This window comes from Lacticaseibacillus camelliae DSM 22697 = JCM 13995, assembly GCF_001436615.1.
GTDB lineage: Bacteria > Bacillota > Bacilli > Lactobacillales > Lactobacillaceae > Lacticaseibacillus > Lacticaseibacillus camelliae.
In genome coordinates this window covers 1-56,385 of sequence record NZ_AYZJ01000019.1, presented here as the reverse complement: position 1 = coordinate 56,385, position 56,385 = coordinate 1, and the positions used below count along the sequence as shown (strand labels likewise).

The following is a 56,385-nucleotide window of genomic DNA, read 5'->3' as shown; positions in this document are numbered from 1 at the left end:
ATGTACCGCGATGAGAAGACCCTAAAGCCGCATGAATACTTCGTTAAAATGCCAGACGGGATCGACCAGCGCGACATGATCATTGTCGATCCGATGCTCGCCACCGGCGGTTCCGCCAACATGGCCATTGAGGCGTTGAAGAAGCGCGGTGCCCAAAGCATTCGGCTGGTTGTCCTGGTTGCTGCACCAGAAGGCGTCAAGGCGGTCCAAGAGGCCAACCCGGACGTTGACATTTACGCCGCGGCGCTTGATGATCACTTGAATGAAAATGGTTATATCGTGCCAGGGCTCGGCGATGCCGGGGACCGGTTGTTTGGCACAAAATAAGTTTTTCTAAAGGCGGCCACTAATGGGGGTCGCCCTTTTTGACTGTTCGGTTGTAAGACCGTGCCGGTCAGGCTGAAAAGTTTACTCAGTTGCCTGAGCGATCCGCGCTGACAAATTGGCAAATGTGGCAAAAATGAGACATGGCGGCGCTTTCCGTTTAAAAAAAATTATGAAAAACGGGTGTGAAAAGTCATGAAAAGTCTCGTTCTCTTTTTGTCTTTTGGGGGTAAAGGTGATAGAGTTATCTGTGTGTTTTGAAGGATGAGTATCCGGCAATTCCACATATTAGGCCCGCCTAATCCGCATGCATTCATACATACGTCTTTTTGCGAGTTGTAAGGAGGTGAATTCTGTGAACGAAAGCTATCCCATAGTAAGTTTCATGGGGCTGCGCTTTAACCCGGCGAATGACCTGGCAATCTTGGTTTCTTGCGTGATCATCTTTTTCCTCGTGTACTGGTTAGCTCGCAAGCCGTCAATTCGGCCGAACGGGCGTCAGAACGCGCTGGAGTACTTGATCGATTTCACCAACGGCATTGTCAAATCGGCAATGCCAGGCAAGGAAGGCAAGCGGTTTGGGCTGTTCGCTTTTACCTTGTTCCTATTCGTGTTTGTGAATAACCAGCTCGGACTGTTCTTTCAACTTGATATCGGGGGCAAAACATGGTTCCGGTCCGCGACCGCGGATCCAATTATTACCATGAGCCTGGCGATGATGATATTACTGATTTCTCACTTCTTTGGGGTCGTGTTTAACGGCTTCAAAGGCTACATGAAAGAGTACATCTCGCCAGTGTCGTTTCTGCTGCCAATCAATTTGATTGAGAACATTACGAACTTTGTGACATTAGCGCTACGGCTTTACGGGAACATCTATGCTGGTGAAGTGTTACTTCTGTTGATTAGAGAGTTGGCCTTTTCGGGTCACGGCTTACTTGGTGGGGTTTCCTTTATTGGGGGCTTCGCGATTGAAGTCATTTGGCAAGGGTTCTCAGTCTTCATTGGTACGATCCAAGCGTATATTTTTGTTACCTTGTCCTCAGTTTACATTTCGGAAAAGGTTATATCTGACTAATAGGAGGAAATATCATGCAATACATCGCTGCATCTATCGCCGCGGGGCTCGCCGCGCTGGCTGCTTCATACGGTAACGGTCAAGTTATTTCAAAGACTCTGGAAGGCATGGCTCGTCAGCCGGAAGCCTCAGGTACTCTGCGTTCGACCATGTTCATTGGTGTCGGCTTGATCGAAGCGGTTCCAATCATGTCAATCGTTGTTGCCTTCATGCTTGTCCTGAGCTAATCAGCACCAATATTAAAGAAGGGAGTGGCTTGAATGGCTACTTTTGGTGATACGCTCTTTCTTCTCGCCGCCTTCGCTGTTTTAGTGGTGCTCGTTGGGAAGTTTGCCTGGAAACCGGTCACGAAAATTATGGCCGATCGTCAGAACAAGATCGACTCCGACCTGGATTACGCCGATAACAAGCGTCAAGAGGCGCAAAAAATGGCGGACCAGCGCGAAGCCGAGCTGAAGAGTTCAAAGGAAGACGCTGTGAACATCGTCAACTCCGCCAAGGAGAACGGTGAAAAGCAGCGGGCCACGCTCGTCGCGCAGGCCCAATGCGAGGTCGCAACTTTAAAGGCGAACGCGAATAAGGACATCGCACAGCAACGTGCCGATGCCCTGGCGGCCGCGAAAAACGACGTTGCTGACCTTTCGTTGACAATCGCTGAAAAGCTGATTGCCAAGGAACTCGATCCCAGCACACAGCAGAACTTGATTGACCAGTACATCAACGAATTAGGTGACGCCAATGGCAGTCACTGATCGTGATGCGGCGCCGCGCTACGGCAAAGCCCTGTTCGAGGCGGCTCAAGACCAACAGGCCCTGAGCGCAGTTTCCGAACAGCTGGCCCAGGTCAACGCTGTGATCAAAGCAACGCCTGAGTTAATGCCGGCATTAGCCAGCAACAACCTGACCGAAGCGGATAAAACCGATTTAATGGGTCTGCTGACAAAAGACTCTGGTGAGTTGGTCAAAAATCTGGTCCAGATCCTGATGGCAAATGGCCGCATTCTTGGCCTGCCAGCAGTGATCGAAGACTTTTCAGACCGTTTCGATGAGGCGACAAGCCACGTGGAGGCAACAGTCACCACTGCTGTGCCGCTGACCGAGGGCCAAACTCAGGCAATGAATCAAGCACTTGCCAAGCAACTGAACGCCAAAACCGTTGGGATCACCTGTGTGGTGGACCCTGCAGTGATCGGCGGCGTCAAGGTGCAGTCGAATGACCTGGTCATCGATGGCACCGTGAAGACGCGGCTGGCGAAGTTGCGGCAGCAACTGCTCACCAATTAGCGAATAGAGGTGAACCGGATGAGCACCAAGACAGAGGAAATTAGTTCTCTGATCAAAAAGCAACTTGAAAATTACAAAGATAATCTGAACGTGGACGAAGTCGGTACTGTCACCTACGTTGGTGATGGGATCGCGCGCGCCACGGGGTTAAAAAACGCCATGGCGAGCGAACTGCTCGAGTTCAGCAACGGCTCATACGGGATGGCGCAAAACCTTGAGAGTAATGATGTTGGTATCATTATTTTAGGGGATTTTGATGGCATTCGTGAAGGCGACACGGTCAAACGCACCGGTCGTATCATGGAAGTGCCAGTCGGTGAAAATATGATCGGCCGCGTGGTCAATGCCCTTGGGCAGCCCGTCGACGGCAACGGTCCAATCAAAACCGAGCACACCCGTCCCATTGAAGTTAAGGCACCTGGCGTTATGCAGCGCCAGTCGGTTACGCAGCCACTGCAAACCGGGCTTAAGGCGGTTGACGCCTTGGTCCCGATTGGCCGGGGGCAGCGTGAACTGATCATCGGCGATCGCAAGACAGGGAAGACCTCAATCGCGATCGATACGATCATCAACCAAAAAGATCAAGATATGATCTGTGTGTACGTTGCGATCGGCCAAAAAGAGTCGACTGTGCGCGCGCAGGTTGAAACCTTGAAGCAGTACGGTGCGATGGATTACACCATCGTTTTGACTGCCGGCCCGTCAGAGCCAGCACCAATGTTGTACATCGCGCCTTATGCCGGTGCGGCAATGGGCGAAGAGTTCATGTACAATGGCAAGCACGTTCTCATCGTTTATGATGACCTGTCCAAACAGGCGAACGCCTACCGTGAACTTTCCTTGCTGCTGCGGCGGGCGCCAGGTCGTGAAGCTTACCCTGGCGATATTTTCTACACCCACTCACGCCTCTTGGAGCGGGCGGCCAAGCTGTCCGACAAGCTGGGCGGCGGTTCAATGACGGCGCTGCCGGTTATTGAGACCCAGGCTGGTGACATTTCGGCCTACATCCCGACTAACGTGATTTCAATCACCGATGGTCAGATTTTCCTGCAAAGCGATATGTTCTACTCAGGGGATCGGCCAGCGATCGATGCCGGGGCGTCTGTTTCCCGGGTCGGTGGCGATGCGCAGATCAAAGCGATGAAGAAGGTTGCCGGGACGCTGCGGTTGGACCTTGCGTCCTATCGTGAGCTGGAAGCCTTCACGCAGTTTGGTTCTGACTTGGATGCCGCGACGCAGGCCAAGTTGAACCGTGGTCGCCGGACGGTTGAAGTCCTGAAGCAGCCGGTGCACAAGCCGCTGGCAGTGCAGTATCAGGTTTTGATCCTGTACGCACTGACGCACGGTTATCTGGATGCCATCGCAATCGATGATATCGCGCAGTTCCAGAAGGAGCTGTTCGACTACGCCGATTCCAATGGTGCCGAGCTGTTGAAGACCATCAAAGACACTGGCAACCTGCCAGATACTGACAAACTTGATGCACTCATCAAAGGCTTTGCCGATGGGTTCACCAGCAGCACCAAGAAATAGGGAGGTGCCGCATGGCTGAATCATTGATGGATATCAAGCGCCAGATCACCTCGACGAAAAAGACGGGTCAGATCACGCACGCCATGCAGATGGTTTCGGGGGCGAAGCTGACCCAGATTGAGCGGCGTGCCGGCGCCTATCAGATATACGCCGACCGCGTTCGCAAGATCGTGACTCACCTGGCTGCCGCTCAGCTCCTTGAGCTCGAACGGCAGCAGATGGCCGAAATCACCTCTGGTAACGTGGACAAGAAGCGGCTTCAGGTTGCTTCCTTGCTGCAGCAACGGCCAGTGAAGAAGACTGGGTACCTTGTCATCACCAGTGACCGGGGCTTAGTCGGTGGCTACAACAGCACCATCCTCAAGGCCATGATGCAGATGATCCAGCAAGACCATAAGGCCGATTCCGACTATGTGATCATGGCAGTTGGCGGCGTTGGGGCCGACTTCTTCAAGAAGCGCGGCATCAACCTCGCCTATGAGTACCGCGGGGTGTCTGATATTCCGACCTTTAACGAGGTGCGGGAAATCGTCAAGACAGCGGTGACCATGTTCGATAACAAAGTGTTTGATGAGCTGTATGTGTGCTATAACCACCATGTCAACTCACTGACTTCTGCGTTCCGAGCTGAAAAAATGCTGCCGATCTCCGACCTCGACGCGAGTGAGGTCGCGGATCACCCAATCGAGTACCTGACCGAACCGGATCCGGATGCCGTGCTTGAGGCAATTTTGCCGCAGTACGCGGAGAGTCTGATTTTCGGGGCGATCATGGACGCGAAGACAGCGGAACACGCCGCTTCCACAACGGCGATGAAGAGTGCGACAGACAATGCCAACGATTTGATCGACAAGATGTCCACGACCTATAACCGGGCGCGGCAGGCGGCGATCACGACGGAAATCACCGAAATCGTTGGCGGGGCCAACGCACTTGAGTAGTAATCAACAGGGAGGACGATTTCATTGAGTAATTCTACTGGTAAAATCGTGCAAGTGATCGGCCCTGTTGTCGATGTCGAGTTCCCACTCGACAAGGATTTACCTGAAATTAACAACGCGCTGACCGTCGACAAAGGTGATGGCAAACGGGCCTTGGTGCTCGAAGTTACCCTTGAACTCGGCGACGGTGTGTTGCGCACCATCGCGATGGACTCAACTGACGGGTTGCAGCGTGGGATGGTCGCCAAAGATACCGGCGGCTCCATCTCCGTTCCTGTTGGCAAGGATACATTGGGACGTGTGTTTAACGTTTTAGGCGATCCGATCGACGACGGTCCAGCTTTTGGACCCGATCATCGGCGCGACAGCATCCACAGAGATGCGCCTAAGTTCGAAGACCTGAGCACCAGTTCAGAGATCCTCGAAACCGGGATCAAAGTCATCGACCTGCTTGAACCCTACCTACGTGGGGGGAAAGTTGGGCTGTTCGGTGGTGCCGGGGTCGGCAAAACCGTTCTGATCCAGGAACTGATCCACAACATTGCCGAGGAACACGGCGGCATTTCAGTCTTCACCGGTGTCGGTGAACGGACCCGTGAAGGGAACGACCTGTACTTTGAAATGAAGGAGTCGGGCGTTCTGAAGAACACCGCCATGGTGTTTGGTCAGATGAACGAGCCGCCTGGTGCCCGGATGCGTGTGGCGCTGACCGGACTGACGATTGCGGAGTACTTCCGTGACGTCGAAGGTCAAGATGTGCTGCTCTTTATCGACAACATCTTCCGCTTCACGCAGGCTGGTTCTGAAGTTTCCGCGCTGCTTGGCCGGATTCCTTCTGCCGTTGGTTACCAGCCAACGCTGGCGACTGAAATGGGTCAGTTGCAGGAACGGATCACCTCGACTAAGAAGGGCTCTGTCACGTCAATTCAGGCCGTTTACGTGCCTGCCGATGACTACACTGACCCGGCGCCTGCCACGACCTTTGCCCATTTGGATGCCACCACTAACCTGGAGCGCAGCTTGACTGAGCAAGGCATTTACCCGGCCGTTGACCCGCTGGAATCTTCTTCCAGTGCCTTGACGCCGGAAATTGTTGGCGAAGAGCACTACGAAGTGGCGACCCACGTGCAGCAGATCCTGCAACGTTACCGTGAACTCCAAGACATCATTTCCATTCTTGGGATGGATGAGTTGTCCGACGACGAAAAGGTCACCGTTGCGCGTGCCCGGCGCATTCAGTTCTTCTTGTCTCAGAACTTCAGCGTGGCGGAACGGTTTACCGGGATGCCAGGGGCTTATGTCCCAGTTGAAGAGACGGTCAAGGGCTTCAAGATGATTTTGGACGGCAAGATGGATCAGTATCCAGAAGATGCGTTCCGTTCCGTTGGCAAGATCGAAGAAGTCGTTGAAAAGGCCAAGAAGATGGGTTTTGCTCCGGCAGATGACGCTTCTTCTGATGATGCTGCGCCGGCTCAAGCCGCCGCAAACTAACAGAAGGGAGCGATCACCGTGGCAGACAATGTTCTGACGGTCAATATTGTGACCCCAGACGGGTTGGTCTATGATCACCATGCCACACTGGTCGTGGTCAAAACCACGACTGGCGATATGGGCCTCATGGCCAACCACGAACCCGTGGTCGCGCCTTTGATGATTGGGGAAGTGCGCGTTCGCCGCGTTGACAACCCTGGTCACGAAGACATGATCGCCGTTAACGGTGGGTTTATGGAGATGTCGGACAATACGTGTTCGATCGTCGCCGATTCCGCCGAACGTGCTCGCGACATCGACCTGACCCGGGCCGAAGCCGCTCGCAAGCGCGCCGAACGTCGAATCGAGGAAGCCAAGGCCAAACGTGACCAAGACGAACTCCAACGTGCTCAGGTCGCCTTGCAACGCGCGATCAACCGGATCAACGTCCGTCAGGGACGCTTCGGCAAGTAAGGGGTTTAAAAGCATCGCCGCTGGCGGTGCTTTTTTGTACGGCGGACGGGGTGGCAGCCGCCACTGACAATAAACTGTTAATTTGCACTTAAGGCGCTCGCCGCTTTCAGTAAAAGCCGGTATAATTTAAATGCATGAGGAGGCCGCTATGACAGATTTAGGAATTACTGGCGCCGTAACGCTGGTTTCGCACTTTGTTTTTATCATGATCACTTTCAGGCTGCTGTTTGCGCTGCGCTTTGATAAGTTGCTCAAGGCGAACCACGTGCGCGACAGTCAGCTGCTGATGGTGTTTTTGGCAATCGCGATCGGCTACAACGTGAGTGAGTTCTTTCTGTCGTTGCTCACGGCCGCGCACAGTCTCACCTACCTTCTGTAAGCGGGGGCCTTGGCCCTGTGGTATAATCAATCGTTAGTAATCATTTGAGGAGAGAAATTCATGGCTAAAGATATTGGTATCGACCTCGGGACGGCCAACGTCCTGATCAACGTGAAAGGGAAGGGCATCGTGCTAAACGAACCTTCCGTCGTGGCGATCGATACGACCACTGGTAAGGTCCTCGCGGTTGGCACCGAGGCTTACAAGATGGTCGGCCGGACGCCGGGTAACATTAAGTCCATTCGGCCGCTCAAAGACGGGGTGATCGCCGACTTTGACATTACTGAAGCGATGCTTGAGTACTTCATCAACAAGCTTAACGTCAAGGGCTTCATGTCCAAACCGAACATTCTGATCTGCGCGCCGACCAACATTACGTCGATCGAGCAAAAGGCCATTATTGAGGCCGCTGAAAAGTCTGGCGGCGGCAAAGTTTACCTTGAGTTTGAGCCCAAGGTGGCCGCGGTTGGTGCGGGCCTCGACATCTTCCAACCGCAGGGCAACATGGTCATCGATATTGGCGGCGGCACGTCTGACGTTGCCGTGCTGTCGATGGGTGAAGTCGTCACCAGCCGCTCGCTGCGGCTCGCTGGCGACAAAATGGACGCGTCGATTGTTTCCTACGTCAAGAACAAGCACAAGCTGTTGATTGGCGAGCACACGGCCGAGCAGTTGAAGATCCAAATCGGTGCGGTTTACGAGGCTGATCCGAAGCAGACCATGGAAGTGCGCGGCCGTGATATTGCGACAGGGCTGCCACGCGAGGTCGAGGTCACCTCGGTCGAGGTCGAAGAGGCCTTGCACGACACCATGATGCAGGTGGTCGCCGCGGCCAAGGAAGTGTTGGAGAAAACACCTCCTGAGCTGTCTGCGGACATCATCGACCGCGGTGTGATGCTGACTGGTGGTGGTGCGCTGCTTAAGGGCATTAGCCAGCTGTTTGCCCATGAGTTGCGGGTGCCGGTCCTGCTGGCCGAAGAGCCGCTAGATGCCGTTGCCTTGGGTACAGGCGTCCTGCTCGACAACATTGCGCACCACAAGCAGTATTAGGAGGGTGCGCATGTCTTCCGAGTACGCCATGCGCGTGGTACGCAAGCTGCTGATCGGGTTGCTGCTAGTCATCGTGGCGCTGGTCGTTGGCGCCATGGTGGGCTATGCGATCGATGGTGGTGACCCGCTGAGGGTGTTTTTGCCTTCCACGTGGACCCATATTTTTGATTTCTTGAAATAAGGTGACTTCTTGCGCAAAATCGCGATGTGGCTGGTCAAAGGGTACCAGCGCTTCATTTCGCCATTACTCCCGGCCAGTTGCCGGTATTACCCGACCTGTTCGACTTACATGATCCAGGCCTTGGCGAAACACGGCTTGATCAAGGGTCTGATCATGGGGGTGGCGCGGATCATTCGCTGCAACCCCTTCGTTAAAGGTGGGCTGGATCCGGTGCCTGACTTTTTTACGCTGCGGCGCAATCCGGATCCGCAGAAGAATCTTGACGAAAGTGCGCAGTTTGATTTTCATCGATAAGGAGAGAACATGCCAAAAGAACAGAAAATTACCGTTAATCAGGAGGACGTGACCCGCAACGGGCACACGGTGTCTGTCCTGACGCTGGGCAAAAACGAGATCGGCTACGTGGCCCCCGAGGAAGACGGCAAGCACTTCAATGCCTTTCTGGCCGGCGACGCGAAGCCGCACCGGCAAAAAACCATGGATGCGGCGGTGGCCTTTCTCTTGTCTGAATATCATTTGCACCAAGGATAGGCCGCGCGCCACTTCGCACTTTGAAGTGGCGTTTTGACCAGTTAGGAGAGTTGTATGGCAAAAGACGTTTCGACGCGGCGCCGCAGTGAGGACCGCATCGACTACGGAATCATTTTGTCCGTGATGCTGCTGGCATTAATTGGCATGGCTGCGATCTATATGGCGGTTTCTCATGACACCAGTCCAAACGCCGGCAGCACGACGCACGCGCTATTCATGCAGGGCCTCTGGTACGTGATCGGGGGCATCGGAATCTTTGTGGTGATGCAGTTTGATGCTGAGCAGCTGTGGCGGGTGGCGCCGATTTTGTATGGCCTGGGCATTTTTCTGCTGATGGTCGTGCTCGTGGCGTATGATCGGTCGGTGTTCGTGAACACTGGGGCAAAAAGCTGGCTGGGGTTTGGCTCGTTCACCTTCCAGCCATCAGAAGTGATGAAGCCCGCCTACATTCTGATGCTGGGGCGGGTCGTGACCAACCACAACATTAAGTACACCCACAGCACCAGCAATGACTGGCACTTGATCGGCGAGATGTTCCTCTGGACGCTGCCGATCATTGTGCTGCTTAAGCTGCAGAATGACTTCGGGACGATGCTGGTCTTTCTGGCGATTTTTGCCGGGGTCGTACTGGTGTCGGGCATCACGTGGAAAATCATTGTCCCGATCGGCGCGGCGGCGGCGGCCCTGGGCAGTGCGGCCATTCTTCTGGTCACCCAGACTTGGGGGCGTGATCTGCTCGGCAAGCTAGGGTTTGCCGCGTACCAGTTCAAGCGGATCGACTCGTGGCTGAACCCGAGCGGGGCGGCGACGACGGATTCATACCAGCTGTGGCAGTCCATGAAAGCAATTGGGTCCGGCGAAATGACGGGCCGCGGGTTCAACAACCTGCACGTGACGGTGCCCGTGCGCGAATCCGACATGGCCTTTTCCACCATTGGCGAGGCGTTTGGCTTCATTGGTTGCGCAGTGGTGATCCTGCTCTACTTCCTGCTGATTTGGCAGATGTTGCGGGTCGTCTTTGACACGCAAAATGAGTTTTACGCGTACATTGCGACCGGCGTGATCATGATGATCGTCTTTCATATCTTCGAAAACATTGGGATGAACGTGGGCCTGCTGCCAATCACCGGGATCCCGCTGCCGTTCATCTCCCAAGGGGGGTCGTTCCTGCTGGCTGATATGCTGTCGGTGGGGATGATTCTGTCGATGCGGTACCACCACCAGTCCTACATGTTCAGCCAGGAAGGCGAGGAGTTCAACCAGCAGTAAGCTGACCAACCGGTGGCTTGCAGGTCATTGCCATCTCAATCTCATCTTTTTTTAACTTTAAGGGTTGACTTGGTTCGGCAAACTCGGTAGACTTGAGATAATTTAATTGAGCAAACGAACGATGTGAGAGAGAAATTGTTGCGGACTGCACAGAAAACCCGGTAAAGATGAGAGCGGGGTAGCAGCGACGATCGAGAATGGCTCACGGATCGGTGAGGCTGAGCTTCGGCAAGGCGTCAATGGCTGGCATCCATTATCTTGCACGCGGGTGATTGCCCGTTAGTGAGGCCGACGCGGTTGCGTTGGCGAATTAGAATGGTACCGCGGGATGACCGCTTCTAACTTAGGTTAGGAGCGGTTTTTGTTTGTTCAAGGAAAAAATTGGAGGGAATAGTTATGAAGTGGTTTAAGAAATTGGCTTTGACGGCAGCGTTGGCGTTGCCAGTCTTGGCGTTAGCGGCCTGTGGGAACAGCAGTAGCAGCGCGAGCACCGGCTCGGCCAGCAAGCCGGTCAAGGTCGGCATTATGAGTACCGATGTCGACATCTGGAAGGATATTCAAAAGCGCCTGAAGAAGGAAGACGTCAACATCAAGCTGGTTCAGTTCACCGATTACAACACCCCCAATAAGGCGCTGGAAGACGGTGACATCCAGCTGAACTCATTCCAGCACTACGAATTCTTGGGGACCTGGAACGAGAAGCACAACAACCACATTGTCTCCGTTGGGGATACTTATATCGGCCCAATGCGTGCCTACTCAAACAAAATCAAGTCCCTGAAGGACCTGAAGAAAGGCGACAGCGTCTCTCTGCCAAACGATGCGTCTAATGAAGGCCGGGCCCTAGATCTGCTAGCTGCCAATGGCATTATCAAGGTGAAGAACGTGGCCACCCCAACGATCCGTGACATCACGGCAAACAAGTTGAACCTCAAGTTCACCGAACTGGACGCGGCCCAAACCGCACGTTCTCTGAACGATGTGGACGCGGCGGTCGTCAACAACGACATTGCGGCGGCGGCGAACCTGAAGCCTAAGAACGCGATCGCAGTTGAAAAGATCGGCAAGAAGTCGCATCCTTGGATTAACATCATTGCCGCTAAGTCCAAGGCGGACAAAGACAACAAGACTTACAAGAAGATTGTGAAGGCTTACCAGAGCAAGCAAACCGAGAAACTGCTCAAGAAGGTTTACAAGGGTGCGGTCCTGCCGGCCTGGACGGGTAAGTACTAGAGGTTAAGAAAGAAAGGCGGTTGGTCATGGCAGAACCGGTGATCGAATTAAAACAGGTCGATGTGAACTTCAGTGAGAAGAACAAAAGTGTGCATGCGGTCGATCACGTTGACTTGACGGTTGAGCGCGGTGACATTTACGGGATCGTCGGTTATTCCGGCGCTGGTAAATCCACGCTGGTGCGGACTATCAACTTGCTGCAGCGCCCCACCAGCGGTCAGGTCACGGTCCTGGGCCAGGACATGCTCAGCCTCAGCGCTGCGGACCTGCGCGGCGAGCGGCGGCGGATCGGGATGATCTTTCAGCACTTTAACCTGATGAATTCGCTCACGATCGCAGGCAATGTCGCTTTTCCGTTGAAAGGCACTTATGTCAAGGATAAGGATAAGAACGGCAACGAGATCTCACGTAAAATCACCAAGCAGGAAATCAACAAAAAGGTTTCTGATCTGCTTGAACTGGTTGGGTTGAACGAGCGGGCCGCAGCTTACCCGACGGAATTGTCCGGCGGTCAAAAGCAGCGGGTCGGGATCGCGCGGGCGCTGGCTTCGGATCCCGAGATTCTCATTTCCGATGAAGCGACTTCTGCGCTGGATCCTAAAACCACCAGTTCGATCCTTGAACTGCTGGCCAGCTTGAACAAGCGGCTGGGCTTGACCATTGTCCTGATCACCCACGAAATGGAGGCCGTTAAACAGGTCTGCAACAAGGTGGCGGTCATGGACGACGGTCGCATCATCGAGCGCGGCGACCTGCTTCACATTTTTGCCGCCCCACAGCAGCAGCTGACCAAGGACTTCATCGACACGACGATTCAAATCGATGAGGCCATCGAAGCGGTACGGGATCAGCCGGCGGTCCGCAACTTGAAGGCGCCGGATCAGCTGGTGCGCCTGACTTATGTCGGGGCGTCCACCGATCAGCCGCTGGTCGCGACGCTGTTCAAGGAGTACAACGTCACGGCGAACATTTTGTTTGGCGACATTCAGATCCTGCAAGGCACGCCGTTTGGCAATTTGCTGGTCGTGCTGTCCGGAACCGCGGATGATTTAAACCGGGCGTTTGAGTATCTGAAGCAAAGCGACGTGACCGTTCAGCACCTGTCTGCGACCGCTGAGAAAGGAGCGACGAAAGCATGAATTTAATTGAAAAATTCTTCCCCAACGTTGTTCCGATTTGGAGTGGGGACGGCGGGGTCACCGAAGCCATCGGGCAAACGCTGTACATGACCTGGTGGACGACCGTGATCGCGTTTACCTTGGGTATCATCATCGGGATCGTCTTGGTGCTGACTGATGCACACGGGTTGACGGAGAACCATCCGGTGTACTGGGTCGTTGATAAGCTGGTCAACATCTTCCGAGCGATTCCCTTCATCATTTTGCTGGCCGTTCTGAATCCGGTGACGCGTGCCATTGTTGGCACTGGCATTGGGCCGCGTGCGGCCCTGGTGCCGTTGGTCCTTGGGACCACCCCGTTTTTTGCGCGGCAGGTGCAAAATGCGCTGCTCACCGTTGACCCAGGGGTGATCGAGGCGGCCGAGGCCATGGGCCTGTCGCCGCTGCAAATCGTTTTTCGCGTTTACTTGCGTGAAGGGCTCGGCGAGCTGGTTCGCGTTGGCGTTCTGACCATCATCTCGATCATCGGGTTGACCGCGATGGCCGGTGCGGTTGGCGGCGGCGGCCTGGGGAACCTGGCGATTGCCGTGGGGTACCAGCGCTTTGAAAACGATGTGATCTGGGTCGCGATGATCTTCATCCTGATCCTAGTGTTCATCGTTCAGTTTGTCGGTGACTGGCTGGCGCGGCGGCTGCAACACTAAACACTGACTCGAACAATTGGCCGGCGGCTCTTCATGAGGCGCCGGCTTTGTTGACCCTCGCCGGCGGTTGGCAATCCAGTTTGAAGTCGGCAGGGCCCAATTAGGTTGCATGAAAGCGGTTTGCGAGGGGCCGGCTCCTGCCGTACAATGGGAGTAGACAAAGTCCAGGAGGCGCTATCTTGAGCACACTAGAAATCAAAGATCTGCACGTTAAGGTAAAGGCTGAACCCGAGCATCCCGAAATTCTGAAGGGGGTCGATTTGACCATTCATGCCGGGGAGATCCACGCGCTGATGGGGCCTAACGGCAACGGCAAGTCCACCCTGGCCGAAACCATCATGGGCAATCCGCGGTACGTGGTCAGCCAAGGGGACATTTTGATCGACGGGCAAAGCATTGTCGGCATGGCAGTCGATGAGCGCGCCCGCCTCGGCCTGTTTCTGGGCATGCAGTACCCAGCGGAAATCAACGGGGTCACCAACGCGGAATTCATTCGCGCGGCGATCAACGCGCGGCGGCCGGACGATGATCAGATCCCAATCATGGATTTTCTCCAACAGCTCGATGACACCATGGCCCAGCTGAAAATGCCCGAGGACATGGCCGACCGCTACCTGAACCAAGGCTTTTCAGGCGGTGAAAAAAAGCGCAATGAGATCCTGCAGCTGATGATGATCCACCCCCACTGGGCGCTGCTGGACGAAATTGACTCCGGCCTCGACATTGACGCCTTGCGCATTGTTGCCGACGGCGTGAATTCGATGCGGGGGGCCGACTTCTCCTCGCTGATCATCACCCATTACGAGCGGTTGCTGGATTACATCACCCCTGACGTGGTGCACGTCATGAAGGACGGCCGCATCATCGAATCCGGTGGGCCGGAGCTGGCGCACACCTTGGAAAAGACCGGTTATGAGCACCTCAAGGCGGGTGACGGGAATGATTAAACGGCTGCCTTTGGCCAACACGCCGAAAATCCCGCTTGCGCGCTACATGAAGGCGGCAAAGGACAGTACCCCGGTTGCTGGCATGACCGTGAACGCGCCAAGCGCGATCACGGTTTCGCACCCGACAGACGCCAACGCCTTTCCACGCCGCATTTCGCTGGACGAGTGGCTGACGGAAGCACCTCAGCAGATCACCGAAGTCACGGTACCGGCCGGTTATGCCAGTGATGAGCCGTTTCGTCTCACCGGCCCGACTGACGGCGGCGGCCTGCTGCTCATTCATGTCGGTGCGCGGGCTCACGTGGCGTTTCAGGAGCGCTGGGCCAGCACCGGCACCTCGCTTGGCGTTGGCGTGCTGGTGGATATTGGTGAAGACGCGCAGGTCGACTGGCTCACATACGATGGCTTTCAGGCAGAGATGGTGCTGGCGTCGCGAACCGCAGAGCTGGCCGACCGTGCCACGCTGAATTGGACCTTGGCCGGGTTTGCTCAGAACTCAGGCGCCACGTTGATAAATGTCAACTTGCGCGGCACCGGCGCTTCGGCCACGGTCAACGTCGGCGTCCTGGCCAGTGGCCGGCAGCACGTCGGCTACACCACTGCCATGACGAATTACGGCCGCAAGACCCGTGGGCACATCAATCAGCGCGGCGTCATCGTCGGCAAGGCCCACCTGATCTTTAACGGGATCGGCCACATTATCAAAGGCGCGCGCGGCAGTGACAATCAGCAGGAAAATCGGGTGCTGATGCTTGGCAAGGATTCCCGCGGCGATGCGGATCCGATTTTGCTGATCGATGAAAACGACGTAACGGCTGGGCACGCGGCGTCTGTGACCCGGGTCGACAAGGCGCAGATGTACTACCTGATGAGTCGCGGCCTGCCAGAGGCGCTGGCGCAGCGGTTAGTGATCCGGGGCTTTCTTGAGGCCGGTCTGCTGGAAATTACGGACAAGGATCTGAAGGCAGATCTGTTTAAGCAGATCGATGAAACTTTGGTGAACACAGATGAATGATGAGTTTCCCTTTTTTAAGCGGCATCCAGCGTTGACTTATCTGGACAGTGCCGCCACTTCGCAAAAACCGCAGTCGGTGATCGACGCAGTCGTGGCGTACTACACGGAAGACAATGCGAATGTGCACCGCGGGCTATACAAACTTGCCTACAACACCACGGAGACCTATGAGGCGGTGCGCGCGCAGGCGGCGCGCTTCATCAACGCGCTGGCGGCTTCGCAAATCGTGTTCACCCGCAGCACGACCGACGGGTTGAACCTGGTGGCTTCAGGCTTTGGGCCCTTGGTCGTGCACGCCGGCGATGAGATTCTGGTGTCTGGCGCCGAGCATCACAGCAACTTCATTCCCTGGCAGCAGCTGGCCAAGCGCACCGGTGCCAAGTTTGTGGTTGCCCCAGTGACACAAGCCGGCAACACGGATCCGGCCGCCATCGGCAAACTCCTGACGCCTCGCACCAAGATCCTGGCCCTTGCGCAGGTGACCAACGTGGCCGGCGGCTCAGTTGACATTCGCCCGCTGGCGGACGAAGTGCATGCCAATGGCGGGTATATGGTCGTCGACGGCGCGCAGGCCGTGGCCCACATGAAGGTGGACGTGCAGGCGCTCGGTGCGGATTTTTACGCCTTCTCCGGCCACAAAATGTATGGGCCGACCGGCATCGGTGTGCTGTACGGCCGCTCTGAACTGCTCGCGCAAATGCCACCGGTGCAGTTTGGCGGCGAGATGATCGATGAGGTGCAGGACCAGTCAGCGACTTGGGCAGAAGTACCGCTCAAGTTTGAGGCAGGTACGCCGAACATTGCCGGGGTGTTCGGCCTGAAAGCTGCGCTGGATTATGTTTCAAGTCTGGACATGGCGGCGGTCGCCGACCATGACCACGCCCTGGTGACACAGCTGCGCACCGGGCTGGCCAAGATTCCTGGAATAACGCTGTACGGCGATGACCAAAGCATCGGGATTGTCTCGTTTAACCTGGCCGGGGTCCATCCGCACGACTTGGCCACCGTGCTCGACGAAGCCGATATCGCGGTCCGGGCGGGGCATCACTGCGCGCAGCCGCTGATGGCCCGGCTGGGGGTCCCGGCGACCGTGCGGGCCAGCTTTGGGGTGTATAATACCCCGCAAGACGTCGCCAAACTGATTGCCGGCGTCGATGAGGCAAGGAGGTTTTTCCATGAGTCTGACTAAGCTGGATCAGTTGTATCGTCAGGTGATCTTGGACGAGGCGAACCACCCGCGGCACCACGGCGTGCTGGCCAGTCCAACCAGCCAGGTGACGCTGCGCAATCCGAGCTGTGGGGATGTGCTGAAACTCCAGCTGCAGCTCAAGGATGGCAAGGTCGCAGACGCGGCGTTTTCCGGTTCCGGCTGCACGATTTCGCAGGCCTCCGGCAGTCTGATGACCGATCAGATCATCGGCAAAACGCCTGGCGAGGTTGAAACCATGGTTGAGACTTTTTCCGACTTGGTGATCAGCGGCAGCGTGCCAGACGAAAAAGTGCTGGGGCCGGCTGCGATCCTCAAGGGAGTCCACCAGTTCCCGGCGCGCATCAAGTGTGCCACGCTGGCGTGGAAGGCGGCCGCTCAGGCATTAACGGAAGGTGAACAACATGACTGAAACCAAGAACACCAAAAATAACGAAGCAGTGGCCTCGCAAGTCGATTTTCTCGATGACGAGAATCCTGGCGACTTCAAGGATGACGTCAAGCTGGTGTATTCGACCGGCCGCGGATTGACTGAGCAAAAGGTCCGGGAGATCTCTGCTGAAAAAGGTGAGCCGCAGTGGATGCTCGATTATCGGTTGGCCGCTTACAAGACCTATCAGAAACTGCCTTTTCCTAATTATGGTCCAGACCTGTCAGATCTGGAGCTGGATAAAATGCTGTACTTTCAAAAGGCGACCGATAAAACCTACCGCGATTGGGCCGACGTGCCAGATGACATCAAGCGCACCTTTGATCGCTTAGGGGTGCCGCAGGCCGAGCGCAAGTACCTGGCTGGGGCCTCAGCGCAGTACGAATCGGAAGTGGTGTATCACAACATTAAAAAAGAGTTCGACAAGCTGGGGATCATTTTCATGGACATGGACTCGGCGCTGAAGCAGTACCCTGACCTCGTCCACCAGTACTTCGGGACCCTCGTTCATCCGAGCGACAATAAATTTGCGGCCCTTAACGGCGCGGTCTGGTCCGGCGGCTCGTTCATCTACGTGCCCAAGGGCGTTCAAACTGATGTGCCGATCCAGGCGTACTTCCGGATCAACGCGGAGAATTCCGGGCAGTTCGAGCGGACACTGATCATTGTGGAACCCGGTGCGCACATCAACTACGTGGAAGGCTGCACCGCCCCGAACTACTCCAGCGACTCGCTGCACGCGGCAGTGGTCGAGGTGTTCGTCAAGGACGATGCCTACTGCCGTTACACGACCATTCAGAACTGGTCCAAAAACGTCTTTTCCCTTGAGACCAAACGGGCGCAGGCGATGAAAAATGCGACCATGGAGTGGGTCGACGGCAACCTTGGCAGTAAGACGACGATGAAGTACCCGTCTGTTTATCTGGATGGGGAAGGCGCGCGCGGGACCATGCTGTCCATCGCCGTCGCTGGTGCCGGGGTTGATCAGGATAACGGGGCACGAATGATCCACAATGCGCCGAATACGTCCTCAAACATCGTGTCCAAGTCCATTGCCAAGGACGGCGGGGCGGTCGATTACCGCGGCACCGTGCGCTTCACCAAAAAGGCGGACAACTCATTTTGCCACGTGGAGTGCGACACGATCTTGATGGATGAAAAGTCGACCTCAGACACGATCCCGTATACGGAGATCAAAAATTCCAATGTGGCGATGGAGCACGAGGCCAAGGTTTCCAAGGTTTCCGAGGAGCAGCTTTACTATTTGGAAAGCCGCGGGATTCCTGAAGCCAAGGCCACCGAAATGATCATCATGGGGTTTGTGGAGCCGTTTACCAAGGAACTGCCGATGGAGTACGCGGTGGAACTGAACCGGTTGATTTCCATGGAAATGGACGGCTCGGTCGGGTAAGTTTTCCTGGTTTGATTGAGCAAGAAAAGGCTGACTGCGGTCGGCTTTTTTTCTTGGCTGGGCTTTGTCATTAGCTGCGTAGAGGTTTCGCAAGCAAGTGGCAATGGTATAATGACCGCAGGAGGCGGCGACATGAGCGAAGACTTAAATGACTTCATTAAAGCCAAGGCGCTGGGTCTTTCGACCATCAAGCCGGACGAAAAACGGGCTTTTTTGGGTAACTTTCGGGAGCGAGTGGCCATGGCGGTCACAATCCGGCAGCTGCACGATGAACGCATCGCGAGCCTGCTCGATGAGGTGTTAACGCGCTACCCGCAGTACCGGGTGTACATCAATGGCCGCATGTCTCAGGAGCTGGTTGCCTATTACATGAAGCAGGCACTGGCCCATGACATTCCGTTCACCATCATGGCGCAGCCTGGCACGCGGGTCAAAAAGGCCCCCAGTGCCGATGATTTTGGCTGGGTCTTGGCTGATCCCAAAAACAAGATCGAGCGACCGATTTTACTTTAAGGAGGGCGATTCGTGGATTCTCAAGTTGACAGCACCATCAAAAACATTAGAAGTTTGCGCCGACAGCTGCACCAAGGCAAGGTGTTCCGCGGCCTGCCCAATGATCTTCACGAGCTGATTAAAAACGTCTCCGTCGATGCGGCCACTGCGGTCGCGCTGCCTGAAGATGACACTGAAGCCTTGGCCAAAATTGCGGCCATTGAGCTGCGCCTGAAAGCCGAAAAGAAAATGCAGGTGACCGACAGTGATCTGCGATACTTGATTGCGCACCTAGCGTCAACGAATCCCGAGGTCCGCGATAAGGGTGTGTTCTTTTTGCTGTCAGATTTGTTTCAGGCCGATGCGTTTACGGAAAAGCAGGTGACGTGGCTGTTCACCACGCTGCAGCGCAAGGACATCTTGTTTGCGCATATCACCGAACCGCAAAACGATGCGGTCTTTCTTCGCAGCTTTGCGGTGATGCTGCTTTCCGGCCTGGTGTACGCTGACTTGAACCGGTATCATCTGCTGACCCCACGACAGTTCGAAAATCTATTGGTCAACCTGTGCGCGTACATCGTCTTGGAGCGTGATGGACGCGGTTATGTGGCAGGCAAAGGCTGGGCCCATGCGTACACGCACATCGGCAATCTGGCGGACGAACTCAGTCAGGTGCCAAGTCTGATGCGCGGGGACAAGCTGCTGCTCATGGCGGCGGTGCTTGAGGGCTGGCAACGCAGCGAGGACTCGCTGGTGTTCGGCGAGGATCAGCGGGTGTCAGCGTACTTGGTCAACATTGCCACAAAAAATCAGTTTTATGCGGACGCCTTGGTCATGTGCCTCACCGCCTGGCAGACGCGGCTGCGCAACCTGAAACCGCAAGAAAACCTGGGCTTTTGGACGCGCTGGTACAATCGGTCGCGCTTGCTTGAGGCGTTGCTAATGCGGGCTGATTTACCCAAGGTTGTCGTCGACTATTTGCAAAAAATCATTGACGCCTATTGATAAATTTAATGATAATAAGTTGCCTCTCATCAAAATATTTTGCGCGATAACAGCGGCCTGACAGCATCTCTGTCAGACCGCTGTTTTTATTTTAAAACCGCAGTTTAGAATATCTTCACTGTCTTATCATCATTACAATCGTTACATTAATAACGTTAAGCAGTCACAAATAGTTATAAGTAGTCAAAAACGATAATTTATAGTATAATGTGGGCATTGCAGAGGAGCGGCACGGGTTGCTCACTGGAAAGACAAAGGAGTGGAAGCATGAGTAAGTTGCAGCCGGCATTACGGATCAAAGGGGAAAACGTCCGGCGCTTTCGCAAACTGCGGGGATTGAGTCAGGCCGAGCTCGCTTCGGGCATTTGCACGCAGGCGACGATCAGCCTGATCGAAAAGCGCAACAAGGTCCCCAGCATGAATATCCTGGTCAGGTTAGTCAATCGGTTGGGCATCACGCTTGAGGATATTGTGGTGGAGAACCAGGACCGGATCCAACAGGCCCTCAGCGCGGTCGACCAGAAGGTGCGCCGCGGGGAGTACCGGGACGCAGCAGGTCTGCTCAAGAAAGTTAATGCCAGGCGGCTCACCCGCGAGCAGGATCTACGAAACTACAATTATTTCTCCGGGATGAGCGAGCTGTTTGTCACGCAAGATCTGGATGAGGCTATCTATTATTTCGGCCGCGTGCTCAACGGGGCGAGCGCGGCGGCCGCCGATGTGGCGGGGATCATGGCGACGCTCGGGTTGGCCCTGGCCTACGCAGAGAAAGGCACGACGGAGCGGGCACGGGTCTATGTCGAGCAGGCGATCAGTCTCTTCAACGCTCAGCCGCTGAACGAGCAGCGGTACCTTGATGTTGAACTCACCATTTACTGGCACATCAGCCGGATTTACTTTGAGTTAGGCGATGACGCGGCGACGTTGCAGCATGTTCAAAGTGACATTGCGATCGGGGTGCGCAACGAGAGCTTATTTCTGCTCCCTGAGTTGTACGCCTTGCAGGCACGCACTCAGGCGCGGCTGGAGGACGAGCAAGCGGCCCAGTCGCGAGCCATTGCACTGGCGCTGGCACGGGTCACTGACCGCACCTCACTGATCGCCGACTTGGTGCAGGGCGAGACTGCTGCTTCAGCCTAGGAATTTTGATTGGACAAAAAAAGCGCCCAGCGGACGAGTGGCCGTTGGGCGTGACGCGTTATGCCTTAGTTGGTTTATCCTTTGGCTTCTTAGTTGAAGACAGCGCCGGCTGATTGTTCAGATCAGTCCGCACGACCAAGACATCGCACTTGGCGTTTCTGGTGACATATTCAGTCACACTGCCGATCAGGAGCCGTTCAACAGCGTTCAGACCGGTCGCACCAATCATGATCAAATCAATATTTTTCTGTTTTGGAATGTCGCGGGCAATAATCGTCTTCGGCGCCCCGTACTCGATGGAGTAGGAGACCTTATCGAGCCCCGCCTTGTGGGCCTGCTCGATGTAGCCTTCCATGGTTTCCTTCGCGGTATCCGCAACTTGCTGAACCATGGCCGAGTCAAAACTCGAGACGTTGTTGAAGGCTCTGGTATCCACGATATGGATCAGGAACAATTCGCCACCATTGCGTTTGGTCACGGCGACGGCTTTTTGAAAAGCCAGCTCCGATTCATAGGAGCCATCGATCGCCACTAGAACGTGCTTGTATTGTTGTAACATGCCCATCACCTCTAAGTTCATTGTAGCTGAATGCCGGGGCAATGTGAAACGATTTCACACGAACACGCCCGCACTTAATCTTTCAGGTAGGTTGGCACGCGCAGGCCTAGAATTCCGGCAGCCAGTGCGCTGACGATCAAGGCCAGTGCCTCAAGCCAGCCTGTTAGCAGGATTCCTGCGGCCAAGGCCAACAAGCCGGCGATGATGAAGACCACGGCAAAGCGGCCAAGTTCACGCTGCGTGGCTTCAGACAGTTTTTCGATTCCAAGGAACCCTTGGTGCTGGTGCGTGGTGATATAAAACGCCAGGGTAAATAAAACGACAGCGAAGATGATGAAAACGACTCTAAACATGACCTACTCCTTCTGGTTGTTGATGCTACTATCCTAGCATATCTCATGCCGCACCGCTCGGGCCGTTTTACGAGGCCTTCGACGTAGAGCCCAAAAAAAAGACCGACATTTGCGTCGGCCAAAGTCCGAAGACTTTTGTGAAAGGCTAAATGGTGCCGTCGAGTACCCGAATTGTTGAAACCCGCGATTAGGCAAGTGGGCCCGGACGACAAATGCGTTAGCCATTCAGTGAGAGAACAGCACGGCACCTGCCACTTCTGGTTCCAAGGTATTGAGACTGTTCGGTCAACTAATAGATGGGGACCGCGAACACCTTAGGTACTTCCATGCTTTTACTCTATCACTGCCAGTTAAAACATGCAAGAATCTGCCCCCACTAAAAGCGCTGCAAAATGTGTCGTGGCGCGCTTGTGAGCGCTTGCTAGGATGGCTTTTGACTACGCTGCAGTGCTCGCAGGCGGGCGAGCTGCTGGCTGAGGGCTTGCTCATACTTGCCGGTCGTCTTTGGCTGGTAGTAATGGGTATTCTTCAGCTTAGCAGGCATGTAATTCTGCTTGACCCAGCCGCCTGGATAATTGTGCGGCAACTTGTAGCCGACGCCGTGGCCCAACGCCTTCGCGCCCTTGTAATGGGCGTCGCGGAGGTCGTCGGGAATGGCACCTGCCTTGCCCGCGTTCACATCGGCGATGGCCGCGTCGATGGCGCTGATCGCGGAGTTGGACTTGGGGGCGAGGCAAAGGTCGATCACCGCGTTGGCTAAGGGAATGCGTCCTTCCGGCAGGCCCAGCCGTTCGGCGGACTGAATCGCCGTGAGCGTCCGACTGGCGGTTTGCGGATTAGCCAGACCGACATCCTCGTAGGCAATGACCAACAGGCGGCGCAAAATGCTGGGCAGATCGCCGATGACGATGAGCCGCGCCAGGTAGTGCAACGCGGCGTCCACGTCCGAGCCGCGAATCGATTTTTGAAACGCGGAAATCAGGTCGTAGTGCGCATCACCGTCGGCGTCCCCGTCCAGGGCGCGCTGCTGCAAGGACTGGTGCATGACCTCAGCCGTCAGGTGAATCTGACCAGCGGTTTCGGGCGTGGACAGCGTGGCGAGTTCCAGGGCGTTCAGCGCCGAGCGGAGGTCGCCGTTGGTCGCCGTGGTCAGGTAGTCGCGGGCTTGGTCATCAAGCACCACTGGGTATTTGCCCAACCCACGGTCTTGATCAGTCAGCGCGCGATCGATGGCAGTGCTGATGTCTGCCGGCGTCAGTGGGTGGACCTGAAAGATTTGGGTGCGGCTGCGAATGGCCGGTTGAATACTCATGTAAGGATTCTCGGTTGTTGCCCCAATCATGACGATTCGGCCAGACTCAAGCATCGGCAGCAGAAAGTCCTGCTTGGTTTTATCGAGGCGGTGGATCTCGTCCAGCAGCAGGATCACCGTGCCACTCATTTTGGCTTCCTCGGCTACGATCTGCAGATCCTTCTTGGTGTCAGTTGCGGCGTTTAGCATGCGAAAGGCGTACTTAGTGGCGCCAGCGATGGCGCTGGCGATGCTGGTCTTGCCGGTGCCAGGGGGGCCGTACAAAATCATGGAACTGAGACGTTTAGCCACGACCATGCGCCGGATGATCTGGCCTTCGCCAACGAGGTGCTGCTGGCCGACAACCTCATCCAAATTGCGTGGCCGCATGCGATAAGCGAGCGGCTGCTGCATAACCATCCTTCTTTCTTCTAGTTCAGTCTAGCAGGCTCTTGGGGTCATGCCAAACGGCGAGCAAAAAAAGCACCGTCTTAACGGTGCTGACTGGTGTCGTGCTGGGAATCGTCGTGCTCTGACGCATCTGATTGTTGTGCTTTTGGCGCATCATCGGTTGGGGCGGCTTGCTGCTTGCGCCTTTGGAGGATTTGGCGCCGCTGGTCAAACCAAGCGGCCATTTCGGCCTTTTGCTCAGGCGTGGCGGTTTCGAAGCGCTCATGAATGCGGTGGCGGCGCTGTGCGTCCAGACTCTGATCGAGCCATGCGGCCCAGGCGCCGGTCGAAAGCGGCGGCGCATTTTTTCCGCTTGGCGCTTTTGCCGTGGTTTGCGACTGGCGCGGTTGGGAAGCTGAGGCGGTGGCGCCGGTGGTTTTCTGATCGGACTGGTCGTGCCAGATCCGTCTTGCGGTTTTGCGCCAGTCCCCATAGTCAGACGCAGGGAGTTCGGCCAAATCTTTTTGTTCGTCCGCCGTGAGGGCATCCGCATCGTACATTTGCTGACGTGCATCGGCATTAAGCAGAAAACTGAGGACCGGGTAGGCTAGGTAAAAAGCCAGCGTGATGTGCGGGAAGAAGTACGCCGAGACGATGGCCGCGATGGACAGGCCATCAAGCCAGTGATTCGCGTTGCCATAGATTTTTTGATAGACCTGCTGCATGTCGGCCTTGGTCGTGTACTGCAGGTGAATGATCGACTTGGCCAGGCCGCGAAACACCAAGTTGATGATGGCCTGCATCACCCCGTAAAGCATGACAGTGATCGAGGTCGTATTTTCGGCCATCATGTCCGTGAACAGAGGCATCAGGGATAAGACACCGAGAAAGGCCACTTCCCAGATCAGGATGCGGTAAGTCATTGTGTCGATCTCGGCGAAGGCCGTGCTGTGCTGATACCACATGTTGAAGACGAACACGAAGGTGATGAGATAAATGCCAATGTGTTTGCCCATGGTCAGATAATGGGGCCAGCTGTCTTGCAAAATCGGCGTGATGTCCAACACCATGATGGTAATGACGACCGCCATGATACCATCAGAAAAAGCATCGAGCCGGTTCTTCAGTTTTTCCATAATGGGCCTCCTTGCATTGCTGACCGTATTTTACGGTTTAACACAAGGTCTTGCAACCACGTCGGTGCCATTTCTGATGGCGAAAAAAACACCGACTGAGGCTGTCAGTCGGTTCAAAAAAGACGAGTGGCAGTGCCGGCGCTAATGCCAGTGAAGTGGGGAAAAATTGAACAGGAACGGGTTAGTTGAAGAGTCGGCCGAAAAAGCCCCGCTTTTTGTCGGTCTTTTGGGCTGGCGAGGTCACGTCTGAGGGTGTCGATAAATCGATGTCTTTGATGTTGATTGCCTGACTGGCCACCAGCAGGATGCCTGCAGCGGCCGAGGCCAGGCTGGCGGTACCATCATTAACCAGCGTGAATTGCACGTTTTTAGCGCTTGCCGCCTGCATGTAAGGGGCCGTGAGTTCGGGGTCCAGCTTGCCGTTGATCAGCAACTTGAACCCCGGTTGATCAGCGTACTTCGCCAGGGCGTTCTTAACTGCTGTTAGTGCACTTGGCTCTTCAACATCCTGATTCAACACCCGAATTGCCACGCGCTCGCGCAGAGAGCCCAAAAAGTGCCGACGTTCATCTGGATTGGTCTGCGGCGGGCCAAAAATGCTACTATTAAGGTGTTGTTGCAGATCATCGTCAGCCATGGTCAATTCCTCCTTGGTGGCGCTTGCAGCGCACGTATATTAAGTATAGCAGAAGGGGGCGTGTCATGTTCACCGATCAGGATTTTACCGTATTTGATGAGCCTACTTTGACGGGCCGGCTGGGGTTGATCCGCCGCGTCATCGACCCCAAGTTTGAGACGGCCGGCCTGCAGTTGGCGGCTTTGCTGGAAGACGAAGGGCTGCCGCCTTTGAGCCTGCACATCGCGAAGCACCAGCGGCGGCACAAGAACCCGCCGCCGGATACTTGGCTCGCGTTATCAGCCAATCAGCGTGGCTATAAGATGACGCCACACCTGGAATTGGGTCTGTGGGACGACCGGGTATTTCTCTGGCTTGCGCTGTTACAGGAGGCCAAAAAGGCGCACATTCGCGTGCCGTTTGACTCATTGCGGCCGCAAATGGTGCTACTGCCGACAGACATGGAGCTGGCCGAGGATCACACCAAAAAGGAAGTTCTGCCGCTGACCTTACCAAATTATGATCGTGTCAGCAGGCGGTACGATAACACCATCGCCGGTGAGTTCTTGGTGGGCAAGACCTACCTTCGCTCAGATCCGATTTTTGGTGAACCGGATGAGCTCTGGGCAGACATCCAAGAGCGCGTCGTGCGGCTGGCGCCGGTGTTCAAGACCCTGCTTGCGGCCAATCCCGGTTGAATCAAGCCTTTTGAAGCAATAAAAATCGTCTCCCGATGGGCTACCTGCATTTTTGCAAGTGACCGATTGGAAGACGATTTTTGCGTTTTGCTGGCATGCGTTATGATGTCTGCACATCGGTCCCCTTGCCGCGGTAGGTTGTCAGCCAGTGCGCTGATGAATCGGCGCTGTTATCGTAAGGGCAAAGTAGGCGGATATCCGCCACCAGTTGCTCAGCCTCACGGCGCGTTTGGGGCGTGTCCTGCTGATAACACTTCGCCAGCGTTTGCAGCTCGCTGACTTCGGCATTGGGCCACCATGAGATCAGCCACGGTTCATGCTTGAAGGCCGCGGTCAGCTTAGGGATCACGCTGGTGACGTGAAAATACACCGCGCCGTACATGAAATTGGTGCAGTTGTCGTAGAGCTGCGCGGCCACATTGGTTTGCGGCTTGAGGTGCGGGAGAATGACGGTGATGAGGTCATCGTAGTAGGTTTGGTCGATGCGGTTGATGTTCAGATTGAGGAGCTCGGTGTCCTGGGTGCTGAGGGCGCTCAGTGAGCGAAAATAATCCACGATGGCGCTTTGCTCATCGTGAGAGGGGCTGGCATATAACGCGTCACTATCCGGGAGAAAACCTGGGGCGGCCCAGTGGAGGACGGTGATCAGTCCGCCTTCATACATCACGCGCAAGCCTTTGGGCAGGTTTGGCGTGGTGTGGTGAAATTCTTTGAGCACCCTCTCGAAATCTTCGCGTGTGCGATGGGTTTCCTTAATATTTGAGGCCATATCGAATATTTTGAGCCGGTAGCGGCGGAAGGTGCTTGTTTCGTCAGTGGCAGTCTGCATCTGACTGGTGGGGATGATCATGCGCTGCATCAAGACAATCGTACTGCGAAAGCCGAGTTGTGTTTTGCCGTGCTCAAAACGCGACTGGGCCGAAGCTGACCAGTCGCCGAGGACATCGCTGACGGTCAATCCGCGTTGCTTGCGCAGGCGGCCCAAAGTCGGGCCGAACATCAGCTTCGCGTCCGGCGCGATGGCGAGCTTTGGATCGTGGTGATCCTTCAAGACCTGATTGTGCCAGCAGGGTTTGGTCCGCGCCTCTTGCGCCGCGCGGGCAAGGAAAGCAGCCAACTGGTCTGCGCCAAGGCGCCTAAGGGCAGTCAATAGCGACGTCAGATCCTTATGCTTCGCAATGGCCACGACAGCCAAAAATTGCGGCATCACGTTGTTAAAGTGCAGTTGCAGTCCCGGAATTTTACTGATTGCGGCCATATCGGTGGCAATCTGTGCTGCCAATGGGGTGTCATCATGCAGCAGTGCGGTGAGTCCTAACCGCCATAAGGCCTCCCGCCGATAGCCCAAGGTTTGCCCAGTCAAGGCTGTCAGCCGCTGCCAGCACAAACTGGTCAGTTCGTGGCTGGCGTAAGGCAGGACACTGGTGATCAGGTAGTATTCAAAATTACCCCATTTTTCGGGATACGCGAGCATATCTGCGAGTTGCTGTTCCAAAGTGAGCGGCAGCCGGCAGTCCTCAGTCACTGACCGTTGAAGATAAGGCAGCGTCTGCCGAATCAGGGCGGCCAATGGTTTAGCGCAGATATCCTGTTGCAGGTAGGCAGTGATTTTGGCGGCGAGAGCTGGCCGTTGACCGTTGACGAGTTCTGCTAGTCCAAAGGGAAAGCCCTTTTTATCCGTGGCCAGCATTTCGCCCAAGTCATTGGCGCCCATGCCAAGATTGAACATCAATCGCCCAGCGATTTTCAGGCTGATGTCGCTTTGGTCGTGTTCGAATCGTGAAATAGTGGCGGTGTTCAAACCGCTTGCCGCCTGTGCCATTGAGATATGCCGTTGCGTGCGAAAAGCATGAAACATTTGACCCAGACTTTGCGCCATCCCGATTTCCCCCGTCCCTCTCGAATCCGTAATTGCTAATAGCATAGCACGATAAGGCGAAAAAAGTGGGCCTAAATTCTGCTGTGTCGGCATTGAAACCGGTTTTGCTCAAGCGGCGCGGCCAGTTTTTATTTGGCAGGATGCCCGTTCATTCAGATAGAGCGGTGGCGTGGTCATGGGGAGTATCCGTAAAATTGGTGGCATAGTACAATAGAGATAAGCGTTTCTAGGGGTGGTGAAAATAGTGAGACAAATCTATTTTCTGTGCACTGGTAACTCCTGTCGCAGTCAAATGGCGGAAGGGTTTGCCAAGCAAATGCTGGGTCCGGCCTGGCGGGTGGCCAGTGCCGGCCTGCGTCAAGATGGCCTGAACCCGCTTGCGGTCAAAGTGATGGCCGAGCGAGGCATTGATATTAGCAAGCAATACTCGAAGCTGATCGACTTGCAGTATTTGCGGTCCTCTGACCTGGTGATCACGCTGTGCGGGGATGCGCGGGATCACTGCCCGGTGGTGCCGGCAACAGTGCGGCGGCAGCACTGGCCGCTGCCTGATCCCGCAGCGGCGACGGGGACTGCCGAAGAGATCCTGCTCGCATTTCGGAAGGTGCGAGACGAAATCGCGCAGCGGATGACGGCTTTGGCAGAAACAGCGGGTTAGACCGCATCAGGGTTAACTCAAAAAGCGGCGGCTCGCCATTTAATCGTGAGTCGCCGTTTTGTTTAGCTGCTAACAAAAAAACCACCATCGCTGGTGGAAAAGTTTGGGGGAACTTTTTAGGAGTGTTTCCATTCCGCTGGCAGTTGTTCGTATCTCTGCCTTTGGACAACTTCAGATTATCACATCTTATAAGCTTTGATAACAAAAAAATTCAAATTTAGCCAAAAAATTTTTTTCTCACCAATTTTTTCTTCGCGAACCGGCGTGTTCTTAGCTTGTACGTTGTCTTTGGTATGCTTAAAAAGCCTATTTTCGTCCGTTGGAACATTCTTCGCTGAGAATGGTCCGCGTTTTCAAGCACAACGTCAAATATCGCAATCTGATGTCCACTGACACGGTTTGATCGCCTCAAAATAACTAATTTGCGGTGTGATCAGGCCACCGGGGCAAGAAAAAATGTCATAAACGCCCGCTATCGATGATTTTTCGCATTGCGGTTTGAACGTTCATCAGCGTCATGTGCGGGTCCTGTTTGAAGGCAGGCACGAGCTTGGCGGCCGTTAGCGTGTCAGTTTTCAGCAGCAGTTTGCCCGTGATGTCCAACACGGTCAGGCCTGAGTCAGTCAGTTGGGCCGTGAGGTAGCCGCCTTCGATCCCTTCATCGAGTAGTTCTTGCATCCAGTTTTGCAGGCCTCCTTGAATCACCTGCTCCTCTGTCAGCGGTTGCCCATTCTGCCGGCTTTGGTCGACCAGTGCGGTGACCTGGGCCATGGTTTCTGGAATTTCGTGCATGAGTGCCATCTCCTTTGTCTTTTCACCGGCATTGTACGCTTGCTGACCGGATAAAGGAACCAAAACGGCCCTAAAAAACCAGCCGCTTGTGCGACTGGCAGGTAAACGATTAGCTGACTTTGGGCTGGGCGACAAAGGCTTGAGCGGTGCGCACCGCTGCGGCCCGCTTGACGAGGAGGGTGAAGGGCCGCAGCTGGGCCGCGTCTTGCTGCCACAGGTTTTCCGGGTGCCACTGCACGGCGAGGATCTGCTGATCGCGGGTATCGGCGACCGCCTCGATGACGCCGTCCGGCGCAGTGGCGATGATCTGCAGGCCTGGGGCGACCTTTTTGATGGCTTCGTGATGGCGCGAGTTGACGTAGGCATGCTCGCCCACCAGCTTGGCCAGCTGCGAGCCGGCCTTAACCGTTACGTGGTGGGTCGGGTACTGCCCCGGGGCAGCCTGGACGTGGCGAATCGTGGCATCAGGATCTTGACTGGCCAGATCCTGGTACAAGGTCCCACCCAGCGTCACGTTGAGGATCTGCAGCCCGCGGCAAATCGCAAAGATGGGTTTGCCAGCTGCAACCGTTGCCTTGATCAGCGCCTGCTCAAAGCGGTCCTTTGGATAGGTGACACTGCCGATGTTTCGGCCGGGTTCCTCGCCGTACAGGGTCGGGTCAACGTCGGGACCACCTGGCAGCAGCAGACCGTCAAAGGTTGTCACAGCCGCTTCCGCCAGCTCTGCCGATAGTGTGACGTCATCGGGAAAAGGCAAGATGATCGGCGCACCGCCGGCCTTGATGATTGCCGTTTTGATGTCGCGTGGGGCAAAGTCCGCGTGGTTGAGATTCAGTTCAGCAGACGGCGTGTCTAAGGCATCGCCGGTCATGGCAATAATGGGACGCATGGGATCAATCCTTTCAGAAAATCATTGTCACCTACTTTAGGACTTTTTTCCCAGCAGTCAAGTAAAACTTGGTAAACTATCGACGCGAAAAAGCCGCCCGGCATTTGCTGGGCGGCAGAGTTGTCAGGCGCTTATTCAGCATGGAAGAAGTCGTCGTTCTCAAACATCAGCTTCACGAAATCATGGGCGTACTCTGCGCGGTTCCAGTCCCGTTGCCACTCGCAGGCCAACTGGGCGTTCGAGATCAGTTCGGCGCCGGCCTGTTCAACGCGGCGCAGCGCGGTTTCGTGGGCCAGCGTGGAGGTGCCACCAATCGCATCCACTACCGGGAAAACGTGGTAGCCTTCGCGCAGCGCGTCAAGCGTTGGAAACGCCATGCAAGCCTCGGTCCACAGGGCGCACATGATCAGATTTTGGCGACCGGTGGCGTGGACGGCTTTGTTGAAGTCCTGGTCCTCCCAGGCGTTGATGTTGGTGCGGTCAAACGTGGGCTGATCCGGCATCAGGTCGCGCAAGGCCTTTAACGTGTCGGCGTTGCGCCCGGTCGCGACATTCACGGTACTGAGGACAATGGGGACGTGATAGGCTTTCGCTAACTTAATGGTAAATGAAACATTTTTAATGAGTTGCGGGTGGCTGATCGACTGGATCGAGGAGACCTGGGTTGGTTGGTAGTCGATTACCAGCAGGACGGAATTTTCTGGGGTCAGCAGCGGATCTTCTTCTGGGTTGCGACGCGGATAACTGGTCATGGCGCTTACCTCCTAATTGTTGGATACGCTTGCATTGTAGCCTGCGGCGCGGATAATGACTAGTAAAGCGACTCGGCAGGCGAGACGCATCAAGGAGGGTGTCATGGCTCACTTCTTTCAATCCCTATTCAAGGGGATCGCCAACTTTTTCACGCTGCTGGCAGGAACTCTCAACCGGCCATTTTTGCCGCCGGATTCAGCACGTAAACGGGTGCCGCGTCAAGATGAGGACGATTGGCGCCACCGGTGAGTCTGGGTGGCGGCATTTGAGACGCACTCAAGGAGATGACAAAGAATGACGAAAATTACAGATCAACTGGCTTTGGAGTTTGGCCTCGCGCCGGCGGATTTTGCGCAGCCGTACAACCGGTTCATCACGGCGCCGCCAGTCAGTGGGGCGCGGTATTGGGCCCGCGACGCCGGCGACCTCGTCGTGTATCAGGATCATCTCTACGTCCGCACGACCAACCCACTGGTGACTGACGGCATCGCGCTGGATTTCAACACGACGCCAGGCGAGTGGTTCTTCGCGTGGCCGCACCTGCGCGAACTGGAGCGGCTGCTGCACCGCTACGGCTGGCAGATCACCAACCACGCGCCGTTTTTTCTGCCGGCCGGACCAGTCCAGCCGCCAAGCGACTCGCACCTGATGCTCATCGAGCGAGCCGACATTCCGCTGTTCAAAAAGGATAAGCGGATCCACGAGGCTTTTGCCTACGATGACGTTGATCCCGACATGCTTGGGGTTGGCTATTTTGACGATGGCCAACTCAAGGTGGTAGCCGGGGCCAACCAAAATGGGCGCTACACCTGGGAAATTGGCGTCGAGGTGCTGGATCCGGCTTTCGCGCGCCAGGGACTGGCTGTCAAGGTGGTGCAGGCGCTGACCGCCGAGATTCAACGGCGCGCGCCCGAGATGTTGGTGGTTTACGGCACACAATTTTCGCACATGCGGTCGATGAACGTTGCGATTCGCGCGGGCTTCAAAGTCGGTTGGACGGAGCTGACGTTTGCGCCGATCCGCAGCCATCATTGAGCAGTTAAGTCGACCAGCCGCATGGCGTGAATTTTTCGTTTTGAAGAAGGATAAAGATGAGAATCGGAATTATTGGGGCCACCGGCCATGTTGGGCAAGAAATGGTGAAAGCGGCATTGGCTAAAGACCACGAGGTCACGGCAATCGTCCGTAACCGAGCCAAAGTAGAAAAACTGTTCGGCAGCAAAGTCACGGTGCTGGCCAAGGACGCCTTGACGCTGGACCGGGTGGATCTTGATGGCCTGGATGCGGTGGTCGATGCGTTTGCGTCACCGAATGCGTTCCAGCACCTGGATCTGGCCACTCGACTGATCAGCATGTTCCGAGAGACGGAACGGCCGTATCTCTTGTTCGTCCTGGGGGCTAGTTCCTTACGCCTGGCTTCAGGCGAGCTGATGCTGACACAGGTGGAAAAGCAGGCCGCAGGGGCCCCGTGGGTCGCGACGCCAGAGCAGCAGGTTCACGAGTACCAGTACCTGCAGTGGATCAAGGACGTGGCGTGGACGGCAATTTCGCCGCAGGCCACCCTCACGGACGGTCCGCTCGGCGATTACCGGCTGGGTACCGATCAGGTGATGACGGCGCCAAGCGGGAAGTCCGAAGTATCCGCGGCAAATCTCGCGGCGGCAGCCATCGCCGAACTCGAAGCCAAAACCCATATGCGGCAGCGGTTTACGGTGGTGAACGCGTAGACCACGCAAAAAGCGCTGACTCAATCTGGCAATGACCGCCGGTTAGAGTCAGCGCTTTTTGCGGCTAGTGCGTGGTTGCGCTTTTCGCTTAAAAGGCAAAAAATGCCACCTCGTTTTGTGCAGACGAGGCGGCACGTGCTTGACGCTAGGCCAAAATTTGGTCGATGGCCTGTTCTTCTTCTTCGCTGAAGTTCAGGTTGTTCAGGGCCTTGACGTTGTCATCCAACTGGCTGACCCTGCTGGCGCCGATGATGACACTGGCGACGGCCGGCTGCCGCAGATCCCAGGCCAGGGCCATTTCGGCGAGGCTCTGGCCGCGTTTTTCCGCGATGGAATTCAGCGCCTTGATCTGGTCAAGCTTGCTTTCCACATCGGCCACGTGCAAGAACTTGCTGTCCTTGCGGGCGGCGCGGGAATCTTCCGGGATCCCGTGCAGGTACCGGCCAGTCAGCATTCCTTGTGCCAGTGGGCTGAAGACAACGGCGCCCGTGTGATCCTTGAGCAAGGTCGGGAACAGGTCTTTCTCTGGATCGCGCCCGAACATGTTGTAGCGGTCCTGGTGGATGATGTAAGGCGTCTTTAAATCCTTGAAAATCGCGGCAATTTTTTCTGTGTTCTCGGCGTTATAATTCGAGATGCCGACGTATAAAGCTTTACCACTTTTGACCAGTTGATCAAGGGCCAGCGCCGTTTCCTCCAGCGGGGTGTCCGGATCAAACCGGTGGGAGTAGAAGATGTCAAAGTAGTCCAGGCCGGTGCGCCGCAGACTCTGGTCGCAGCTGGCGATAATGCTCTTGCGCGAGCCCCATTCCCCGTATGGGCCGGGCCACATGTAGTAGCCGGCCTTGGAGGTGATGACCAGCTCGTCACGGTAAGGCTGAAAGTCTGCTTTGAAAATCCGGCCAAAGTTGCTTTCGGCACTGCCGGCTTCCGGACCGTAATTGTTGGCAATATCAAAGCAAGTGATGCCTAGGTCAAAGGCGTGCCGCAGCAAGTGGCGCTGATTTTCCAGCGGATCGACACTGCCAAAGTTGTGCCACAGGCCTAGTGATAGTGCAGACAGCTTCAAGCCGCTGTTGCCCACGCGGCGGTACTGCATATTATCATAGCGAGTCTTTGATGCCAAATAATTTTCCATGAGCATACTCCTTTAGTGATTTTGAGATAGCGCTTTCGCGTTTACCTTCTCAGACTATCACTTATCGGAACATGGGGGCAAAATTTTTCTCCGGTGCAAGTGGGAATTTGCCGAAAAGGGTTTTCTAGCGAAGCTGGTCGCGCTGAGTCGGTGTCTGGCCCCAGAGAAATGCCGCAACGGCGTGATTGACCACCGGGTTATTGATATGCAGCAGGCTGTGCTGGGCGTGCGAGCCAACCACTGCCTTTTCCGCATACGGGCCGTGATACTCGCGCAACACATACCGGAGGCTGCGCGCCGAGGCGACTGTGACCACGGTGTCTGATGCGGAGCCGTCGTTGACGTCACCGTAAATGTTCAACACCGAACCGGCCTGAAAGGTGCGGCGATGGTTTAATAGCCGTTGATATTCCGGCCGAATTTGGCTGGGCTTGCCCAAGGCATTAAGCGTGACTTCGTGAGGGCGATCGTCCCAGTGCATGATGCCATTGTATGGGCCGGCAATCGCCACTAGGTGGTCAATGGTGACCGGCGACTTGGTCATGCCACAGGCGATCGCGGCATAGGCACCCATCGAATGGCCCACCAGATTCACAGAGGTGACCCCATAATCTCTGTGCAATGTCCGCATGACCTGGCGGAGCCACTGCGTGTATTTGGCTTCCCCGGCTATGTTGTTTTCGAATATCACGTTGATGAGGGGGTTGCGCTGATCGTTCAACCGGCCGTGAGTTGTGACTTGGCCATCACGCGACACCGTGATCGTCATCACTTGGCGGCCGGCCCCTTGAGCCTCCAAATGGTCGATCATATTGCCCAGGGACTGGGCGGTGCCCCGGTAGCCGTGCACAAATAAGGTCGGCGTTGGGCTGACCTTAAACTGATTATTTAGTTGGGTGCCGCCGCATAAAGCAAGCAGCGAAATCAGGCAGACAGCAAGAAGACGTTTAATCGGTCGCATATTTTTCATCTGTACTCCAATGCACCGTGACATATTGCCATAATCTTAGCATGCAATATGGCAATAAGACACCGGCAACCACCCATAAGACCAAATGCGGTGGGATGAATTTTTCCAGGCTGTAGCCGACTGCCTTATGCAGATACATGATCGGTACGGTGGCGCGCCCTAGTGCGACCAACCCGCGGCTCAGTGATATGTGACTGAGTGCTTGCGCTAAGACAAAGATGCCGAGTGCTAAGGCCGGCGGCACAAGTAGCGCGAGCAGTGGATCCGTCAGATGATGGGACTTCATGAACAGGAGGAAATTTAGCTGCCCGCTGGCCTGCAGCACGTACAGCAGAACAAACAGGCCCAAGGCTGCAAGCCCCAGCCAGTGCCAGTGGATCAGTGGCCTTGCGTAATGGAAGAACCACCAACCGATAAACATGTAAGGCATTGCCAGCAGGACTAAATCCAGGTTGCCAGGAAGGGGAAAGCCAAATATTGCCGTCGCATTGGGGTAGCTGGTCCCCAGGCCAAATAGCGCGAGCATGATTCCCGCCTGGATGGCCACCGAGCTCACGTAACCTTTGATCAGTGAGAACAAAACTAAGCTGGCCAGATAAACCGTCATGAACCAAAAAGCCGAAAGGTAACCATTGAGCAAGGTGCCACCGTAAAGTAGCCGTGCCACATAGCGCAGCGAGAAGGTGACGGTGTGCCGCTCGACAAAGAAGCTGACCGTGATCAGGGCGAATCCATAGGCGAAGTATTGCTTGAGTTGCGGCCAAATTTTAGTTTTCAAGTAGTGCGGCAGCGCCCGTCGCGTTAATGGTTTGACGAAAAAGCCGCCGATCATAAAGAATAACGGCATGTGCCACCAGTAAATACTTTGGTAAAAAGTCGTCCCTTTGGGCGCAAAATGGCCAATGACGACGGCGATAATGCCGAGACCCTTCGCAATGTCGATCCATGCCAGTCGTTTATTCACCAGATCCTCACTTTTCTTGCGGTAAACCGCGTTTAAATTTTTTCCGCGTGGTCCGTGTTTCCTCTCCACTATCGCAAAAAGGTGCGACCAGTTTATGACCAGCTGTGGCCAGTTGTGAAGATTTCTTGAGGCAAAGCGGAAAAGTTTTTGTCGGCCTCGGAATTGCGACGCAGGCGGGCAAAATGAGCAAAGCGCTGAGTCCCCTTCGTGGTATCGTGAGGATAGATAATAACGAGAAAAGGGGAAACACAATGGGCTATATCGAGGACTTGCGGCGCATCATCGGGCATCGCCGCGTGATCCTGAACGGCTGCTGCGCGGTGCTCGTCAATGAACAGGGTGCGCTGCTGATGCAGCAGCGCAACGAGCCGGCACGCCGGTGGGGACTGCCCGGGGGACTGATGGAGTTAGGTGAATCGACCCGAGAGACAGTCGTCCGCGAGGTGGCCGAAGAAAGTGGGCTGCGTCTTGATCCGGCTCAGTTGACCCTTCTCAATGTGTATTCCGGTGAGGGCACGAGTGTTGCGGAAAACGGCGATCAGTTCGACATTGTGAACACGGCTTATTACGCGGAGCACGTTAACGATGGCGAGTCACTTCAGTACCGCTGGGTACCTTTTTCACAGCTGCCGGAAAATGTTCCGCAAACGCACCGGCACGCGATTACGGACTACTTGGCCTTAAGGCATGCAAACAGTTGAACCGTGGGTGGGGGGTGACCAAACTACCAGCCGCCACGCAAAAAGCAGCGCCTCACATCAGGATTTCGATGCGAGACGCTGCCTGGTTTTTTCGATCACGAAGGGTGAGGCGTGGTGACGTGCATGTCGGCATGCATGTGATCAGTCAGGAAATGCCACAGCGCCGGCGTGATGCCAAGCTCGTCCAGATCGGCGACTGACATGGTGTAGCGAATGGCCTGCTCGTCGCCACTTGCCACCTTTTGCACCCAATGTGGTTCGCGTAGCATTTCGCGCCCGATCGCCACGAAGTCGATGCCTGCCGCCATGACCTTTTCGGCATCAGCAGGGGTCTCGACGCTGCCCACGGCGATCAGCGGCAGACGGCCTGCAACCTGCTTGCGAATTTTGGTGATCACGGGCTCGGTGTCGGCATGATCGTTCAGCGAGGTCTGAAAGGCGTGGCCTTGAGAAATGTGCAGGTAATCGAGCGGCTGTTCTGCCAGCGTATCGATGAATTTAAGCGTGTCCGCGAGGCGGATGCCCGGGGTCTCGATTTCCTCCGGCGAAATGCGATAGCCAATTATAAATGGCTTGTCTGTGGTCGCCGCAACGACCTCGTGAACGCGTTTGATGATGGCCAAGGCGAAGCGCTCCCGATTGGTCAGACTGCCGCCCCACTGATCGGTGCGGCGGTTGCTGTGTGGGGAGAAGAATTGCTGGATGAGGTAGGTGTTGGCGCCGTGAAGCTCAACGCCGTCAAAGCCGGCCTGAATCGCACGGCGGGTGGCCTGCCCGAAGTCTTTGATCAGCACCTCGATTTCAGTTTCGGTCAACGCGCGTGGGGTTTCCGCGCCAGGGCGGAGTGCCGCGACCGCGCTTGCCGAAACTGGCTGCTCGCCGCGCAGGATTTTGCTGTTGGTCATCCGACCGGCGTGAAAAATCTGCAAGATGGCTTTTGTCCCGTTGAGCTTCATGGCACTAGCCATTTTGGCCAAACCGGGGAGAAACCTATCTTCGGCTACCGAGAGCTCCCCTTCGAAGCCTTTGCCGCTGGCCGCCACGTTGGCGACCGGGGAGATGAACATCCCAACACCACCACTGTGAAGCGAAAAGTAGCGCAGCTCGTCGGTAGTGACAGACCCTTCCTCAAACGCCGAGGTCTCGGTCATCGGCGGGATCACAACGCGATTTTTGACGGTGATGCCGTTTTTGAATGTGTATGGCTGCAGAAATTGATAGTTGGTCATGATTCGAGTTTCCTTCTTTCCGGGCACTGTGATTTGGTTTGAAACCAAATCAAGTTAAGTATAGCGCTAAGCTGATGCGGCGCCGGTTTTTGACTGGCTGACGCAAGGAAAATCAAGGGCCAAACCAAACTAAATGATAAGCCCGCAATCAGCCATTGGTGCTGGAATTGCGGGCTTTTGATTAGCATCCAGAACTGCATCGTGCCGTGAAAAAGGAAGGGACCAGTGGTCTAGCCGCGGAAAATGGCTTTTTGGTACTTCTCGAACCAGCCGCTAGCCAGACTTCGCTCAGCGGCAAAAACCAGCCGGCGACTCGGGTCCGCCTTGACTGACCAATTCGCTTTGGCGAAGCGCTCGCGGACCGCGTTGGCACCAGCCGTGCTTTTGGTCACGATAATGTACATCTTGGTGCCGTGGTCATTGGTAAATGACACTGCGCTAACAATATCGGCACCATATTGGCGCTTCAAGTCCGTCATCGCGGACCCGCTGATTTCCTGCTTGTTGGCAACGGGCAACCCACGATTTTCGACGTCTCGCAGGTGGCTGACTCCGGACCGATACGTGCACTCGCTCTGCGCAGGGCTTTGACTGCTTGGCTGGCCGATGCCACAGGCGGTTAGCAACGTCAGCGGAATCAGTGCAAGAAGGATTGCTTTGGAAAAGTTTGCGTTCATTTTTCTCACTCCTGTTCGGTGACTCCCATCAACGCAAAAAGTGGGGACTGGGCGCATCAGGCGCGAGTCTTATCTTCCTTTTAACACCCCAAAAAGGACAATATAACCGGCAAAATCGCCGATCCGCTTGCGGTCGGTGACCGGGGTGCCAAGTTGCGACAGCCACTCGGCGTCGTAATGGGTTGCGGTGTAGCGATTCAGAATTTTCAGGCTTGATATGAAGGCATTGTGGCGTCTGGTGCGCCCTGCATCGACTGCCGCACGCTCCTGCGTGTTTTGGTCGTTCCATCTCACGCGGATCGGGACATAATCCAAGGCGGCGTCGATTATATCCTGCCACAGTTCCTTAAAATCCCCGTCGTTCTGCGCTTGTTCGTAGGGAATCTGGTTATAAATTGCCAGCGCCTGGTCCAGTGACAGGGCGTCTGGCCGCTTTAAGTAGTTGTCCAAGTTAAACATTCTAACCCCTCCTAATGATTTCATCATACCCGTTTGCCCCAGGGGATGGCTTGCTTTTGCGGCAATTATTTTGGCCATCGCAGCGACACTGAGCAGGTGATACACGGCTTCGGGACGATCTAGTTTACCTTCGCCTGTTGGGGATGAAAACTTGGAACGGTTTTGTATAATACAAGCAGTGCGTTAACTCTAATTAGTTTACGAAAAGAGGCCAAGACCATGCAACTCATCATCGCGCCGGCAAAGAAGATGCAAGTGGATCATGACAGTTTTGCCCCGACGACCTGGCCGCAATACTTGGCTGAGGCCCAGGTGCTGCTGAACGCGTTGCGCCGGTTGTCCTATGATGAGGTAAAAGCGGTTTGGCGGTGCAGCGAGCAGCTTGCCAAGCCGAACTACGCGTGGCTGCATCACATGGCTCTGCAAAAAGAAGTCAGCCCGGCGGTGATGAGCTATGTCGGCATTCAGTACCAAAGCATGGCGCCTGGGCTGTTAACTGAAGCTGGGCTGACCTATCTGAGCGCTCACCTGCGGATCCTCTCCGGTTTTTACGGGGTGCTGCGGCCGTTTGACGCGGTCGTGCCATACCGCCTCGAGCTCGGCAGTCGCCTCCCGGTTGGTCGGGCCAAGAACCTTTACGACTTCTGGGGTGATCGCCTTTATCGCGCATTAGACTGGACCGGGCCGGTTGTGAACCTAGCGTCTAACGAATACGCCAAGGCAGTCACCCCGTATCTGCAGCCGACTGATCGGTTTGTGACCGTGGTTTTCGGCACGCTCAAGGACGGGAAAATCAAAACGCGGGCCACGTATGCCAAACAGGCCCGAGGCGCGATGGTGCGCTTTGCTGCCGAACATCAACTCACCACGCCGGCAGGGCTGAAGGCCTTTGACGACCCGCGTTACCGGTATGCAGCCACTTATTCCACACGCGACCGGCTCGTCTTTTTGAGCACTGAAAAGACGCGTCGCAAAGGCGGGTGAGCTGACTGGCAGGGTTAGGGCACTTCAGCCGGCTGTACGAGTCCTTTTGGGGTGCACAATGAATTACTGCGCCTGCGGATCGTTCTTCGTCTGATTGGATGGCGCGGTCGGTGACTTTTTGGTTTTACGGTGCGGCAGCTGGTTGCCCACGGCTTTAGGAATGCCCGTCACCAGGTGGGCGACAGTCTGGGCGCGCGCCTGCCGCAGCGCGTGCCTGCTTGCCTTCACCATCTTTTTTTCCGCGTGACGCGAGGCCAATAGTTGCCGGCTGGCCTCGATGGTGTCCTCGTCAGCGTATTCGGCGCGCACAAAACTGTTTGGCGCGACCTTGGCGTTGGCCTTGGGCGTCGTGTCAAGAACCACATTGGCGCGCCGGCCCGCGTACTTTTCCGCCGGGGTGACTTGGATCAGTGAGTACTGCAGGTGGTAAAAGTGCATGACGCGCTCGGCCTCCGCCAGCGGCAGATCGATTAACCCAGGCATTTTAAAATCTTTCTTGTGTTTATCCAGGTGCGCATCGATCACCTTGGCGCCTTCATCCACGACGCTCGGGGCGACTTTGCCGATCGCGTCCGCCACCGCGCCGGCACCGGTCAGCAGTTTATCGGCAACATTGAAGGTTTTGCCGGCCAGCTTTTTGAGCCCACCGGTGGTGCTGCGTTTCGAATTGGCCAATGACGTTTCCCCCTTTGTAGAAAGCCGTTACTGACTTAAATATACCAGGTTCACGTGAACGGCGGCCACTGCGTTAGCCATTACTTTTGGGCGATTGTTTGGAATGGGCACTGACCATCCGCTTGACCAGTTTGCCCAGCCCGTAGTCGTTGACAATTTTGCCCTGGTGGTGGTGCCCGTCTGTCACAATTTTGACGACAATCGCCGCGCCTTCTTCAACTGTGTGGATGAACGGATTCGTCATGTGGTGGTTAAGGTCTGTCGAGACGCCGCCGGGCATGATGCCAAAGATGTCGACGGGGATGTGCTGGCGCTTAAAGCTCTGGCCGAACATTTCGATCATTTTGTCGAGCGCTGATTTGCTGGTGACATAACTGAACGGGTGCCAGAAGCCGCTCGGATTAACGGGAATGGTCATGTTCGCGATGCGGCCGTGATTCTTGCGCAGAATCGGGGTGAAGGCCTTGATCATCTCAAACGACCCGATGACGTTGACGGTCAGCGTCTCCCTGAGGTCATCGGTCTTGACCGTCAGCGGTTCCGCGGCCATGTCGCCGGCGATCCCCGCGTTGTTGATCAGCAAGTTGAGATCGGGATGGCGTTCGGCCACGTCAGCCGCCGCGGCGTGCACCGTGTTCAAGTCATCGAGGTCAATCTTGAGCCACTCGGCTTGGATGCCCTGCTTTTCCAATTCATGGACTGCGGCCAGTCCGCGCTGCTCGTTGCGTGCCCCCAGCAGAATGGACCACCCTTGCGCACCAAGCTGTTTGGCGACTTCAAACCCGATGCCCTTATTGGCCCCGGTGATTAAAACTTTATTTGTCATGCAAGTGACCTCCAGTCTGTACTTCGCTTTCCATTGTAGCATTTACACCGGTCGGCCTGATGGTGTTGGCCAATCACCTGCATTGCCTATTGGCGAGTCCACTTGTATGATAAGTGGACAGCAGATACAGTTTCGAACCAGGATCAGCACACAGAAATTGTGAGGGGAAAGCATTGATTGACAGCCAAACCGTTCAAATCGTAGAAAAAGAATTAACTGGGATCTCGCAGCACCAGGTCAGCGCAGTCTTAAACCTGATGCAGGATGGCAACACCGTCCCGTTTATTGCGCGCTACCGCAAGGAAATGACCGGCAGTCTGGATGAGGTGCAGATTCAGTCAATCGAGGAAGCCTACAACCGGGCCACGGCGCTTCAGGACCGGAAGACTGCCGTGCTTAAGAGCATCGACGAGTTGGGCAAACTGAGCCCTAAATTGAGTCAACAGATCCACGCCGCCACTAAGTTGCAAACGGTTGAGGACTTGTACCTGCCGTATAAGCAGAAGCGGCAGACCAAAGCGAGCATTGCCAAGAAGCAAGGCCTGGAACCATTTGCCAACTGGCTCATGAAATTCCCGACTGCGCCGCTGGACGAGCAGGCCCGACGCTACGTGAACCCCGCCAAGCAGGTAAAAAATCCGCAAGCAGTGCTGGACGGGGCTCACGAGATCTTGGCCGAGCGCTTCAGCGAAAAGGCGGACATTCGCAATTGGCTGCGCGACTTCACCCAGCGCACTGGGGTTGTGACTTCAACGGTTAAGGCCAAGGGCAAGGACTTGGACGAAAAAGGCGTCTATCAGCAGTACTACGATTTTTCCGAAAAGGTCAAACACATGACGGCGACGCGAACGCTTGCGCTCAATCGCGGGGAAAAGGAAAAAGTCTTGACGGTGAAGGTCACAGTTGATCAGGACGCCGTGCTGCTTTTCTTGCACGACCGGCTGATTGGCAGTCGCCTGCGGACGCCGGCGACTGCGTTCATTGAAGACGCGTATGCAGACAGTTACAAACGCTTCATCGGGCCGGCAATTGAACGGGAGGTGCGCGGCGAGTTGACCGACACCGCAGCGACCAAATCGGTCAAGGTGTTCGGTCAGAATCTCTACAACCTGCTGATGCAGGCGCCCGTCAAGGGAAAAGTGGTGCTGGGCTTCGACCCTGCCTACCGCACCGGCTGCAAGCTGGCGGTGGTCGACGAAAACGGCAAGCTTCTGGCGACTGCGGTGATTTATCCCCACAAGCCTGCTCCGGCGGCCAAGCGCCAGGCGGCGGGTCCCGAGTTTCAGGCCCTGCTGGAAAAATACCAGGTGACCATGATCGCAATTGGCAACGGGACTGCCAGCCGTGAATCCGAGCAGTTCGTTGCGCAGACGCTCAAACACCTGCACCGCGAGATTTTTTATGTGATCGTGAATGAGGCCGGGGCATCGGTGTACTCTGCCAGTCAAACCGCGCGGGATGAGTTTCCTCAGCTGCCGGTGGAAAAGCGCAGCGCCATCAGCATCGCGCGCCGCCTGCAGGATCCGTTGGCCGAGCTGGTCAAAATTGACCCGGAGGCGATCGGCGTGGGTCAGTACCAGCACGATCTGCCGGCCAAGGCGATGGCCAGTGAAGTTGATGCGGTCGTCGAGCGCGCGGTCAATCAGGTCGGTGTGAACCTCAACACGGCCAGCGCGCCGCTGCTTGCCCGCATCTCGGGGCTGTCCAGCACAATTGCGCAGAACATTGTCGCTTACCGCGATGAAAACGGTCGCTACACCAGCCGCCCGCAGCTGAAAAAAGTGCCGCGGCTGGGTCCGAAAGCCTATGAACAGGCCGTGGGCTTCCTGCGCATTATTGACGGCAAACAGCCGCTGGACAACACCGACATTCACCCGGAAAGCTATCCGGTGGCCAAAAAAATTCTGGCGGCCGCAGGGGTGACCACCGCTGAACTGGGCGAGCCTGCTGCTGCCGCTAAACTTCGGCAGTTGGATCTGGCGCCTTTTATCACTGAGTCTGTGGGTGAGGCCACCCTCAAGGACATCGCCACCAGCTTGCAGAGCCCGGGACGTGATTTGCGCGACAGCATGCCGGCCCCTTTGCTGCGGCGGGACGTTTTGACAATGGCAGACTTGCAGCCTGGGATGAAGCTGCAAGGGACGGTCCGCAACGTCGTCGACTTTGGCGCGTTTGTGGATATCGGCGTCAAATACGATGGGCTGGTTCACTTGTCGCGAATGGGGCCGAAGTTTGTCCGCGACCCCAACACGGTCGTGGCAGTGGGTGACATCGTCGACGTGTGGATCGTTTCGGTGGATGAGCAGCGTGAACGCATTGCGTTGAGCATGGTAGCGCCGAGAGAATGAACTGGAACAGGCCGAGCGAACGGCCTGTTTTTTTTCAATGCTTTTGCTTGTATTTAGTAAGTGAATGGATTATATTGCTCTTGTTCGAATGAATCGAAGGAGGCAAGCAAAATGAAAAACATTGGGTTTCTAAGTTTTGGCTTCTGGCAAAAGAACAATTCGCTGGTGACCACGGCGCAGCAGAGCTACGACGAGTCGGTTCAGCTGGCGGTCGAGGCCGAGAAAATCGGGATCGACGGGGCGTGGTTTCGTGTCCACCACTTTGCCGACCAAATTGGCACGCCGTACCCACTGATGGCGGCCATTGCCGCGAAGACCTCGAAAATCGAGATCGGGACCGGCCTGGTCGACATGCGCTACGAGAATCCCTTCATGATGGCAGAAAACGTCATGGCCACCGACGTGCTGTCGAAGAATCGGGTGCAGCTTGGTGTGGGTCGGGGGTCGCCGGAGCAGGTTCAAGACGGCTGGCAATACTTCGGCTATGATTACACCGAAGAAGAGATCAAGAACATTGCGCGCGCCCGGGCACTGAAGTTCCTCGACTTGCTGAAAGGCGAGCGGTTTGCCGAACCCAACGCCCAGCCGATGTTCCCCCAGGAGCCGGGCCTTCGCCGGCTTGAGCCTTTTTCGCCGACGCTGCAACACCGCATCTGGTGGGGTGCCGGAAGCCAAGCCACCGCAATCTGGGCCGCTGAGCACGGGATGAACCTGATGTCGTCGACACTGGTGAATTACGAATCTAACGAGCCGTTCCACGTCCAGCAGGCCAAGCAGCTGCGTGCCTTCAAAGACGCTTGGAAGAAGGCGGGCCATGACTTTGAACCGCGAACGCTGGTGACGCGGTCAATCATGCCAATCGTGAACGACCTGGACCGCCAGTACTTTGCGGCAGGCACCCAAACCCAAGACGAGGTGGGGTACTTGGCCTACCATCAGAACCCGACGATCTTTGGCAAAATGTTTGTTGGCGAACCGGACCAGCTGATTAAAGAGCTGGGCGAAGACGAGGCCATTCAGGAGGCGGACACGATTTTGATCACCGTGCCGTCCACACTGGGCGTTGACTACAATGTCCACCTGCTTAAAACCATCATGACCGACATTGCGCCGGCTTTGGGTTGGAAGTGATTGATCGAAAAGAGCGAGAGAGTCGCTCTTTTCTTTTACCCTTTGGCCGGCCAATACTTGCGTCCGATTGTGGTCAAAAATATTTTGCACATTTTCATTGACAGCGGTTACATGACGTGGTATCTTGTTGTTGGATGATGGGAGGGCGAGGAAGGAACAACCTCGTCAGAACCACCCGGAAACTTCCTGGCGATCCGACCTGTACTTCAGGGTTGACCAGGCATGCTGAGCCTTCCGATCGGTTTGGCGATGAAGACTGCGTGAGAAGCGCAGGGCCCTTCCAGGGCGCATGGCAGGATGCTGCTATCACTTTTCCTAACTTAATAAAGCGACTCAAAGCGGTGACGTGGCGAGGATAGCAGGCAGGGGTAACCCTGCAATAAAGGCCACCGGGGTACACTCGGTGGCAGGGGACACCATTTCGAAAGGAATGGTGCCCTTGTTGTGCGGTTAAATAGTGCGGTGGCGTCTTCCGGATTTTCTGGAAATTTCAGGAAAATTCGGAAGGCGTTTTTTCTTTGGCGCCGACGAGAGATGGTGACGTTCAGAGTGATGTTGTGGCCGTGAGAATTGGCGACCAGGAGGATTTAAGCATAAAAATAGCGTTCCTCTGCAGGGACGCCATGTGCGAGCAGCGATTAGTTGGCAGCCGGTGTGCCGAAGTGCTTCAAATTAGCGAGCGCAATGCCGCCGCCCACAATGATGACGATCCCGCCGACCCAGCCCAGCAAGGGAATCAGCGCGACACCGCCACCGACAATAAGCAAGATCGCGGCCGCCGGCTTCACCAGTTCGGAATTCTTATAGTAAATCAGGGAATATATCCCCAGCGCCAGGGCAGCAAGTTTCAGTAAGAAAAAGAGGATCCCCCAGACGGAGGTGGTGTTGGTGTTCCCGTTGGCGACGTCCCCAATGGCCGAGGCGGTGATCACGAGCGGTGCAATCAGCAGGATCACACCGGCCACCAGACCGTAGATGCCGTCAGCCAGGATCAGTGATTTAGTTTTCATCTTTCTTCCTCCAGAATATGATAATGGCGTTAACAAAGGCCAGAGTCATTATCACCCCGCCTGTGCGACGGGTCAAAGATTTTGCCTTGAGGGCCAGCGCTGTGGCTCAAGTCGCGTCGGCAGCGGGTGAGGCAGGTAAGACCGAAGATGAGGCGGCACTTGTGACTCGGGTGATCGACGTTTCACCACATTTTTACGTTAGCAGTCTTCAGAGAAACCTAAATCATAATGGTTCAAGCGCCCTGTACCAGCATGATGCCGGTGCAGGCGGCCAAAATATATAATAGGCGATTGACAATTAGGCACCTAACATATAAACTGGTCTTAATGATAAGCCATAGGCACTGGTTATCTATTTTGAATATTCTCATGTGGGTATGCCGGCGCAATGAATGAGGTCATGACCAGCGAGTGGCCAGAGCAAGCGTTAGAAGGGGGAAATTGATATGCATGTCATGATGACGATGGAAAATGTAAAGATGGACGGTGTCAAGCGGGCGTCAACGGTTTTGGGTAATGCGTTGGCCGCAGAGTCTGAGATAGACCTGTGGTACTATTCGCTCGCCGAGACGACCCCCTTTTTCGAACTGGACGCACCGCTGATTGTTGCGCAACCCGCTGCTGATCCTTCCTTGGCGAACTTTTTCGGAGCTGATCCTTACGCCGTCTATCGGGATCAGATCACGGATTTAGTTTTTCAAATCAAGCGGCTGGCAATCGATGTGGTGATTTTGCCAGCTGGACTTTTGAACAGCTTCGCGCCACTTCTCAAGGCACAATGTCCGAATGTGCGCTTGATTGGATGGATGCACAACAATTTCAACACTTACATGAATGACTATTACCAGGAGATGCAGGCCGAGTTTGTCGCCGGGCTCAAGGCAGTGGATGAGTTGATCGTCCTGACCGACGCGGATTACGATGAGTATCGCCGCTACAATGAGCATATTGTCAAAATTTACAACCCGCTGACGATCGACGCGGCCCAGTCGGATTTGAGTCAACCAATCGTGGCCTTTACCGGCCGAATCGCAATTCAGCACAAGGGTATCGATCTGCTGCTGCGGGCCGCGCCGACCCTGACGCCGGGGTGGCGGATCGCGATCGCCGGTGATGGGGCCCCTGAAGACATGGCGCGCTTCCAGGCCCTGGTGGCCGAGCTGGGCGTGGCAGATCGAATCATTTACCGTGGCGCCCTGAAGGATGATGCGCTCAAGCGCCATTATCAAGACGCTTCCGTGTTCGTTTCAACCTCGCGCTGGGAGGGAATGCCGCTGGTGATCGGCGAAGCGATGGCCAGTGGGTTGCCCGTTGTCGCCATGTCAAACTCCGGTTCTGATGAGTTTCTTCAGAATGGTCGCTATGGCTATCTCACTGCGCCGGCAGATGTTGCCGACTTCAGCCAACACCTGAATTTGATGACGCGCAATGCAAGCCTAAGACAGCATTTTTCACGGCGTTCGCTGAAACGTGCTCAGGATTTTGGCATTGATCAAATTGTCTCCGAATGGCTGCCGCTGCTGGGGGTCACTCAATGGAACGATAATTATGACGCGATGATGGGGTAGCCCGCGCAGGAATGCTTTTTTCATGCATCACGGTTTGCTAGGCTTTTGACTATTCACTATCTAGTAAAGTCTTTGGTATACTGGGCACGGAGGATCATGATGAATAAAAATGTCGAGAGTATCAATCACTTGCTGCGTCAGCTGATGCTTGAACAGCAGCGAATTATGACGGCGGATTTAAATGCTGACAGTGGGCTCACCCCGCAGCAGGCGCGTGCGCTCAGTGTCATTCACCGGCATCCTGGCATTATTCAGCGGGAACTGGCGGACACGTTCCAGCGCCGCTCGGCCAGCATCTCGAACCTGCTCCAGATTTTGCAACGCGACGGCTACATCACGCGGAAGGTCCCAACGGAAAGTGAGCGCACGAAGCAGATTTACCTCACCCCTAAAGGGCAAGCGGCAATTGCCGGGTTCGATGCCTATTACGATACGGTCGAGAGTCGCATGGTCAAAAATTTGTCGCCGGTCGAGCAGCAGACGCTGATTGGGCTGCTTGAAAAAATGGTGGGGTCGTACGATCCACCGGCTGGTGCTTTACAAACCGCCGGGAGTGCCACAGCGAAAGTGTGAAGCAAGGCCGTCTCAGATGAGGCGGCTTTTGTTTTGGCCGGGCGAGGTGGCCATGATGAGCAGCAAGCAGGCCGAGCTAGACGGCGTGCCTCGCGAAGGCTACAATGACAGACATTCACACCAATTTGGAGGCACAACATGCATATTGCCGCGTTTGAATCAGATCCGCACACCATCGCCGAGTTGGTCGATCTCATTTTGTTCTGTCAGGACGGTGAGGCCAAACTCAACATCACCATGGCCGAACAGCCCGACGTCTTTGCCATTCCGACGTACTATCAGGTGCCGGGTGGGGGGTTCTGGGTGGCAAAAGACGAGGCAGGCCATGTCGCCGGCTGCATTGGTCTGCTGAAACTGACGGCCACAACGGCGGTGCTCAAAAAATTTTTTGTGTATCCTCAGTTTCGCGGCCGGCCGGTCAGTTTGGGGTGGCAGCTATATCAGGTGATGCTGCAGGCAGCCAGGGCAAAGGGCTTCACGCGCCTAGTATTGGATACCCCAGAGGCTGAGCATCGTTCGCATCAGTTTTACGAGCGACAAGGGTTCACCCGCTGCCGGCGCGAGGACCTCGGCGGCGACTACGCCTTTCCAGACCGGGCGAGTCGGTTTTACCAGCTGAACCTGAACCAAGGCTGACGGGCGCAGTGTGATCAATTCATCCAGTGCGTGGAAACGCCGACTCGTTTGAGGCGGCGTTTTTTGCTGTACCGACAAAAAAACCACCCGATCCGATTCGAGTGGCCAAGAAAAAACATCTAGGGGAGTTGGGGTAAACGAGCTCATCTGGTTCCGGCCAGCACATGTTGTGCTGGCGGAAGGGGAGGTGCGACGAGCTCAACCTTGCTTACTATCATACAGTTGAGTTGCTGAACGTTCAATGACATTAAGCAAATAATTTTACGATCCAGTAAAGATTTTGCTGCTGGTTCTCCTTTTGCAGGTCTTGGTGCAGCCAGCAAGCACAAAAAAAGAAGAACTCTAAACGAGTTCTTCCTTTGCCTCAACGCACCATCAATGATTTACGCTTGGGCTTTGCTGATGGCATCGGCGACCGCGTCCTGCAGTGCGTGGCTCGTGACCGACGCGCCGGTGACTGCATCCACCTTTGGCGAATTGGCGGCAACCATTTCCGCAGGCAGCTGCTTGATGGCCTTCAGTCCCACATCCGCACTTTCACTTTGCTTAAGGACCTCGACGTTTTCAAGCTTACCGGCGGCGTAGGTGACGCGGACGACAATTTCGTTGCCCATGCCGGCATCACTGACACCGATGTATTGATTCGGGCCGACGTGATAATCAGTGGTCTCTGACTTGCTGGAGTCGTGTTCAGAAGCGCCGCTGGTCGCATCAGTCTGCTGGTCAGACTGTTTCTCAGAGGCACCGCTGTTGGCGTCAGTGTGCGCTGCAGTCTTTGTCGCGGCGGTCGGAGTCAGGCCATGCGCCGCATTTTCGCCGGCGATCTTGCCCCAGATCAGGCACTCGGCCAGGTTGTTACCACCTTGATACTGGTTGGCGTTGATGCCGCCAAGTTCACCGGCAGAGTACAGATTCTTGATGGCCTGACCGTCAGGCTTCAAGACCTCGGCCCGGCTGTTGCGGCGTGGACCGCCTTGCGTGTTGAGCACTGTCTGACGCAGCGGCACGGCGTAGTATGGGCCATCGTCAAACGCGCGCATCGTCGCCACCGGCCGGTCAAAGGCGTAATCTCGACCCGCCTCAACGAAGTGGTCGAAGTCCTGACGGGCCTTGACCAGCACGTCTGGCTTGGCATTGATCAGCTTGGCCAAATCTTCCAAGGTGGCAGCTTTGATGGTGATGTCGTCAAAATTGTCCACTGGCAGCTTATCTGCGTGAATCGCGTCCCACTGCGCTTGATCGAAAATCAAGTGCGGGTGATCGTTGGCAATCGGCACTTGCCAGGTCCCGTGGTAGTAAATGTGGCCGTGCTTGTTGGCTTCGGCTTCGTTGAAGTAGCGGGAACCATCGTCGCCGACCGTGAAGGTACTGCCGTCAGCGGCTTTTGGCCAGCTCAGGATCAAGCGGCCACGGGTGCCGGCAGGGCCGGCAAAGGTGAGCCCATGCAGCATGCCCAACGATTCGTAATTGGCCATGTGCCACATGTCCGCGCCGACTTCTTCGCCCAGTTTGATGCCGTCGCCTTTGTTGTACAGCGAGCCGATTGGTGCGAGCCGGGAAGCCTTCAGGTAATCCTGAATCATTGCCGGATTGTTTTCAAAACCACCGGTGGCCATGATCACGCCGCCGCGGGCTTTGATGTTCAGCAGCACGTGGTCGTGCTCAATTTGGGCACCGAGTACGGCACCGGTTTGAGAATCCTGAACTAAGTGCTTGGCAGGGGAGCTGTACCAAACCGTGATCTTATCGCTGCGGTCAAGCACTTCTTTGCGCAGCTTCTTCCACAAGGCGGAGTCGAACTGGCGCTCATGCACAACGAGCAGGTCATACGCGTTTACGCCGGGAAAATCTGGGAATTCATGCAGGATGCCGTGTAGGTCTACCTTGCTGTGATCCCAGTCCTTGGCGATGCTCAGCGGCTCAACGCCGAGGTACTTGCGAAAGTAATCCGGCATTTTGACCATGCCATCGACGTAGGTGTCGATCATGTCTTCGTCCAGGTGCATCGGCGCGGTCATGGCTTTGTAGTAGGCTTTCAGCTGGTCAAAGTCGGTGCCAGCACCGACGACTTGGCCGGCGTAGCGGGTATTGCCGCCTTCGTGGCCCTCCGGCGCAGAATCAACCAGCAGCACCTGCGCCCCAGCATCTGCGGCAAACCGCGCGGCGGTCGCCCCGGCACCACCAAAGCCCAAAACAACCACATCATAAGTCTGATCCCAATTTGTTTCGGCAGTCATCTGATGATTCTCCTTTGTGGTTCCACTGTAAAGGTGGATGAATTTAATGAATTGAGTGAAACATTGGTCAAGAAACTGGACCGTTTTCTGATCCTTCAGCACGCCGTTAGCGTCGAATGCCGTTGCGGCATGGGGTAGCATGAACTCATTGCCCGGCAGCACGCAGGCATCGACCCCTGGTGCATCGAGCACATGCCGCAGGTCCATCTGGGCGCGGACGGTGCCTTGAGCACCAAGTGACGCGCCGACGATCATCACCGGTTTGCCGGCCAGTGAGTGATAACTGGCGGACAGCCATTCAATCACGCTTTTGAGGCTGGCGGTCATGGAATGATCGTACTCTGGCGTCGCAATGATGATCCCATCGGCTGCTTCGACTTTGCGAATCAGCGTTTCGATGACCGGCGGAAATTGGTCAAGCGCGTCCTCATTAAACATCGGCAGGTCGCGAACCTCTTGCAGATCGATTGAAGCGGTGTTGGCAAAATGCTGTTTCATGTACCTCAGCAACACGCGGTTGTACGACTTGGTCGCGTTGTTGCCGACGATTGCGAGTAATTTCACCTCAGCATCTTCTTTCTATAAATAAAATTCTCACGAACATTTACAGGGTCATTGTAGCGCTATCATGAACCATTCGTAAGTGTCAATACTGGGGCCAGGGGGGGCAGGTTACCGCGCAACTAGTCCTCTCTACAGACAGTAAATTGGTGGCACGGCAGGCCCGTGGCCAAAATGTGTCAACCAATTTTGTCATTAAAGCTGACACGGCTTGTTAGAGATTTGCGGTTGAGAAAGCCTAATGCTGCGCCTGCAGAAAGCGCTCACGGCGAAATTGGTTCGGCTGAGCGCGCTTGTTGAAAATTGGTATGGGTAAAATCGGGGGTACAATATCGCCATATCAATTTTGCGGAGGTGAGCTGATGAATGGGGCAAACACGGCGTTTATCATTGTTGCGAGTGTACTAGTGTGGTTCATGACGCCAGGTCTGGCGTTTTATTACGGGGGATTGGTTTCCAAGCGCAATGTGGTGAACACGATGCTGTCGGTGTTCTACATCACGGGGCTGGCGATTATTTTGTGGCTGCTTATCGGTTACGAGCTGAGCTTTGGCACTGATATTGGCGGCGTCATTGGCCGGGTTCGCGGTCTGTTTATGAACGGGGTCAATTTGACGAAGGTGGGCGCAAGCGGATTGCCGCAAGGGGCCTATGCCTTATTTCAGATGATGTTTGCCATTATCACGCCGGCGCTGTTTATCGGGGCCGTGGTCGGCCGGATTCGCTTCCGGTTTTTGACCTGGTTCATCGTGCTTTGGAGCCTGCTGGTGTACTACCCGCTGGTTCATCTGATCTGGAGTCCGGCCGGGCTGTTGACGCATTTGCACGTGGTGGATTTTGCGGGCGGCACGGTCATTCATGTCAATGCCGGCGTCACCGCGCTGGTTTTGTGCGCTTTTTTAGGCGAGCGCAACGCCAAGCAGGTGCAACCCTATAACCGCACCTGGGTGCTGCTGGGCACAGCGATTCTGTGGATCGGGTGGTATGGCTTCAACGCCGGCTCCGCGCTTGGGGCCAACATGGCGGCAGTCACGGCGGCGTTGACCACCAGCCTGGCGGCAGCCAGTGCAATGTGCACTTGGATGGTGCTGGATGTCGAACGCGGCGGCAAGCCGACGCTGATTGGTGGGTGCACCGGCGCCTTGTGCGGGCTGGTTGGCATCACGCCAGCTGCCGGCTACGTCACGCTGTTCGGCAGTTTCGTGATTGGCATCATCGCCACCTTGTGCAGCTATGCGTTCATCAACGTTATCAAACCGCGGTTGCATGTTGACGATGCGCTTGATGCGTTTGGCTGTCACGGCGTTTCGGGGATTGTCGGTAGTTTGCTTACCGGTTTTTTTGCCACGCGCAGTGTCAATGGGTCACTGCCCGTCAGCGGCCTGTTTTACGGCGGGGGATGGCAGCTGGTGGGCAGTCAGCTGATCGGCACCGCAGCGTCGATTGTGCTGGCCGGTGGGCTGACTGCCTTGATCTGCATTGTGTTGCGGCGGTTCATCCCGATGCGAGTGGCCGCGCACGATGAAGCCGTGGGGCTGGACATCAGCGAACACGGCGAGGTCGCTGATGAGCGGAGCCAAAACGAGGTGCTCCAGTACCCCGATGAGTTTATTGGCCAGTTGGGCGGGTTTGCCCCAAAACCGTCGCGCGGCCGGCGCCAGCCGCCTAAATCGAGTCACTGAGCCAAAGGTCAGCCCACTAACTGGCCAACTGAGACTTCAGAAAAAAGGCAGAATACCAAGTTGACTTGGTATTCTGCCTTTGCTCGTCCAGGTAAAATACATTACGGCACCATTAATCGGGGGTGAGTGGATGGAACCTTTGGCCGCAAAGTTTGGCCGGGCGTTGTATCAGCTGCGCGAGCGCAGCGGTTTGTCTCGCAAGCAGGCAGCGATGGCGGCCGAGTTATCACTAAATGCCTTGTCTAGTATTGAAAATGGGACCGCACTGGTGAAACTCGACACCCTGACCCGGATGTTACAGGTTTATGGGGTCAGCATTGATCACTTTATGCAGCAGCTGGATGGTGCAGGTTCAGCGCACGCTGTTCAGCCGCCTGATTCGTTGCACTTTGCGCCAGAGGCCCGGTATTTTATCCTCGATACCAAGGGCGAGGTCACCGCGAACAACTATGCAGACCGCGACTTTGTTGCCTATTCTTGGCAGCCGCGTCAGTTCGGGAAGGTGCGCGAAGGAGACTGGTTCATTTACCGCCGGCCGCAAAGCGCCAGCGAAACCAAGTCCTGGTACTTGTTTGGTGCTGGTCAAATCGGGAAAATCACGCCGCTGCCAGATGGCCGGGTTACCGCGCGCATCGAGCGCCCTTTCCCGTTTCCGCAATATCTGCTCGCCGATACCGACCTAAAGGACTTCGACTGGCAGTTTAAGCAAAGAATGCGACCGGACTGGCTCTATTTCTTCAACCAGTACGGGATGACCGAGATTAAGCGCGAGGATTTTGTCCGCCTGCTTGACCTGTCCAAGGTGCCGCAAGATGCGGCCCTATTGACTGAAGAGGGGCAGGTATACCGGCATATCATTGACGGCCAGTATCTTGTGACTGAAAGGGAAGAACGGGTCAAAGCCCGGATCGGCCAAACTGTCTTAGCGGAACGGGTCAAAGCAAATTACGCCTATCGCTGCGCCGTGACCGGCATCAATACGCGCTCGCTACTGGTTGCCTCACACATCATTCCCTGGCGGGTCGATGCCGGCAGGCGCCTTGATCCGGGTAACGTGATTTGCCTGTCGCCGCTATGGGACCGCGCCTTTGACCAAGGGCTTGTGACCTTCACGCCGAAGGAGAAAAAGGTGGTGCTGTCACCAGTCATTCAGCGTGACCCGGCACTCGAACGGCTGCTAGCCCCCTATGCAGATCGCCGACTGACGCTGCCATGGCACGCGGCGCCTGAGGCAGAGGCGCTTACGTACCACAATCAGAATATTTTTAAGCACTAGCAAAAGGCCATCATGACGAGTTTTGTTGTGATGGCCTTTTGACATTAGGGCAGGACTTAGACTTAGGATTTCACTGGTTGATGAGACGCATGTGTTAGAACCCGATCGCTCTTCGTCGCGTTGAGCCGGTTCATTCCGAAACGTGGCCCCACCTGATGATGTCACAAAAAAAAGAGCCGCCAGTGCGACTCGTTTTAAGCTAATGCTCCAATTTACATTTTTGATAATGACCTTTAGCCTTAGCCTGTTTTAGGGTCATCTTAGACACATGCTTGCTTCGCTTGAGGGAAATACAGTTCCGATTTAAGTGGTAAACGTGACCGCCATTAACGATGTAAACGGTTGTCTTGTCGGAAAGGCCTTTGGTTGTTTTGGGGGCTGGTTTTTTAGCCGGTTTTCGACCTGGCGCTTTTGCCTTCGGCTTGATTGATGGTTTTTTAACCGGCACCTTCGTGACGGGCTTTTTAGTCGGTTTCTTAACGGGTGCCTTAGCGACTGGCTTCTTAGCAGGAGCCAGCGCGGCTTTGGAAACGATACTGTTACCGTTCTTGTAGTCTAAAGTCACGCCTTTTTGTACATTGAAAATATACACGTTGAAGTGAATGGCATTGCTTCCAAGGCTTTGAGCTTCCATATGGATGCCCCGTGCCAATAGTTCACTGCTGCGGAAAACTGGTTGCACGCGATAGCGCACGTAGTTTTTATGGTGCATCCGCAGATAAGTTGCCACTTGATTTTCGTAGCGTTCCATACTTGGCGCGTTAAGCGAAGCGGTTGCGGTAATCAAGTTTTTCATATTGTTGTTCTGACCGGTCAGTTGGAAGCCGATTAAGTGGCTGCGGTTGAAGAGGTAACCACCGTTCAGCTTCTTATTGTGCCAACCGGTTGGGGCAACATAGAGTGGTTGCCGTGCGCTTTTGGGCATCAGCTTGAAGTTCAAGTTGCCCTGGGCCAGAGTCGCACGATTGTATCTGTCAAGATTACTATAGCTGGCCCACGCCCCAGTATTTTTCAGTTCTTTTGCTGAAAAATCGCTACGATTACCATTGACCGTGACGACCTGTTGTCCATGATAATTTTGTGCAGCAAACCATGCGTATGTATTCGGTCGTGGTGTGGCAGCTTGCGTGGGTTGTGGTGGCATGTAGGCGAGGCCAATGGTTACGCCAATCAGCGCGACTAAACTGGTAACTGCACTGCGAACCTCAACTTTGTTTAACATAATAAATTCTCCTCCAAAGTGTAACTAGCGATAAACGCCAACTCATAGTCTGCCGGGTTTTGTTGAAGATTGCAATCAAATCCTTCCATCCCACCTGGCGGCGGTACAGAAGCTGAATTGCTTCATAAACCAAACCATTAGTTGCGTTGGTCGTTGAGCGGTTTACGTGCGGGGGTCAATGCTGGGTGGAGAGGAATCAGTGTGAGGCGAGATACTTAGAAAACTAATAGGGTCAAGCAGTTTGAACGAGTAGTCAGGCTCCCTGCTGCTTGCATTCGTGACTGAGGTGTGTCGGCAGGGGGCGACATACAGTATTAACAGTGTGCGGCAATTGAAGGCAAGCAATTATTGAGGACGCCAGGTTTAAGTTCAGTTTAGATTGGCAGCTCTGCATTAAGGGGACTCCGCCTTGGCAGTCGGCTAGCGCAATCTTCCGCGAGTCAGAGTTGGTCACGGTGAAGATGTTTGGCAGGGGAGAAAAATAGGCGAATTAAGTTTGATTCGATCCCTCAATTTTCAAGTCAAGTGCAACGATGATAACGAATCCTTGATAGTGGTCTA

60 protein-coding genes (1 of these 60 only partly in view) are annotated in these 56,385 nt (G+C 55.4%); 40 read left to right on the top strand and 20 right to left on the bottom strand.

Translation table 11 applies throughout. The features are described from left to right. The 26 genes from upp to FC75_RS03110 all read left to right on the top strand — a co-directional run. Window positions 1-327, top strand: the 3' portion of a protein-coding gene (gene upp / locus FC75_RS03235; protein ID WP_054662007.1) for a uracil phosphoribosyltransferase. It extends 303 nt beyond the left edge of the window; only the last 327 of its 630 coding nucleotides appear in the window; its start codon lies beyond the left edge, outside the window; its stop codon occupies window positions 325-327. 352 nt (window positions 328-679) lie between these two features. Next, on the top strand, window positions 680-1,402 hold the full coding sequence (atpB, locus tag FC75_RS03230; protein WP_054662010.1) for a F0F1 ATP synthase subunit A: 723 nt from the start codon (window positions 680-682) through the stop codon (window positions 1,400-1,402). Window positions 1,403-1,416: 14 nt separating this feature from the next. Further along, complete coding sequence (gene atpE / locus FC75_RS03225; RefSeq protein ID WP_054662014.1) at window positions 1,417-1,629, top strand: F0F1 ATP synthase subunit C; 213 nt, start codon at window positions 1,417-1,419, stop codon at window positions 1,627-1,629. A gap of 33 nt (window positions 1,630-1,662) precedes the next feature. Further along, on the top strand, window positions 1,663-2,154 hold the full coding sequence (gene atpF, locus FC75_RS03220) for a F0F1 ATP synthase subunit B (RefSeq protein ID WP_054662017.1): 492 nt from the start codon (window positions 1,663-1,665) through the stop codon (window positions 2,152-2,154). Continuing rightward, entirely contained in the window at window positions 2,141-2,686 is a 546-nt protein-coding gene (gene atpH / locus FC75_RS03215; protein ID WP_054662020.1) for an ATP synthase F1 subunit delta, read from the top strand. Before atpF ends, atpH begins: the two co-directional genes overlap by 14 nt. 18 nt (window positions 2,687-2,704) lie before the next feature. Continuing rightward, a complete protein-coding gene (atpA, locus tag FC75_RS03210; protein WP_054662023.1) occupies window positions 2,705-4,219 on the top strand; it encodes a F0F1 ATP synthase subunit alpha in 1,515 nt (504 codons plus the stop codon). An 11-nt stretch (window positions 4,220-4,230) separates the two neighbouring features. After that, complete coding sequence (locus FC75_RS03205) at window positions 4,231-5,160, top strand: F0F1 ATP synthase subunit gamma (RefSeq protein ID WP_056989105.1); 930 nt, start codon at window positions 4,231-4,233, stop codon at window positions 5,158-5,160. Window positions 5,161-5,184: 24 nt separating this feature from the next. After that, entirely contained in the window at window positions 5,185-6,651 is a 1,467-nt protein-coding gene (gene atpD / locus FC75_RS03200) for a F0F1 ATP synthase subunit beta (RefSeq protein WP_056989104.1), read from the top strand. Window positions 6,652-6,663: 12 nt separating this feature from the next. After that, a complete protein-coding gene (locus FC75_RS03195) occupies window positions 6,664-7,104 on the top strand; it encodes a F0F1 ATP synthase subunit epsilon (RefSeq protein ID WP_420843305.1) in 441 nt (146 codons plus the stop codon). 148 nt (window positions 7,105-7,252) lie between these two features. Then, a complete protein-coding gene (locus FC75_RS03190) occupies window positions 7,253-7,483 on the top strand; it encodes a DUF1146 family protein (protein ID WP_054662028.1) in 231 nt (76 codons plus the stop codon). A 60-nt stretch (window positions 7,484-7,543) separates the two neighbouring features. Beyond that, entirely contained in the window at window positions 7,544-8,533 is a 990-nt protein-coding gene (mreB, locus tag FC75_RS03185) for a rod shape-determining protein (RefSeq protein WP_054662031.1), read from the top strand. 10 nt (window positions 8,534-8,543) lie between these two features. Then, window positions 8,544-8,714 carry a DNA-directed RNA polymerase subunit beta gene (locus FC75_RS03180; protein ID WP_056989103.1) on the top strand — a complete coding sequence of 57 codons (171 nt, stop codon included), beginning with the start codon at window positions 8,544-8,546 and terminating at the stop codon, window positions 8,712-8,714. Between the two features lie 24 nt (window positions 8,715-8,738). Continuing rightward, window positions 8,739-9,008, top strand: a complete 270-nt coding sequence (gene yidD / locus FC75_RS03175; protein WP_420843304.1) for a membrane protein insertion efficiency factor YidD — start codon at window positions 8,739-8,741, stop codon at window positions 9,006-9,008. A 9-nt stretch (window positions 9,009-9,017) separates the two neighbouring features. Continuing rightward, the gene (locus FC75_RS03170) at window positions 9,018-9,245 is read left to right on the top strand and encodes a DUF2969 family protein (RefSeq protein ID WP_056989102.1); all 228 of its coding nucleotides are present in this window, start codon (window positions 9,018-9,020) and stop codon (window positions 9,243-9,245) included. A 54-nt stretch (window positions 9,246-9,299) separates the two neighbouring features. After that, window positions 9,300-10,514: an FtsW/RodA/SpoVE family cell cycle protein gene (locus tag FC75_RS03165; RefSeq protein ID WP_054662037.1), complete on the top strand. Its 1,215-nt coding sequence runs from the start codon at window positions 9,300-9,302 to the stop codon at window positions 10,512-10,514. Between the two features lie 396 nt (window positions 10,515-10,910). Beyond that, the gene (locus tag FC75_RS03160; protein WP_054662039.1) at window positions 10,911-11,747 is read left to right on the top strand and encodes a MetQ/NlpA family ABC transporter substrate-binding protein; all 837 of its coding nucleotides are present in this window, start codon (window positions 10,911-10,913) and stop codon (window positions 11,745-11,747) included. A gap of 26 nt (window positions 11,748-11,773) precedes the next feature. Continuing rightward, on the top strand, window positions 11,774-12,886 hold the full coding sequence (locus FC75_RS03155; protein WP_054662042.1) for a methionine ABC transporter ATP-binding protein: 1,113 nt from the start codon (window positions 11,774-11,776) through the stop codon (window positions 12,884-12,886). After that, the gene (locus FC75_RS03150; protein WP_054662045.1) at window positions 12,883-13,569 is read left to right on the top strand and encodes a methionine ABC transporter permease; all 687 of its coding nucleotides are present in this window, start codon (window positions 12,883-12,885) and stop codon (window positions 13,567-13,569) included. The genes FC75_RS03155 and FC75_RS03150 overlap by 4 nt, the downstream gene beginning before the upstream one ends. Before the next feature lie 179 nt (window positions 13,570-13,748). Continuing rightward, entirely contained in the window at window positions 13,749-14,516 is a 768-nt protein-coding gene (gene sufC / locus FC75_RS03145; RefSeq protein WP_056989101.1) for a Fe-S cluster assembly ATPase SufC, read from the top strand. Beyond that, entirely contained in the window at window positions 14,509-15,531 is a 1,023-nt protein-coding gene (locus tag FC75_RS03140; protein WP_056989100.1) for a SufD family Fe-S cluster assembly protein, read from the top strand. Before sufC ends, FC75_RS03140 begins: the two co-directional genes overlap by 8 nt. Then, window positions 15,524-16,720 (top strand): aminotransferase class V-fold PLP-dependent enzyme, encoded by a 1,197-nt coding sequence (locus tag FC75_RS03135; RefSeq protein ID WP_054662048.1) that lies wholly within the window; start codon window positions 15,524-15,526, stop codon window positions 16,718-16,720. The genes FC75_RS03140 and FC75_RS03135 overlap by 8 nt, the downstream gene beginning before the upstream one ends. Beyond that, window positions 16,707-17,150 (top strand): Fe-S cluster assembly sulfur transfer protein SufU, encoded by a 444-nt coding sequence (gene sufU / locus FC75_RS03130; protein WP_054662051.1) that lies wholly within the window; start codon window positions 16,707-16,709, stop codon window positions 17,148-17,150. The genes FC75_RS03135 and sufU overlap by 14 nt, the downstream gene beginning before the upstream one ends. Beyond that, complete coding sequence (gene sufB, locus FC75_RS03125; protein WP_054662054.1) at window positions 17,143-18,579, top strand: Fe-S cluster assembly protein SufB; 1,437 nt, start codon at window positions 17,143-17,145, stop codon at window positions 18,577-18,579. Before sufU ends, sufB begins: the two co-directional genes overlap by 8 nt. Before the next feature lie 132 nt (window positions 18,580-18,711). Continuing rightward, the gene (locus FC75_RS03120; RefSeq protein ID WP_056989099.1) at window positions 18,712-19,092 is read left to right on the top strand and encodes a DUF1694 domain-containing protein; all 381 of its coding nucleotides are present in this window, start codon (window positions 18,712-18,714) and stop codon (window positions 19,090-19,092) included. A gap of 12 nt (window positions 19,093-19,104) precedes the next feature. Next, the gene (locus FC75_RS03115) at window positions 19,105-20,076 is read left to right on the top strand and encodes a DUF2785 domain-containing protein (RefSeq protein ID WP_056989098.1); all 972 of its coding nucleotides are present in this window, start codon (window positions 19,105-19,107) and stop codon (window positions 20,074-20,076) included. Window positions 20,077-20,343: 267 nt separating this feature from the next. Next, window positions 20,344-21,216: a helix-turn-helix domain-containing protein gene (locus FC75_RS03110; RefSeq protein WP_054662057.1), complete on the top strand. Its 873-nt coding sequence runs from the start codon at window positions 20,344-20,346 to the stop codon at window positions 21,214-21,216. 58 nt (window positions 21,217-21,274) lie between these two features. On the opposite strand, the gene FC75_RS03105 is transcribed toward FC75_RS03110, so the two are convergent. From FC75_RS03105 to FC75_RS03085, 5 genes are all read right to left on the bottom strand, one after another. Continuing rightward, entirely contained in the window at window positions 21,275-21,775 is a 501-nt protein-coding gene (locus FC75_RS03105; RefSeq protein ID WP_054662060.1) for a universal stress protein, read from the bottom strand. Between the two features lie 74 nt (window positions 21,776-21,849). Beyond that, complete coding sequence (locus FC75_RS03100; RefSeq protein WP_054662063.1) at window positions 21,850-22,128, bottom strand: hypothetical protein; 279 nt, start codon at window positions 22,126-22,128, stop codon at window positions 21,850-21,852. 421 nt (window positions 22,129-22,549) lie between these two features. Next, complete coding sequence (locus tag FC75_RS03095) at window positions 22,550-23,833, bottom strand: replication-associated recombination protein A (RefSeq protein WP_056989097.1); 1,284 nt, start codon at window positions 23,831-23,833, stop codon at window positions 22,550-22,552. A 77-nt stretch (window positions 23,834-23,910) separates the two neighbouring features. Continuing rightward, a complete protein-coding gene (locus FC75_RS03090) occupies window positions 23,911-24,945 on the bottom strand; it encodes a TMEM175 family protein (RefSeq protein ID WP_056989096.1) in 1,035 nt (344 codons plus the stop codon). A gap of 181 nt (window positions 24,946-25,126) precedes the next feature. Next, entirely contained in the window at window positions 25,127-25,582 is a 456-nt protein-coding gene (locus tag FC75_RS03085) for a YueI family protein (RefSeq protein WP_054662072.1), read from the bottom strand. Between the two features lie 65 nt (window positions 25,583-25,647). On the opposite strand from FC75_RS03085, the gene FC75_RS03080 reads away from it, so the two are divergent. After that, window positions 25,648-26,259 (top strand): DUF1054 family protein, encoded by a 612-nt coding sequence (locus FC75_RS03080; RefSeq protein ID WP_054662075.1) that lies wholly within the window; start codon window positions 25,648-25,650, stop codon window positions 26,257-26,259. Between the two features lie 100 nt (window positions 26,260-26,359). Here FC75_RS03080 and FC75_RS03075 read toward each other — a convergent pair whose 3' ends face one another. Beyond that, complete coding sequence (locus FC75_RS03075; protein WP_156403565.1) at window positions 26,360-28,081, bottom strand: helix-turn-helix domain-containing protein; 1,722 nt, start codon at window positions 28,079-28,081, stop codon at window positions 26,360-26,362. 301 nt (window positions 28,082-28,382) lie between these two features. Between FC75_RS03075 and arsC the strand changes: the two genes are divergently transcribed. Then, a complete protein-coding gene (arsC, locus tag FC75_RS03070; RefSeq protein ID WP_054662084.1) occupies window positions 28,383-28,796 on the top strand; it encodes an arsenate reductase (thioredoxin) in 414 nt (137 codons plus the stop codon). Window positions 28,797-29,255: 459 nt separating this feature from the next. Here arsC and FC75_RS03065 read toward each other — a convergent pair whose 3' ends face one another. The 3 genes from FC75_RS03065 to FC75_RS03055 form a co-directional block, all read right to left on the bottom strand. Next, on the bottom strand, window positions 29,256-29,588 hold the full coding sequence (locus FC75_RS03065; protein ID WP_054662087.1) for a hypothetical protein: 333 nt from the start codon (window positions 29,586-29,588) through the stop codon (window positions 29,256-29,258). A gap of 109 nt (window positions 29,589-29,697) precedes the next feature. Then, window positions 29,698-30,477, bottom strand: coding sequence for a gamma-glutamyl-gamma-aminobutyrate hydrolase family protein (locus FC75_RS03060; protein ID WP_056989094.1), 780 nt, complete (start codon window positions 30,475-30,477; stop codon window positions 29,698-29,700). Window positions 30,478-30,608: 131 nt separating this feature from the next. Next, window positions 30,609-31,229: a hydrolase gene (locus tag FC75_RS03055; protein WP_054662090.1), complete on the bottom strand. Its 621-nt coding sequence runs from the start codon at window positions 31,227-31,229 to the stop codon at window positions 30,609-30,611. Between the two features lie 103 nt (window positions 31,230-31,332). On the opposite strand from FC75_RS03055, the gene FC75_RS12615 reads away from it, so the two are divergent. From FC75_RS12615 to FC75_RS03045, 3 genes are read left to right on the top strand one after another with little or no spacing between them, the layout of a single operon-like run. Beyond that, complete coding sequence (locus FC75_RS12615) at window positions 31,333-31,479, top strand: hypothetical protein (RefSeq protein ID WP_156314289.1); 147 nt, start codon at window positions 31,333-31,335, stop codon at window positions 31,477-31,479. A 45-nt stretch (window positions 31,480-31,524) separates the two neighbouring features. Next, window positions 31,525-32,265 (top strand): GNAT family N-acetyltransferase, encoded by a 741-nt coding sequence (locus FC75_RS03050; protein ID WP_056989093.1) that lies wholly within the window; start codon window positions 31,525-31,527, stop codon window positions 32,263-32,265. A gap of 56 nt (window positions 32,266-32,321) precedes the next feature. Next, window positions 32,322-32,957, top strand: coding sequence for an NAD(P)-dependent oxidoreductase (locus FC75_RS03045; protein ID WP_054662099.1), 636 nt, complete (start codon window positions 32,322-32,324; stop codon window positions 32,955-32,957). 145 nt (window positions 32,958-33,102) lie between these two features. On the opposite strand, the gene FC75_RS03040 is transcribed toward FC75_RS03045, so the two are convergent. The 3 genes from FC75_RS03040 to FC75_RS03030 form a co-directional block, all read right to left on the bottom strand. Further along, the gene (locus FC75_RS03040; RefSeq protein WP_056989092.1) at window positions 33,103-34,095 is read right to left on the bottom strand and encodes an aldo/keto reductase; all 993 of its coding nucleotides are present in this window, start codon (window positions 34,093-34,095) and stop codon (window positions 33,103-33,105) included. 124 nt (window positions 34,096-34,219) lie between these two features. After that, window positions 34,220-35,056 (bottom strand): alpha/beta fold hydrolase, encoded by an 837-nt coding sequence (locus FC75_RS03035; protein WP_054662102.1) that lies wholly within the window; start codon window positions 35,054-35,056, stop codon window positions 34,220-34,222. After that, window positions 35,043-36,029 (bottom strand): acyltransferase family protein, encoded by a 987-nt coding sequence (locus FC75_RS03030; RefSeq protein ID WP_162261093.1) that lies wholly within the window; start codon window positions 36,027-36,029, stop codon window positions 35,043-35,045. Before FC75_RS03030 ends, FC75_RS03035 begins: the two co-directional genes overlap by 14 nt. Window positions 36,030-36,280: 251 nt before the next feature. On the opposite strand from FC75_RS03030, the gene FC75_RS03025 reads away from it, so the two are divergent. Then, window positions 36,281-36,730: an NUDIX hydrolase gene (locus FC75_RS03025; protein WP_054662105.1), complete on the top strand. Its 450-nt coding sequence runs from the start codon at window positions 36,281-36,283 to the stop codon at window positions 36,728-36,730. Window positions 36,731-36,825: 95 nt separating this feature from the next. Here the strand turns inward: FC75_RS03025 and FC75_RS03020 are convergent, their stop codons facing one another. From FC75_RS03020 to FC75_RS03010, 3 genes are all read right to left on the bottom strand, one after another. Beyond that, window positions 36,826-37,959: an NADH-dependent flavin oxidoreductase gene (locus tag FC75_RS03020; RefSeq protein ID WP_054662108.1), complete on the bottom strand. Its 1,134-nt coding sequence runs from the start codon at window positions 37,957-37,959 to the stop codon at window positions 36,826-36,828. A gap of 230 nt (window positions 37,960-38,189) precedes the next feature. Next, window positions 38,190-38,636 carry a hypothetical protein gene (locus tag FC75_RS03015; protein WP_054662110.1) on the bottom strand — a complete coding sequence of 149 codons (447 nt, stop codon included), beginning with the start codon at window positions 38,634-38,636 and terminating at the stop codon, window positions 38,190-38,192. 69 nt (window positions 38,637-38,705) lie between these two features. Beyond that, window positions 38,706-39,095, bottom strand: coding sequence for a DUF3232 domain-containing protein (locus tag FC75_RS03010; RefSeq protein ID WP_054662113.1), 390 nt, complete (start codon window positions 39,093-39,095; stop codon window positions 38,706-38,708). 219 nt (window positions 39,096-39,314) lie between these two features. Here FC75_RS03010 and yaaA point away from each other — a divergent pair, with 219 nt between their 5' ends. Then, window positions 39,315-40,079 (top strand): peroxide stress protein YaaA, encoded by a 765-nt coding sequence (yaaA, locus tag FC75_RS03005; protein ID WP_056989091.1) that lies wholly within the window; start codon window positions 39,315-39,317, stop codon window positions 40,077-40,079. A gap of 63 nt (window positions 40,080-40,142) precedes the next feature. Here yaaA and FC75_RS03000 read toward each other — a convergent pair whose 3' ends face one another. After that, the gene (locus FC75_RS03000) at window positions 40,143-40,754 is read right to left on the bottom strand and encodes a hypothetical protein (protein ID WP_056989090.1); all 612 of its coding nucleotides are present in this window, start codon (window positions 40,752-40,754) and stop codon (window positions 40,143-40,145) included. A 73-nt stretch (window positions 40,755-40,827) separates the two neighbouring features. Then, window positions 40,828-41,580, bottom strand: coding sequence for an SDR family NAD(P)-dependent oxidoreductase (locus FC75_RS02995; protein ID WP_056989089.1), 753 nt, complete (start codon window positions 41,578-41,580; stop codon window positions 40,828-40,830). Between the two features lie 173 nt (window positions 41,581-41,753). On the opposite strand from FC75_RS02995, the gene FC75_RS02990 reads away from it, so the two are divergent. Together FC75_RS02990 and FC75_RS02985 are read left to right on the top strand one after the other, a co-directional pair. After that, window positions 41,754-43,928 (top strand): Tex family protein, encoded by a 2,175-nt coding sequence (locus FC75_RS02990; RefSeq protein ID WP_056989088.1) that lies wholly within the window; start codon window positions 41,754-41,756, stop codon window positions 43,926-43,928. Between the two features lie 111 nt (window positions 43,929-44,039). Continuing rightward, window positions 44,040-45,059, top strand: coding sequence for an LLM class flavin-dependent oxidoreductase (locus tag FC75_RS02985; protein WP_054662119.1), 1,020 nt, complete (start codon window positions 44,040-44,042; stop codon window positions 45,057-45,059). 638 nt (window positions 45,060-45,697) lie between these two features. On the opposite strand, the gene FC75_RS02980 is transcribed toward FC75_RS02985, so the two are convergent. Next, the gene (locus FC75_RS02980; protein WP_054662122.1) at window positions 45,698-46,069 is read right to left on the bottom strand and encodes a hypothetical protein; all 372 of its coding nucleotides are present in this window, start codon (window positions 46,067-46,069) and stop codon (window positions 45,698-45,700) included. 446 nt (window positions 46,070-46,515) lie between these two features. Between FC75_RS02980 and FC75_RS02970 the strand changes: the two genes are divergently transcribed. From FC75_RS02970 to FC75_RS02960, 3 genes are all read left to right on the top strand, one after another. Continuing rightward, the gene (locus tag FC75_RS02970; RefSeq protein WP_054662127.1) at window positions 46,516-47,637 is read left to right on the top strand and encodes a glycosyltransferase; all 1,122 of its coding nucleotides are present in this window, start codon (window positions 46,516-46,518) and stop codon (window positions 47,635-47,637) included. Window positions 47,638-47,736: 99 nt separating this feature from the next. Further along, window positions 47,737-48,210, top strand: a complete 474-nt coding sequence (locus tag FC75_RS02965) for a MarR family winged helix-turn-helix transcriptional regulator (protein ID WP_056989087.1) — start codon at window positions 47,737-47,739, stop codon at window positions 48,208-48,210. A gap of 138 nt (window positions 48,211-48,348) precedes the next feature. Continuing rightward, a complete protein-coding gene (locus tag FC75_RS02960; protein ID WP_056989086.1) occupies window positions 48,349-48,846 on the top strand; it encodes a GNAT family N-acetyltransferase in 498 nt (165 codons plus the stop codon). A gap of 383 nt (window positions 48,847-49,229) precedes the next feature. On the opposite strand, the gene FC75_RS02955 is transcribed toward FC75_RS02960, so the two are convergent. Continuing rightward, window positions 49,230-51,647, bottom strand: a complete 2,418-nt coding sequence (locus FC75_RS02955) for an NAD(P)H-dependent oxidoreductase (RefSeq protein WP_056989085.1) — start codon at window positions 51,645-51,647, stop codon at window positions 49,230-49,232. 359 nt (window positions 51,648-52,006) lie between these two features. Here FC75_RS02955 and FC75_RS02950 point away from each other — a divergent pair, with 359 nt between their 5' ends. Together FC75_RS02950 and FC75_RS02945 are read left to right on the top strand one after the other, a co-directional pair. Then, window positions 52,007-53,326, top strand: a complete 1,320-nt coding sequence (locus tag FC75_RS02950) for an ammonium transporter (protein ID WP_056989084.1) — start codon at window positions 52,007-52,009, stop codon at window positions 53,324-53,326. Window positions 53,327-53,456: 130 nt separating this feature from the next. After that, a complete protein-coding gene (locus tag FC75_RS02945) occupies window positions 53,457-54,602 on the top strand; it encodes a helix-turn-helix domain-containing protein (RefSeq protein WP_056989083.1) in 1,146 nt (381 codons plus the stop codon). A 199-nt stretch (window positions 54,603-54,801) separates the two neighbouring features. On the opposite strand, the gene FC75_RS02940 is transcribed toward FC75_RS02945, so the two are convergent. Next, on the bottom strand, window positions 54,802-55,824 hold the full coding sequence (locus FC75_RS02940; protein ID WP_056989082.1) for a DNA/RNA non-specific endonuclease: 1,023 nt from the start codon (window positions 55,822-55,824) through the stop codon (window positions 54,802-54,804). Window positions 55,825-56,385 lie beyond the last annotated feature (561 nt).

Bases quoted from the DNA above. Each gene is read 5' to 3' on its own strand.
- FC75_RS03065 (WP_054662087.1), bottom strand. From the start codon at position 29,588: ATGCACGAAATTCCAGAAACCATGGCCCAGGTCACCGCACTGGTCGAC.
- FC75_RS02985 (WP_054662119.1), top strand. From the start codon at position 44,040: ATGAAAAACATTGGGTTTCTAAGTTTTGGCTTCTGGCAAAAGAACAAT.
- FC75_RS03100 (WP_054662063.1), bottom strand. From the start codon at position 22,128: ATGTTTAGAGTCGTTTTCATCATCTTCGCTGTCGTTTTATTTACCCTG.
- FC75_RS03040 (WP_056989092.1), bottom strand. From the start codon at position 34,095: ATGGAAAATTATTTGGCATCAAAGACTCGCTATGATAATATGCAGTAC.
- FC75_RS03035 (WP_054662102.1), bottom strand. From the start codon at position 35,056: ATGCGACCGATTAAACGTCTTCTTGCTGTCTGCCTGATTTCGCTGCTT.
- FC75_RS03085 (WP_054662072.1), bottom strand. From the start codon at position 25,582: ATGGCTGACGATGATCTGCAACAACACCTTAATAGTAGCATTTTTGGC.
- FC75_RS02950 (WP_056989084.1), top strand. From the start codon at position 52,007: ATGAATGGGGCAAACACGGCGTTTATCATTGTTGCGAGTGTACTAGTG.
- FC75_RS03015 (WP_054662110.1), bottom strand. From the start codon at position 38,636: ATGAACGCAAACTTTTCCAAAGCAATCCTTCTTGCACTGATTCCGCTG.
- FC75_RS03060 (WP_056989094.1), bottom strand. From the start codon at position 30,477: ATGCGTCCCATTATTGCCATGACCGGCGATGCCTTAGACACGCCGTCT.
- sufB (WP_054662054.1), top strand. From the start codon at position 17,143: ATGACTGAAACCAAGAACACCAAAAATAACGAAGCAGTGGCCTCGCAA.
- FC75_RS03160 (WP_054662039.1), top strand. From the start codon at position 10,911: ATGAAGTGGTTTAAGAAATTGGCTTTGACGGCAGCGTTGGCGTTGCCA.
- atpF (WP_054662017.1), top strand. From the start codon at position 1,663: ATGGCTACTTTTGGTGATACGCTCTTTCTTCTCGCCGCCTTCGCTGTT.
- FC75_RS03075 (WP_156403565.1), bottom strand. From the start codon at position 28,081: ATGGCACAGGCGGCAAGCGGTTTGAACACCGCCACTATTTCACGATTC.
- FC75_RS02945 (WP_056989083.1), top strand. From the start codon at position 53,457: ATGGAACCTTTGGCCGCAAAGTTTGGCCGGGCGTTGTATCAGCTGCGC.
- FC75_RS03045 (WP_054662099.1), top strand. From the start codon at position 32,322: ATGAGAATCGGAATTATTGGGGCCACCGGCCATGTTGGGCAAGAAATG.
- yaaA (WP_056989091.1), top strand. From the start codon at position 39,315: ATGCAACTCATCATCGCGCCGGCAAAGAAGATGCAAGTGGATCATGAC.
- FC75_RS03140 (WP_056989100.1), top strand. From the start codon at position 14,509: ATGATTAAACGGCTGCCTTTGGCCAACACGCCGAAAATCCCGCTTGCG.
- FC75_RS02995 (WP_056989089.1), bottom strand. From the start codon at position 41,580: ATGACAAATAAAGTTTTAATCACCGGGGCCAATAAGGGCATCGGGTTT.
- atpA (WP_054662023.1), top strand. From the start codon at position 2,705: ATGAGCACCAAGACAGAGGAAATTAGTTCTCTGATCAAAAAGCAACTT.
- FC75_RS02970 (WP_054662127.1), top strand. From the start codon at position 46,516: ATGCATGTCATGATGACGATGGAAAATGTAAAGATGGACGGTGTCAAG.
- FC75_RS03025 (WP_054662105.1), top strand. From the start codon at position 36,281: ATGGGCTATATCGAGGACTTGCGGCGCATCATCGGGCATCGCCGCGTG.
- FC75_RS02940 (WP_056989082.1), bottom strand. From the start codon at position 55,824: ATGTTAAACAAAGTTGAGGTTCGCAGTGCAGTTACCAGTTTAGTCGCG.
- FC75_RS03165 (WP_054662037.1), top strand. From the start codon at position 9,300: ATGGCAAAAGACGTTTCGACGCGGCGCCGCAGTGAGGACCGCATCGAC.
- FC75_RS03150 (WP_054662045.1), top strand. From the start codon at position 12,883: ATGAATTTAATTGAAAAATTCTTCCCCAACGTTGTTCCGATTTGGAGT.
- FC75_RS03050 (WP_056989093.1), top strand. From the start codon at position 31,525: ATGACGAAAATTACAGATCAACTGGCTTTGGAGTTTGGCCTCGCGCCG.
- FC75_RS03205 (WP_056989105.1), top strand. From the start codon at position 4,231: ATGGCTGAATCATTGATGGATATCAAGCGCCAGATCACCTCGACGAAA.
- FC75_RS02965 (WP_056989087.1), top strand. From the start codon at position 47,737: ATGAATAAAAATGTCGAGAGTATCAATCACTTGCTGCGTCAGCTGATG.
- yidD (WP_420843304.1), top strand. From the start codon at position 8,739: ATGTGGCTGGTCAAAGGGTACCAGCGCTTCATTTCGCCATTACTCCCG.
- FC75_RS03120 (WP_056989099.1), top strand. From the start codon at position 18,712: ATGAGCGAAGACTTAAATGACTTCATTAAAGCCAAGGCGCTGGGTCTT.
- FC75_RS03095 (WP_056989097.1), bottom strand. From the start codon at position 23,833: ATGCAGCAGCCGCTCGCTTATCGCATGCGGCCACGCAATTTGGATGAG.
- FC75_RS03110 (WP_054662057.1), top strand. From the start codon at position 20,344: ATGAGTAAGTTGCAGCCGGCATTACGGATCAAAGGGGAAAACGTCCGG.
- FC75_RS12615 (WP_156314289.1), top strand. From the start codon at position 31,333: ATGGCTCACTTCTTTCAATCCCTATTCAAGGGGATCGCCAACTTTTTC.
- FC75_RS02980 (WP_054662122.1), bottom strand. From the start codon at position 46,069: ATGAAAACTAAATCACTGATCCTGGCTGACGGCATCTACGGTCTGGTG.
- FC75_RS03010 (WP_054662113.1), bottom strand. From the start codon at position 39,095: ATGTTTAACTTGGACAACTACTTAAAGCGGCCAGACGCCCTGTCACTG.
- FC75_RS03055 (WP_054662090.1), bottom strand. From the start codon at position 31,229: ATGACCAGTTATCCGCGTCGCAACCCAGAAGAAGATCCGCTGCTGACC.
- atpH (WP_054662020.1), top strand. From the start codon at position 2,141: ATGGCAGTCACTGATCGTGATGCGGCGCCGCGCTACGGCAAAGCCCTG.
- sufU (WP_054662051.1), top strand. From the start codon at position 16,707: ATGAGTCTGACTAAGCTGGATCAGTTGTATCGTCAGGTGATCTTGGAC.
- FC75_RS03180 (WP_056989103.1), top strand. From the start codon at position 8,544: ATGTCTTCCGAGTACGCCATGCGCGTGGTACGCAAGCTGCTGATCGGG.
- FC75_RS03135 (WP_054662048.1), top strand. From the start codon at position 15,524: ATGAATGATGAGTTTCCCTTTTTTAAGCGGCATCCAGCGTTGACTTAT.
- FC75_RS03080 (WP_054662075.1), top strand. From the start codon at position 25,648: ATGTTCACCGATCAGGATTTTACCGTATTTGATGAGCCTACTTTGACG.
- mreB (WP_054662031.1), top strand. From the start codon at position 7,544: ATGGCTAAAGATATTGGTATCGACCTCGGGACGGCCAACGTCCTGATC.
- atpE (WP_054662014.1), top strand. From the start codon at position 1,417: ATGCAATACATCGCTGCATCTATCGCCGCGGGGCTCGCCGCGCTGGCT.
- FC75_RS02960 (WP_056989086.1), top strand. From the start codon at position 48,349: ATGCATATTGCCGCGTTTGAATCAGATCCGCACACCATCGCCGAGTTG.
- FC75_RS03190 (WP_054662028.1), top strand. From the start codon at position 7,253: ATGACAGATTTAGGAATTACTGGCGCCGTAACGCTGGTTTCGCACTTT.
- FC75_RS03105 (WP_054662060.1), bottom strand. From the start codon at position 21,775: ATGTTACAACAATACAAGCACGTTCTAGTGGCGATCGATGGCTCCTAT.
- FC75_RS03090 (WP_056989096.1), bottom strand. From the start codon at position 24,945: ATGGAAAAACTGAAGAACCGGCTCGATGCTTTTTCTGATGGTATCATG.
- FC75_RS03020 (WP_054662108.1), bottom strand. From the start codon at position 37,959: ATGACCAACTATCAATTTCTGCAGCCATACACATTCAAAAACGGCATC.
- FC75_RS03155 (WP_054662042.1), top strand. From the start codon at position 11,774: ATGGCAGAACCGGTGATCGAATTAAAACAGGTCGATGTGAACTTCAGT.
- FC75_RS03170 (WP_056989102.1), top strand. From the start codon at position 9,018: ATGCCAAAAGAACAGAAAATTACCGTTAATCAGGAGGACGTGACCCGC.